The organism is Corynebacterium sp. ACRPS, from assembly GCF_022346005.1.
GTDB lineage: Bacteria > Actinomycetota > Actinomycetes > Mycobacteriales > Mycobacteriaceae > Corynebacterium.
The window spans coordinates 1-56,074 of sequence record NZ_JAKRMY010000012.1; the positions used below are offsets into that span (position 1 = coordinate 1).

General features: G+C 59.3%; 56 protein-coding genes and 3 tRNA genes (1 of these 59 cut by a window edge). 26 read left to right on the forward strand and 33 right to left on the reverse strand.

Annotated elements, in window-relative coordinates; translation table 11 throughout:
- Positions 1 to 396: 396 nt before the first annotated feature.
- Positions 397 to 693 carry a hypothetical protein gene (locus tag MHX65_RS08130; RefSeq protein WP_239269631.1) on the reverse strand — a complete coding sequence of 99 codons (297 nt, stop codon included), beginning with the start codon at positions 691 to 693 and terminating at the stop codon, positions 397 to 399.
- Between the two features lie 339 nt (positions 694 to 1,032).
- Complete coding sequence (locus tag MHX65_RS08135; RefSeq protein ID WP_239269632.1) at positions 1,033 to 1,179, reverse strand: hypothetical protein; 147 nt, start codon at positions 1,177 to 1,179, stop codon at positions 1,033 to 1,035.
- A gap of 193 nt (positions 1,180 to 1,372) precedes the next feature.
- Here MHX65_RS08135 and MHX65_RS08140 point away from each other — a divergent pair, with 193 nt between their 5' ends.
- On the forward strand, positions 1,373 to 1,798 hold the full coding sequence (locus tag MHX65_RS08140) for an IS30 family transposase (protein WP_441303174.1): 426 nt from the start codon (positions 1,373 to 1,375) through the stop codon (positions 1,796 to 1,798).
- 128 nt (positions 1,799 to 1,926) lie between these two features.
- On the opposite strand, the gene MHX65_RS08145 is transcribed toward MHX65_RS08140, so the two are convergent.
- The 6 genes from MHX65_RS08145 to MHX65_RS08170 all read right to left on the reverse strand — a co-directional run bounded on the left by MHX65_RS08145 (position 1,927) and on the right by MHX65_RS08170 (position 7,316).
- Positions 1,927 to 1,999, reverse strand: a tRNA-Arg gene (locus MHX65_RS08145).
- 170 nt (positions 2,000 to 2,169) lie between these two features.
- Positions 2,170 to 3,237, reverse strand: a complete 1,068-nt coding sequence (locus MHX65_RS08150) for a GTP-binding protein (RefSeq protein WP_239269633.1) — start codon at positions 3,235 to 3,237, stop codon at positions 2,170 to 2,172.
- Between the two features lie 52 nt (positions 3,238 to 3,289).
- Complete coding sequence (locus tag MHX65_RS08155) at positions 3,290 to 4,864, reverse strand: SLC13 family permease (RefSeq protein ID WP_239269634.1); 1,575 nt, start codon at positions 4,862 to 4,864, stop codon at positions 3,290 to 3,292.
- 284 nt (positions 4,865 to 5,148) lie between these two features.
- Positions 5,149 to 6,513, reverse strand: a complete 1,365-nt coding sequence (gene mgtE / locus MHX65_RS08160; RefSeq protein WP_239269635.1) for a magnesium transporter — start codon at positions 6,511 to 6,513, stop codon at positions 5,149 to 5,151.
- Positions 6,514 to 6,637: 124 nt separating this feature from the next.
- Positions 6,638 to 6,961 carry a DUF202 domain-containing protein gene (locus tag MHX65_RS08165; RefSeq protein ID WP_239269636.1) on the reverse strand — a complete coding sequence of 108 codons (324 nt, stop codon included), beginning with the start codon at positions 6,959 to 6,961 and terminating at the stop codon, positions 6,638 to 6,640.
- Entirely contained in the window at positions 6,954 to 7,316 is a 363-nt protein-coding gene (locus MHX65_RS08170; protein ID WP_239269637.1) for a YidH family protein, read from the reverse strand. The genes MHX65_RS08165 and MHX65_RS08170 overlap by 8 nt, the downstream gene beginning before the upstream one ends.
- 85 nt (positions 7,317 to 7,401) lie before the next feature.
- On the opposite strand from MHX65_RS08170, the gene MHX65_RS08175 reads away from it, so the two are divergent.
- Positions 7,402 to 7,779, forward strand: coding sequence for an NUDIX hydrolase (locus MHX65_RS08175; RefSeq protein WP_239269638.1), 378 nt, complete (start codon positions 7,402 to 7,404; stop codon positions 7,777 to 7,779).
- Positions 7,780 to 8,348: 569 nt separating this feature from the next.
- Here the strand turns inward: MHX65_RS08175 and MHX65_RS08180 are convergent.
- Positions 8,349 to 8,437 (reverse strand) — tRNA-Ser (locus tag MHX65_RS08180).
- A 120-nt stretch (positions 8,438 to 8,557) separates the two neighbouring features.
- Between MHX65_RS08180 and hisC the strand changes: the two genes are divergently transcribed.
- Positions 8,558 to 9,610 carry a histidinol-phosphate transaminase gene (gene hisC, locus MHX65_RS08185; protein WP_239269639.1) on the forward strand — a complete coding sequence of 351 codons (1,053 nt, stop codon included), beginning with the start codon at positions 8,558 to 8,560 and terminating at the stop codon, positions 9,608 to 9,610.
- Complete coding sequence (locus tag MHX65_RS08190) at positions 9,611 to 10,003, forward strand: phage holin family protein (protein WP_239269640.1); 393 nt, start codon at positions 9,611 to 9,613, stop codon at positions 10,001 to 10,003.
- A gap of 9 nt (positions 10,004 to 10,012) precedes the next feature.
- Here the strand turns inward: MHX65_RS08190 and MHX65_RS08195 are convergent, their stop codons facing one another.
- Positions 10,013 to 10,273 (reverse strand): MoaD/ThiS family protein, encoded by a 261-nt coding sequence (locus MHX65_RS08195; RefSeq protein ID WP_023016533.1) that lies wholly within the window; start codon positions 10,271 to 10,273, stop codon positions 10,013 to 10,015.
- Positions 10,274 to 10,331: 58 nt separating this feature from the next.
- Between MHX65_RS08195 and MHX65_RS08200 the strand changes: the two genes are divergently transcribed.
- From MHX65_RS08200 to MHX65_RS08215, 4 genes are read left to right on the forward strand one after another with little or no spacing between them, the layout of a single operon-like run.
- Complete coding sequence (locus MHX65_RS08200) at positions 10,332 to 11,468, forward strand: molybdopterin molybdotransferase MoeA (RefSeq protein WP_239269641.1); 1,137 nt, start codon at positions 10,332 to 10,334, stop codon at positions 11,466 to 11,468.
- Positions 11,465 to 11,944: a MogA/MoaB family molybdenum cofactor biosynthesis protein gene (locus MHX65_RS08205; RefSeq protein WP_239269642.1), complete on the forward strand. Its 480-nt coding sequence runs from the start codon at positions 11,465 to 11,467 to the stop codon at positions 11,942 to 11,944. Before MHX65_RS08200 ends, MHX65_RS08205 begins: the two co-directional genes overlap by 4 nt.
- On the forward strand, positions 11,934 to 12,395 hold the full coding sequence (locus MHX65_RS08210) for a molybdenum cofactor biosynthesis protein MoaE (protein WP_023024915.1): 462 nt from the start codon (positions 11,934 to 11,936) through the stop codon (positions 12,393 to 12,395). Before MHX65_RS08205 ends, MHX65_RS08210 begins: the two co-directional genes overlap by 11 nt.
- The gene (locus MHX65_RS08215; RefSeq protein WP_239269643.1) at positions 12,392 to 13,399 is read left to right on the forward strand and encodes a ThiF family adenylyltransferase; all 1,008 of its coding nucleotides are present in this window, start codon (positions 12,392 to 12,394) and stop codon (positions 13,397 to 13,399) included. The genes MHX65_RS08210 and MHX65_RS08215 overlap by 4 nt, the downstream gene beginning before the upstream one ends.
- A gap of 23 nt (positions 13,400 to 13,422) precedes the next feature.
- On the opposite strand, the gene MHX65_RS08220 is transcribed toward MHX65_RS08215, so the two are convergent.
- The 4 genes from MHX65_RS08220 to MHX65_RS08235 form a co-directional block, all read right to left on the reverse strand.
- A complete protein-coding gene (locus MHX65_RS08220; RefSeq protein WP_023024910.1) occupies positions 13,423 to 13,677 on the reverse strand; it encodes a hypothetical protein in 255 nt (84 codons plus the stop codon).
- 149 nt (positions 13,678 to 13,826) lie between these two features.
- Positions 13,827 to 14,585, reverse strand: a complete 759-nt coding sequence (locus MHX65_RS08225) for a hypothetical protein (RefSeq protein ID WP_239269644.1) — start codon at positions 14,583 to 14,585, stop codon at positions 13,827 to 13,829.
- Positions 14,586 to 14,855: 270 nt separating this feature from the next.
- Positions 14,856 to 15,014 carry a hypothetical protein gene (locus MHX65_RS08230; protein WP_023024906.1) on the reverse strand — a complete coding sequence of 53 codons (159 nt, stop codon included), beginning with the start codon at positions 15,012 to 15,014 and terminating at the stop codon, positions 14,856 to 14,858.
- 315 nt (positions 15,015 to 15,329) lie between these two features.
- Positions 15,330 to 15,414, reverse strand: a tRNA-Ser gene (locus MHX65_RS08235).
- A 128-nt stretch (positions 15,415 to 15,542) separates the two neighbouring features.
- Here MHX65_RS08235 and MHX65_RS08240 point away from each other — a divergent pair.
- Positions 15,543 to 16,499, forward strand: coding sequence for an NAD(P)H-quinone oxidoreductase (locus MHX65_RS08240; protein ID WP_239269707.1), 957 nt, complete (start codon positions 15,543 to 15,545; stop codon positions 16,497 to 16,499).
- Positions 16,500 to 16,517: 18 nt separating this feature from the next.
- Here the strand turns inward: MHX65_RS08240 and MHX65_RS08245 are convergent, their stop codons facing one another.
- Complete coding sequence (locus MHX65_RS08245) at positions 16,518 to 17,771, reverse strand: aminotransferase class V-fold PLP-dependent enzyme (RefSeq protein WP_239269645.1); 1,254 nt, start codon at positions 17,769 to 17,771, stop codon at positions 16,518 to 16,520.
- 213 nt (positions 17,772 to 17,984) lie between these two features.
- Here MHX65_RS08245 and wzm point away from each other — a divergent pair, with 213 nt between their 5' ends.
- A complete protein-coding gene (gene wzm, locus MHX65_RS08250) occupies positions 17,985 to 18,836 on the forward strand; it encodes a galactan export ABC transporter permease subunit Wzm/RfbD (RefSeq protein ID WP_051138399.1) in 852 nt (283 codons plus the stop codon).
- Positions 18,837 to 18,891: 55 nt separating this feature from the next.
- The gene (gene wzt / locus MHX65_RS08255) at positions 18,892 to 19,692 is read left to right on the forward strand and encodes a galactan export ABC transporter ATP-binding subunit Wzt/RfbE (RefSeq protein ID WP_023024897.1); all 801 of its coding nucleotides are present in this window, start codon (positions 18,892 to 18,894) and stop codon (positions 19,690 to 19,692) included.
- A 3-nt stretch (positions 19,693 to 19,695) separates the two neighbouring features.
- Here the strand turns inward: wzt and MHX65_RS08260 are convergent, their stop codons facing one another.
- Positions 19,696 to 20,361: a GNAT family N-acetyltransferase gene (locus MHX65_RS08260; protein WP_239269646.1), complete on the reverse strand. Its 666-nt coding sequence runs from the start codon at positions 20,359 to 20,361 to the stop codon at positions 19,696 to 19,698.
- Positions 20,362 to 20,423: 62 nt separating this feature from the next.
- Here MHX65_RS08260 and glfT1 point away from each other — a divergent pair, with 62 nt between their 5' ends.
- A complete protein-coding gene (gene glfT1, locus MHX65_RS08265) occupies positions 20,424 to 21,350 on the forward strand; it encodes a galactofuranosyltransferase GlfT1 (RefSeq protein WP_239269647.1) in 927 nt (308 codons plus the stop codon).
- A 12-nt stretch (positions 21,351 to 21,362) separates the two neighbouring features.
- Here glfT1 and MHX65_RS08270 read toward each other — a convergent pair whose 3' ends face one another.
- From MHX65_RS08270 to MHX65_RS08280, 3 genes are read right to left on the reverse strand one after another with little or no spacing between them, the layout of a single operon-like run.
- Positions 21,363 to 21,803, reverse strand: coding sequence for a GtrA family protein (locus MHX65_RS08270; protein WP_005280656.1), 441 nt, complete (start codon positions 21,801 to 21,803; stop codon positions 21,363 to 21,365).
- Positions 21,804 to 21,814: 11 nt separating this feature from the next.
- Positions 21,815 to 22,723, reverse strand: a complete 909-nt coding sequence (locus tag MHX65_RS08275; protein WP_239269648.1) for a plasmid pRiA4b ORF-3 family protein — start codon at positions 22,721 to 22,723, stop codon at positions 21,815 to 21,817.
- A gap of 9 nt (positions 22,724 to 22,732) precedes the next feature.
- Positions 22,733 to 23,197: a hypothetical protein gene (locus tag MHX65_RS08280; RefSeq protein WP_239269649.1), complete on the reverse strand. Its 465-nt coding sequence runs from the start codon at positions 23,195 to 23,197 to the stop codon at positions 22,733 to 22,735.
- Between the two features lie 34 nt (positions 23,198 to 23,231).
- Between MHX65_RS08280 and MHX65_RS08285 the strand changes: the two genes are divergently transcribed.
- The 5 genes from MHX65_RS08285 to MHX65_RS08305 all read left to right on the forward strand — a co-directional run bounded on the left by MHX65_RS08285 (position 23,232) and on the right by MHX65_RS08305 (position 31,482).
- Complete coding sequence (locus MHX65_RS08285) at positions 23,232 to 23,507, forward strand: hypothetical protein (RefSeq protein ID WP_239269650.1); 276 nt, start codon at positions 23,232 to 23,234, stop codon at positions 23,505 to 23,507.
- A gap of 127 nt (positions 23,508 to 23,634) precedes the next feature.
- Positions 23,635 to 25,050 (forward strand): FAD-binding oxidoreductase, encoded by a 1,416-nt coding sequence (locus MHX65_RS08290; protein WP_239269651.1) that lies wholly within the window; start codon positions 23,635 to 23,637, stop codon positions 25,048 to 25,050.
- A gap of 45 nt (positions 25,051 to 25,095) precedes the next feature.
- Positions 25,096 to 25,854: a decaprenylphospho-beta-D-erythro-pentofuranosid-2-ulose 2-reductase gene (locus MHX65_RS08295; RefSeq protein WP_239269652.1), complete on the forward strand. Its 759-nt coding sequence runs from the start codon at positions 25,096 to 25,098 to the stop codon at positions 25,852 to 25,854.
- Positions 25,855 to 25,983: 129 nt separating this feature from the next.
- Positions 25,984 to 27,960 (forward strand): galactan 5-O-arabinofuranosyltransferase, encoded by a 1,977-nt coding sequence (locus MHX65_RS08300; protein WP_239269653.1) that lies wholly within the window; start codon positions 25,984 to 25,986, stop codon positions 27,958 to 27,960.
- Positions 27,961 to 28,035: 75 nt separating this feature from the next.
- Positions 28,036 to 31,482, forward strand: a complete 3,447-nt coding sequence (locus MHX65_RS08305; RefSeq protein ID WP_239269654.1) for an arabinosyltransferase domain-containing protein — start codon at positions 28,036 to 28,038, stop codon at positions 31,480 to 31,482.
- 37 nt (positions 31,483 to 31,519) lie between these two features.
- Here MHX65_RS08305 and MHX65_RS08310 read toward each other — a convergent pair whose 3' ends face one another.
- Together MHX65_RS08310 and MHX65_RS08315 are read right to left on the reverse strand one after the other, a co-directional pair.
- Entirely contained in the window at positions 31,520 to 32,398 is an 879-nt protein-coding gene (locus MHX65_RS08310; RefSeq protein ID WP_239269655.1) for an alpha/beta hydrolase, read from the reverse strand.
- A gap of 58 nt (positions 32,399 to 32,456) precedes the next feature.
- Positions 32,457 to 34,391: a M13 family metallopeptidase gene (locus MHX65_RS08315; RefSeq protein ID WP_239269656.1), complete on the reverse strand. Its 1,935-nt coding sequence runs from the start codon at positions 34,389 to 34,391 to the stop codon at positions 32,457 to 32,459.
- A gap of 42 nt (positions 34,392 to 34,433) precedes the next feature.
- Between MHX65_RS08315 and MHX65_RS08320 the strand changes: the two genes are divergently transcribed.
- From MHX65_RS08320 to MHX65_RS08330, 3 genes are all read left to right on the forward strand, one after another.
- The gene (locus tag MHX65_RS08320) at positions 34,434 to 35,015 is read left to right on the forward strand and encodes a hypothetical protein (protein WP_239269657.1); all 582 of its coding nucleotides are present in this window, start codon (positions 34,434 to 34,436) and stop codon (positions 35,013 to 35,015) included.
- Positions 35,016 to 35,867 carry a PrsW family intramembrane metalloprotease gene (locus MHX65_RS08325; protein ID WP_239269658.1) on the forward strand — a complete coding sequence of 284 codons (852 nt, stop codon included), beginning with the start codon at positions 35,016 to 35,018 and terminating at the stop codon, positions 35,865 to 35,867.
- A 228-nt stretch (positions 35,868 to 36,095) separates the two neighbouring features.
- Positions 36,096 to 37,427 (forward strand): septum formation initiator, encoded by a 1,332-nt coding sequence (locus MHX65_RS08330; protein WP_239269659.1) that lies wholly within the window; start codon positions 36,096 to 36,098, stop codon positions 37,425 to 37,427.
- Between the two features lie 18 nt (positions 37,428 to 37,445).
- Here the strand turns inward: MHX65_RS08330 and MHX65_RS08335 are convergent, their stop codons facing one another.
- From MHX65_RS08335 to betA, 8 genes are all read right to left on the reverse strand, one after another.
- The gene (locus MHX65_RS08335; RefSeq protein ID WP_239269660.1) at positions 37,446 to 38,294 is read right to left on the reverse strand and encodes a hypothetical protein; all 849 of its coding nucleotides are present in this window, start codon (positions 38,292 to 38,294) and stop codon (positions 37,446 to 37,448) included.
- A 72-nt stretch (positions 38,295 to 38,366) separates the two neighbouring features.
- A complete protein-coding gene (locus MHX65_RS08340) occupies positions 38,367 to 38,675 on the reverse strand; it encodes an MGMT family protein (RefSeq protein WP_239269661.1) in 309 nt (102 codons plus the stop codon).
- Positions 38,676 to 38,695: 20 nt separating this feature from the next.
- Positions 38,696 to 39,523: a VOC family protein gene (locus tag MHX65_RS08345; protein WP_239269662.1), complete on the reverse strand. Its 828-nt coding sequence runs from the start codon at positions 39,521 to 39,523 to the stop codon at positions 38,696 to 38,698.
- Positions 39,524 to 39,808: an RNA-binding S4 domain-containing protein gene (locus MHX65_RS08350; protein WP_023016489.1), complete on the reverse strand. Its 285-nt coding sequence runs from the start codon at positions 39,806 to 39,808 to the stop codon at positions 39,524 to 39,526.
- Positions 39,809 to 39,865: 57 nt separating this feature from the next.
- Positions 39,866 to 40,195, reverse strand: coding sequence for a YbjQ family protein (locus MHX65_RS08355; protein ID WP_005276253.1), 330 nt, complete (start codon positions 40,193 to 40,195; stop codon positions 39,866 to 39,868).
- Positions 40,196 to 40,204: 9 nt separating this feature from the next.
- The gene (locus MHX65_RS08360) at positions 40,205 to 40,852 is read right to left on the reverse strand and encodes a LysE family translocator (protein ID WP_005276251.1); all 648 of its coding nucleotides are present in this window, start codon (positions 40,850 to 40,852) and stop codon (positions 40,205 to 40,207) included.
- A 106-nt stretch (positions 40,853 to 40,958) separates the two neighbouring features.
- Positions 40,959 to 41,642, reverse strand: coding sequence for a LysE family translocator (locus tag MHX65_RS08365; protein WP_239269663.1), 684 nt, complete (start codon positions 41,640 to 41,642; stop codon positions 40,959 to 40,961).
- Positions 41,643 to 41,670: 28 nt separating this feature from the next.
- The gene (betA, locus tag MHX65_RS08370) at positions 41,671 to 43,443 is read right to left on the reverse strand and encodes a choline dehydrogenase (RefSeq protein WP_239269664.1); all 1,773 of its coding nucleotides are present in this window, start codon (positions 43,441 to 43,443) and stop codon (positions 41,671 to 41,673) included.
- 333 nt (positions 43,444 to 43,776) lie between these two features.
- Here betA and betT point away from each other — a divergent pair, with 333 nt between their 5' ends.
- The 3 genes from betT to MHX65_RS08385 all read left to right on the forward strand — a co-directional run bounded on the left by betT (position 43,777) and on the right by MHX65_RS08385 (position 49,160).
- The gene (betT, locus tag MHX65_RS08375) at positions 43,777 to 46,017 is read left to right on the forward strand and encodes a choline BCCT transporter BetT (RefSeq protein WP_239269665.1); all 2,241 of its coding nucleotides are present in this window, start codon (positions 43,777 to 43,779) and stop codon (positions 46,015 to 46,017) included.
- Between the two features lie 45 nt (positions 46,018 to 46,062).
- Complete coding sequence (locus MHX65_RS08380; RefSeq protein WP_239269666.1) at positions 46,063 to 47,640, forward strand: aldehyde dehydrogenase family protein; 1,578 nt, start codon at positions 46,063 to 46,065, stop codon at positions 47,638 to 47,640.
- Positions 47,641 to 47,807: 167 nt separating this feature from the next.
- Positions 47,808 to 49,160, forward strand: a complete 1,353-nt coding sequence (locus MHX65_RS08385) for a hypothetical protein (RefSeq protein WP_239269667.1) — start codon at positions 47,808 to 47,810, stop codon at positions 49,158 to 49,160.
- Positions 49,161 to 49,604: 444 nt separating this feature from the next.
- Here the strand turns inward: MHX65_RS08385 and MHX65_RS08390 are convergent, their stop codons facing one another.
- The 3 genes from MHX65_RS08390 to MHX65_RS08400 are packed head-to-tail and all read right to left on the reverse strand — an operon-like array spanning position 49,605 to position 51,630.
- On the reverse strand, positions 49,605 to 50,324 hold the full coding sequence (locus MHX65_RS08390) for an SDR family oxidoreductase (RefSeq protein ID WP_237792272.1): 720 nt from the start codon (positions 50,322 to 50,324) through the stop codon (positions 49,605 to 49,607).
- Between the two features lie 34 nt (positions 50,325 to 50,358).
- On the reverse strand, positions 50,359 to 50,901 hold the full coding sequence (locus MHX65_RS08395; protein WP_239269668.1) for an NADPH-dependent FMN reductase: 543 nt from the start codon (positions 50,899 to 50,901) through the stop codon (positions 50,359 to 50,361).
- 39 nt (positions 50,902 to 50,940) lie between these two features.
- A complete protein-coding gene (locus MHX65_RS08400) occupies positions 50,941 to 51,630 on the reverse strand; it encodes an alpha-ketoglutarate-dependent dioxygenase AlkB family protein (RefSeq protein ID WP_239269669.1) in 690 nt (229 codons plus the stop codon).
- Between the two features lie 45 nt (positions 51,631 to 51,675).
- Here MHX65_RS08400 and MHX65_RS08405 point away from each other — a divergent pair, with 45 nt between their 5' ends.
- Complete coding sequence (locus MHX65_RS08405) at positions 51,676 to 52,341, forward strand: sugar O-acetyltransferase (protein ID WP_239269670.1); 666 nt, start codon at positions 51,676 to 51,678, stop codon at positions 52,339 to 52,341.
- Positions 52,342 to 54,612 carry an ATP-dependent RNA helicase gene (locus MHX65_RS08410; protein WP_239269671.1) on the forward strand — a complete coding sequence of 757 codons (2,271 nt, stop codon included), beginning with the start codon at positions 52,342 to 52,344 and terminating at the stop codon, positions 54,610 to 54,612.
- Between the two features lies 1 nt (position 54,613).
- Here the strand turns inward: MHX65_RS08410 and MHX65_RS08415 are convergent, their stop codons facing one another.
- Entirely contained in the window at positions 54,614 to 55,384 is a 771-nt protein-coding gene (locus tag MHX65_RS08415; RefSeq protein WP_239269672.1) for a TSUP family transporter, read from the reverse strand.
- 58 nt (positions 55,385 to 55,442) lie between these two features.
- Here MHX65_RS08415 and MHX65_RS08420 point away from each other — a divergent pair, with 58 nt between their 5' ends.
- Positions 55,443 to 56,074, forward strand: partial view of an AbrB family transcriptional regulator gene (locus MHX65_RS08420; protein WP_239269673.1) — the 5' portion only. It continues 475 nt past the right edge of the window; only the first 632 of its 1,107 coding nucleotides appear in the window; it begins with the start codon at positions 55,443 to 55,445; its stop codon lies beyond the right edge, outside the window.

Below are 56,074 nucleotides of genomic sequence, written 5' to 3' on the forward strand. Positions count from 1 at the left end.
TGGGATGGTCAGCCCTGTCGATTTCGAAAATCACATCACCCAAACCAGAAACGAAGAAAAAATCGCTGCCTAACCGCTAGGTAGCTCTACTACGTGTCCACGATTTGCGGGCAACCCCACTTTGATTCCCTGTTTCCCTGGGCAGTTATTTGTTACTTTTACGTTGTCAGCACTTGGCTGGACGTTAACGCAGGTAGCAACCGGGGACGAAGCGGAAAAGAAACTAATTCCGCCCTTAGTTGCGTCGGGGAGAAAACCGTCTGGGTCGACAGAGAGTGGCACGGTGTCCCCAGGTTGATACTGATTATTTTCAGATGCGTGGGCGGTGACAGGGAACACTGCAGTTAGTAAAGTGCAGCCCATTAAAATGAGACCCTTTTTCCATGTCATTGACAATCATCCTTTCTGGATATATTCCATAGAATTGAATTTATCCTTTTCGGGAGTTGAGGTAAGGAACATCTCTACGAAACCAGAGCCCTGAAGTATTTCATCCCACTCGATAGATTCTTCATTTCTACTTAAATCAGGGAATCTTCCCCAAAGGCGAACGACTTTTCCTTCGTGAAGTCTAGGGTTAAAGAGGTCGAAGTGGTACCAGAGCTGATTTTCGGGGGAGCCGCTGTTTCTTCCCGCTTGGATGCCGACTCCGGCTAAAATTGTTTCCTCTGGAAGTATGGTGTCTTGAAACATTTGGGTGGATATATTTTTCAAAAACTTGATTTCATCAGTCGTGATAGAAACAAATTGATTGATGACTATTCTCCTAGCGGTAGAAAGCAGTGATTATTCCGACAGGTCGGCCGTCTCCGCTTGCGGGATCTACTCGTTCTGTGGCAACAACCGTCATAACTCTTCCATTGATTGGGTAAGAGCATTTTTTCTTGCCATTTCCTGCATTTAAGCCGCCTTTGCAGTCGGGGGCGTTATGTAAAACTGTGTCAATCTCTGTAGTGGCTGGAACGAAACCGTCGTGACTGTCTTTGATGTGAGAAAGCCCAAAACCAACACTGCCGGGTTCATCTCCTTGTCCTACGCGGAGTGGAAGATCTCGCCTTTCGGGCCAATGATTGTTTGGCTGATGGTCCAGTCAATTGGCTGAGCGGCCACTGCAGTGGGGGAAACAAGTAATCCGATAAATGCCGCCAAAGTGGCGGATAAAAATTTCTTTACTTTCACGGCAACGCCATTCAAATGTGTTTGGAAGATTTGCGACGGGAGAGAATGAAACCTTTGGTGCTGATGTTGGTGTCAAGTGAGGCATGAACCAAAAAGGAAACCCTGTCTCATTAATTATGATGGTCTAACTCTCCGTTTCCCGCAAGACCTTTTTGTGAATGCATAAATTAATTTATGCATTGCTTCAATCGGGCTGCTACTCGAACGCGTCAGCCGATTTGTTGTCCTTGGCCACCTGCCAGGCAGGCACACCAGCAAAGAAGTATTCACAGCCCTGCACAAGGCTGTCGCTGGAATCGATAAAGCACTCTGGTCATCAATTACCTGGGACCAAGGAAGCGAAATGGCAGGCCATAAAGCCTTTACCATGGCCACTGACATTCCCATCTACTTCTGCCATCCAGGATCACCGTGGGAACGCGGCAGCAACGAAAACACCAACGGCAGGCTCAGGAGAAACCTTCCCAAAAACAGCGACCTGTCCATCTACAGCGCCGAGGACCTGGAGATGATCGCCAACATACACAACCACAAACCACGCAAAGCGCTCAACTGGCGCACCCCAGCCGAAGTCATGACCAACGCCCTGACACAAACCGGTAGTATCACACCAAAGTAACCATCATCGTTGCAACGACCCCTAGAATCCAAGCCTCCGACACTCCTCGCCCACTCCGAGAATAAGCCCGGAAATAAAAAATCTCGAGACACCGTCTTGGAGATGATGTCTCGAGATTCGAAATTTTGTGCGCCCGGAGGGATTCGAACCCCCAACCTTCTGATCCGTAGTCAGATGCTCTATCCGTTGAGCTACGGGCGCAGTCCGTTGTGAAGCAGCGCGTATGCTCTGCTGTGCAACGAGAATTTACTATACCCACGGACCTGAAAACTAACAAATCGCCTGTACAGAGCCGTGTTCGGCGGGATAGCCAGCGGTGTATTGTTCACCCGCCGTTCACGCTTGAGCTCGGTGTGGAGGGCGAGGGGAGGCTATACAAGGGCGGAGGCTTCGGCATCGGAAAGCAGGGCGTCTTGAAAGGCCTGCAGGGTGGATTCATGATCGAAGTCGACGCCGATGAGCACGAGCTCCGTGCCGGGGGTTACACCATTGGCGGCCCATAAAGAAGCGGGCATAATCTGCAGGTTTGGCCCGGCCTGCTGCCACGCGTGGGCCACGCGCAGATCGGTATCGATCCAGCAATACCCCTTGGACCGCACGAGGCCCGTGCTTGCCCGGAGGGCGGCGATGAGGCGCTCGCGGTTAAAGGGGCGGTCGGCGCGAAAGACGACTGAGGAGATGCCGTATTCCTCGGTTTCTGGAGTGTGTGGGTTCGCAAGCTCTTCGGCATAGCCGTGATAGGCGGCAGCGGTGGCGGTATTGAACAAATGCGCATCGAGAACTAGCCCCGGTTCGATGACCCCGTGGGTCACCGGCACCACGCGAGCCCGTGGATTCATGGCGCGGACTGCGGCGATGACGCGCTCGGTTTCGGCGGCATCGACAAGATCGGTCTTGGTAATGAGGATAAGGTCGGCGAATTCGACTTGGTCCACTAAGAGATCAGAAATGGTGCGGTCATCTTGGGGCGTAGCCTCGATGCTTTCGGAGACGAGGCTGCGGCCGCGGCGCAATTGGTTTAAGAAGGTGGAGGCATCGACGAGGGAGACCATGGTGTCGATGGGGGCGGCATCGGCAAGCGTGGTGCCATCGGCAAATTCCCACTCAAAGGTGGCAGCCACGGGCATGGGCTCAGAAATGCCGGTGGATTCGATGACGATCTGATCAAAGCGGCCGGAGCGCGCCAGCTTGCCCACGGACTCGATGAGGTCTTCACGCAGGGTGCAGCAGATGCAGCCATTCGACAGCTCCACGAAGCGATCCTCGCCGCGTTCGAGGTGGCCTTCGCCGGCGACGAGGGCGGCATCGATATTGACCTCAGAAAAATCGTTGACGATGACCGCCAGCTTGCGCCCCTCCCGGTTCGCGAGCAGGTGGTTAAGTAGCGTGGTCTTTCCGCTGCCTAAAAATCCGGACAGCACGGTAACAGGTGTAGCCATCCTTTAATGGTAACGTTTTTCATTAAAGGATGGCTACTGAGGTGCTTAATGTCTAGACCGTCAGCCCGAAGATCGGTACCGCCAGCAGGAAGACGGTAAGGGTGATGAGGAAGATACCGATGACGTTGAGTCCAACGCCGCCCTTGATCATCTCGCCAATCTTGACGTAGCCGGAACCATAAGCAATGGCGTTCGGCGGGGTTGCCACCGGCAGCATGAAGGCACAGGTTGCGGCCAAGGCGACCGGGATGGTGAGCAGCAGGACGTTGATATCGCCTTCGGTGGTCAGGCCCACGCCCACGGCGACGCCGCCCATGATGGGAATGAAGGTGGCCGCGGTGGCGGTATTGGAGGTGATCTCCGTCAGGAAGAGGACCAGGGCGGCCACGGCTGCGACGATGAGCACGATGGGCAGGGAGCTGAGCCCCTTGGCCATCTCACCGATCCACAGGGACAAACCGGAGGAGTTGAAGGCCGAGGACAAGGAGAGGCCACCGCCGAAGAGGAGGAGGACGTCCCATGGCATTTCATTGGCCGTCTTCCAATCCAGCAGGCGGATGCGGCGCTCCGAATCGGCCGGCAGGATGAACAGGAGGATACCTGCGGCGATGCCGACGATGGCATCGTCATAATTATCAAAATCGCCAAGGACGATGGGCAGGGTTACCCAGGCCAGGGCGGCTAGGACGAAGATGATGCCGGTCATGATCTGCGGGCGGGTCCATGAGCCCAGCGCCTTGATTTCCTCGTTGATGAGCTCGCGGCCGCCGGGGATTTCGGTCATTTCCGGCTTGAAGATGGTAATCAACAGCGCCCATGCGATGAGTAGGAAGACAAGCGCCAGCGGCACGCCGACGGCCATCCAACGACCAAAGCCGAGGGTGACGTCCCAGGTATCGGCCATGTACGCATTCAAGAAGGCATTCGGCGGTGTACCAATCAGGGTACCCAGCGAGCCGATGGAGGCGGAGTACGCGATGCCCAGCATGAGGGCGGTGGCGAATTTCTTCTGCTTATCCCAACCGCCAACGGTCTCTGCGGTAAGCGCCAGCACGGACGTACCAATCGGCAGCATGACGACGGCCGTTGCGGTATTCGATACCCACATGGACAAAAAGCCGGTGGCCAGCATGAAGCCCAAAATGAGGCGGCGCGGCGAGGTGCCGATGAGCTTTACCACATAAAGCGCAAGGCGGCGATGCAGGTTCCAGCGCTGCAGCGAAAGCGCGATAAGGAAGCCACCCATGAACAAGAAAATGGTGGCAGAGGCATACGGCGCGCCGACTTCCTTAATGGTGCCCACGCTTGCGAGCGGGAAGATGACCAGCGGAATCAGCGCGGTGGCAGCCAGCGGGATGGCCTCAGTCATCCACCACACACCCATGAGGATGGTGACCGCCGCAACGGTGCGGATGGCGCTTAGCGTGTAATCGGCTTCCTCGTCCACGCCGGTGGACTGCTGGACCGTATCGATGGCATTTGAAGGGAAGATGAAAAATACGAGGATGGCCAGGGCGAGGCCGATGAAAAGGCCAATGAACTGGCGGCGCCATTCATTGCGTGGGGCACCCGGATCCTCAGCGCCCTCTGATTGGGCGGTAGATTCGTGAGTATGCGGGGTGGTCATGCCGCGAACTCCTTTGCTAGAGAGACTTTTAGCAGGGCGGGGGTGTGATAGCTCTGTCAATTACCAGCAATCGAGCCGGATCCTTGGTGCATCCCGAACATCATTCAGTCCGTGCAGAGCATGCTAAGACCCTACAAAACATTTGCACCAGAAACCACAAACTTTACTGAATTCACCCCCACCGCATTTAAAATTCACACACCGCAGCTACTCACAATGTGAAATTTTCCCCACCGGTTCGCTACCCCCGCCCGGCGCGCCAGGCCCCGTGTGCCAGGGGGCCTTTATAGCCCGAGCACGGACTTGGCGATGAGGAAATAAATAATCAGACCCGTGGCATCGCAGAACGTGGAGATAAACGGATTGGAAAATACGGCAGGGTCCGCGCCAATGGTCTTTGCAACGATGGGCATCAGCCCGCCCACCGTGGCGGATATGGAGCAGATTAAAAACAGCGTCGAGCCAATGACTAGGCCAATATCTACGCCATAGACCACCGTTGCCAGGCCGAACCCTGCCAAGCCCAATACTGCACCAAGCAGCATGCCTACCCGGAGCTCGCGCCAGAGAACGGCAAGGAGGTCGCGCCCGCGGACATCGCCAAGCGCCAGCGCACGGGTGACCGTCGTTGCTGCCTGGTTTCCCGTATTGCCGCCGGTACCGGTCAGCAGCGGGATAAACAGGGAAAGCACCACGGCCTGCGCCAAGGTGTCCTCGAAGGCGTCCAGGACCCGCACGGTCAACAGCGCGGACACCGCCAGAACCAGCAGCCACACGATGCGGGACTTCACCAATTTTAATAGCGGCGTGGACAGGTACGGCTGCTGCAGGGCCTCGGTACCGCCGGCGCGCGCTGAGTCCTCGCTATCTTCTGCTTCGACGATGTCAATGGCATCATCCCAGGTCAAAAGGCCTACCAGGCGGTCCGAATCATCCACGATGGGCAATGCCAAAATATCGAGCGGCAGGAACCACCTAGCTGTGGCTTCCGCATCATCATTGGCGTTGGCATAGATGGGGCTTTGCATGATCTCCCCAATCGTGGTGCCCTCCTCCGCGGTAAAAATCTCCCGCAGCGTCACCACGCCCACTAGGCGGCGGTCCGCGCGGGTGATGGGCACCGCATAGATGGTTTCCAGCTCATCGGCCTTCGCACGCAGGGTCCGCAGCGCTTCCTCCACGCTCATTTCGGGATGGATGCCGGGGACCTCGGGCGACATGCGGCGGCCCACCGAGCCCTTGGTATAGCCCAGGACAACCCCGGTGACATCCCGCTTTGATTTGGTAAGCGAGCGCAGCAGCCGATCCGCGATTTCCGCCGGCAGCTCATCCAAAAGGGCCACGCGGTCTTCTGGCTCGAGTTCATCGAAGAACTCATAAACATCAGCATTTCCCAGCTCATCGATGATATCTGCCTGGTGCTTGGCATCCAGGGCATCAAATACCACGATGGATTTACGCCGCGGCAACAAGCGCAGGGCCAGCGCGGCGCGGATGGCATTTTGCCGCTCGACGATGGCGATGAGCTCTTGCAGTGGCACCTCATCAAGCAACGCCTGCAAGCGGGGCGCTTTTTGCGGGTCAATGGCAGAATCCTGCTTCAACCATGCCTCGACCGTATCGCTGGCCTGCTCAGTAGTATCCGCCATCGCCGTCACCTTGCCCTTCTCGCCCCTCATACCGCGGCACCGGTGGCCACCGTAATTGATATAGCCCCACATAGATTACGCGTATCTCCCATCAGCACACAGCGCTGCGGGGAAAAATCTGCCTTTAGGCAAAAACACCCCACAAGGCAAAGGCCGCAAGCAGGGAGACCAGCCCCGCGCTACTGGCCAAGACGGCGGCGCTGGGGAGGTGGCGGTGGGTGCGCAGGGAGGCATCGACAAGCGATGCCCGCTTCCTCACCGCCAAGATCAGCACCAGCACGCCCGCCGCGAGCGCCAGCAACGGGAGAAACACACTAACGCTGACCACCCGCATGACCCCTAGGAGTATCACCGCCAGCGCGAGGATGGTGCGCTGCCACGATAGGCGGGTGCGCTCGGGCTGCAAGCCGGGGTCAAAGAGCTCCCCATGCGGCTGCGGGCTAGGCAAGTAACTCTCCTACCAGCAGCACGGCCGCGATAACGACGATGGTGCCCACCAGCACCGGGATGGCGATGCTAAAGGGCAGCGGGCGCTGTTGCCGCAAGGCACGCTCAGCCCGCTTCCATTGCACCCACGCGACTATCGGCAGCACAATCGCCACCACCAGCATGAATGCGGAAACCACCGCGCGCAGGGTCGCCGGTAGCGGCACATCGAAAGCCTCCAAGGCCACTCCCCCGGCAATCAGCGCGAGCGAGGTGCGAATCCATGCGAGGAAGGTGCGCTCATTCGCCAGCGTAAAACGCGGATCAGGGTCACTTCCTACCCCAAATACCGAGCGGGGAAACCTCGAATCGCTCATGCCTTCCTACCTTATATTCAATGCACGTCCTTAGCGCGATAAGGCCGCGAGCCTGTTCGCCGGTCACCTCGTTAAGATCGGGGCCATGATTGAAGTCGCAGCCATCGTTTTCCGCAATTCCTTTGGCCACGTGCTTGGCGTACGCAAGGCCTCATCCACAAAGTTTCAGCTGCCGGGCGGCAAGCTAGAAGAAGGCGAAAGCCCTGTCCAGGCCGCTGCGCGCGAGGCGGAAGAAGAAATCGGCGTGCAGGTACGCCTACCTGAACTCACTGAGCTCGGCACCTTCACTGCCCCGGCCGCCAATGAACCGGGCCAGACCGTCCGCGGGCATATCTTTACCTACCCGCGCCCCGTCATCGCCCACGCCGCGGCCGAAATCGCCGAAACCGCCTGGATCGATCCCGCCGACCCGCAGTGCGAGCTTGCCGATCTCCTGCGTAGCAAGGTTTTTCCGGCGCTGTAAAGTGGTCAAGCTCGCGTATCAACAGAGAGCCACGCCTACACCCCGTCACCTGCGGCGGGAAGAATCGTGGACCAGCGATGACGTAACAGCCGCTCTGGGGTCAACAAGGTGTGGTTTACTACTTATTTAGACTGACGCCCTGCATTCTCCGCCCACACGCGCACTCCGACAGAAGCAGCAGTCAGAACAACAATGAAGATGGTCACTAAGCCGATGCCTATTACATCGGTCAGCCACAAAACAAATATCACCAAAGAGGCGACTGCTAAAGCGAGCAAAACTCCGTTTTTGTCTTCTGCGCTTTATCCATGTCTCCATTATTCACGATAAAAACTCACCACGCGACGAGTTCATCCTTCTGAAAAATCTCCTTGAGCACCAAAAGCGCCCTCGGAGAACTACATTTCCATTTCATGCCCGTAGCGGGGGAATACTCGTATTACGCTTGCAGAATAGGGGGCCTGGCTCCTGATTGGTGGCCACCGCATTTTGTCATTTAACCCCGTTTAGGCCTGTCGTTTAAGCTGGCAAAACAACAAAATCCCAAGCGCATTCGCCCGGGATTTGTGTGGCGGAGATGAGAGGATTCGAACCTCCGGACCCCAGAAGGGTCAACTCCTTAGCAGGGAGCCCCATTCGGCCGCTCTGGCACATCTCCAAGTTCAGAAAGAACCGTAAAAGACAATACCTGCCGCATGCGCCACGGCCAAACTAACCCCCTGGTTTTGTCCCCGGTTTTCTTCCACGCGCGCAGGAGAGACGACCTAGAGTGGTAGCCATGATTCGCTCCGACTTACGCGCCATTCCGGGCTATGTGCCCGGCGCGCGCCACGATGATGCCCTCAAGCTCTCTTCTAATGAGGCCACGCAGCCACCGCTGCCTGAGGCCGCAGAGGCTATGGCCCGCGCCACCGCCGAGGCCAATCGCTATCCGGATATCGCGGCCACCGAGTTGCGTGAGGATCTGGCCGAGCACTTAGGCGTGAGCTTCGACCAGGTTGCGGTAGGCACGGGTTCTTCCGCGCTGTGCCAGCAATTGGTACAGATCACCACCACGCCCGGTGAGGAAGTGATTTTTCCGTGGCGTTCCTTCGAGGCTTATCCCATCTTTGCCCAGGTTGTGGGCGCACGCCCCATTCCAGTTCCACTCGATGCGGACCAGCGCGTGGATTTGGCCGCGATGGCGGAGAAGATTACCGCGGATACGCGCCTAATTTTCGTCTGCAATCCGAATAATCCTTCCGGCACCACCGTGACTAAGGCGGAGTTCGCCGAATTTATGGACGCGGTGCCAAGCGATGTCCTCGTTGCCCTCGATGAGGCCTATATCGAATACAACCGGAATTCCGATACCCCGCTGGGCACCGAGCTTTTTGGCACTTATCCCAACGTGGTTTTCCTGCGGACCTTCTCCAAGGCCTATGGTTTGGCCGGCGTGCGCGTGGGCTATGCCTATGGCCCAGAAGATGTCATCGCGGCGCTGAATAAAGTAGCGATTCCGTTTTCCATCAACGCCGTGGCCCAGGCCGGTGCCCGCGCCGCGCTAGCAGCGCAGGATTCGCTGCGCGAGCGCACCGAAGAGACCTGTGACCAGCGCCAACGGGTGGAAAAGGAACTGGCAGAATGGGGCGTTCCCCACTCGGAAGCCAACCACGTATGGCTGCCGGCGGCGAATATTGAAAGGCTAGGAACGCCGCAGGAATTAGCCGCACGCCTAGCCACACGCGGCGTGCTCGTTCGCGCCTTTAGCGAAGGCATACGCATTACTATTACAACCGAGGAAGAAACTAACGCCCTGCTGCAGGCGTGGAACGATACCGTAGGAGGCTAAATGCGTTCGTTGACCAATTTTGCCCTCAATGTAGTCGCCATCGCGATTGCGCTCTGGGTCGTAGTGGGCATTATCCCCGGGATTTATATCACCCCGGATAAGCTGGGCAATTTCATTGCTGTGGCCATTGTTTTCATCATCATTAATGCGGTGGTCATGCCCGTGCTGCGTTTTATCGGCGCCCCGCTGACCTGCCTTACCCTAGGGCTATTCGCGCTCGTCATCAACGGCGCCGCCCTGCTGATCGTGGAGTGGACGCTCAATACCTTTGACTTAGGAATTGGCCACCTTGTGGTCAATTCCTGGGGCTCTGCAATCTTCGGCGCCATCGTCTTGTCCTTAGTCAGCAGCTTGGTCAATTTCTTTACCAGCCCGCTGCGCGAGCCGGTCTAAAGGAACGGGTTATCCCCCGGCGAAGGGCGGCAGCACGTCAACGCGGGTCACGCCCATGAGCGGCGAGTCCGCCTGAGTGTTGCCGGCGCCATCGATAAGAAAGTTGCAGCGCCCCAGCACCTCTTTCATGCTCATACCGGCCTCCGTAGTGCCGGTGTGGTCCTTGCCCAGCTGCTCTATGAGCTGGCCTAAGGTGGTGGGCGCTTTTACCTGCTCCGAAGCTACGCCAGCCGCGGCACGAGCGGCGGCGAAATAGTGAACGGTCAACATGCTTCCTACTATGCCCGCAGGCTTCGAACGTGTCGAACTCGCGGGTAAACTTGACGCCATGCGCACTCCCGAAACCCACGCGCACGAGGTCGCGGCTGCCCTCGGCCCGCGCGAAGTCATATCCCGGTCCTTGGGCCAGGCACAGGAGATGGTCCTTGCCTCCGATGTCTATACCACCTTCCCCTCGCCGCGCTTTAGCAATTCCCAAATGGATGGCTACGCGCTGCCTGCTACCGAAGCCGGTGCGTATGAGGTGGGCCCCACCATCGCCGCAGGCGCGGATCCCGCCGAGCTGCTGGATGGCCCTTTGCGCGCCGCCAGCCCCATCATGACCGGAGCCAAGGTTCCGGAGGGCACGGCAGCCATCGTGCCGATTGAAAAGTGCCAGCCGCAGGAGTTCCTCCAGCCGGGCGAGACCATTACAGTTCCGGCCACTGAAAAGGGCCAATTCATCCGCGGGACGGGCACGGACCTCGAGCAGGGCGCTCTCCTGGCCGCCAAGGGCGATAAGCTCACCCCGGTGCGCTTGGCCGCGCTGGCCTCCCAGGGCATCGAGGAGGTCACCGTTTACCGCCCCGCCCGCATCCTCGTGTGCACCGGCGGCGCGGAAATTGGTACGGGTATAGCTGCTATTCCCGATGCCAATGCACCGCTCATCTCTGCTATGGCCCACCGCGCCGGCATTGAGGTCGCCGGTTATGTCACCACCGATGATGATCCGGAGGTGCTCACCCGCGCGCTGGAGGAGGCCACTAAGCTCCACCGCCCCGATGCCATCGTCACCTCCGGCGGTATTTCTGCGGGCAAATACGAGGTCATCCGGCAGGTGCTCACCGGCTGGTTTGGCCACGTGGATCAGCAGCCCGGCGGGCCGCAGGGCATCGCCAGTTTCCATGGCACCCCGGTCATCTGCTTGCCCGGCAATCCGATTTCCACCATGGTGAGCTTCCGCCTCTTTGTCGCCCCCACCCTGGGCTGGGCACCCGCGGCATATCGCGTACCAATCGCGCACGCCATCGAGGGGCTGCCCCACAAGGATCAATTCCGCCGCGGGTACGCCGATGCGCAAGCCCACGTTACTGGCGGTGCTAGCTCTCACCTGCTGGCCCAAGCCGCCAATGCCACCCACCTCATCCGCATTCCTGCCGGTAAGAGCCTCAGCGCAGGAGAAAAAGTAAAGGTCTATCCCCTATGAGTTCTGCTCGCACCGCCATTGTTTTGGTCGCCTCCACCCGCGCCGCCGCCGGGGTCTACGAGGATCGCTCGGGCCCCATCGCAGTAGATTTCCTGCGCCGCAAGGGTTTCGACTGCCCTGATGCCCGCGTGGTGCCCGATGCCGATATCGCCGCAGCGGTGGACCAGGCCTTCGCCGAAAAGCCCGCGGTTATCCTTACCTCCGGCGGAACGGGCCTGACCCCGGACGATCTCACCGTCGATGCCGTACAGCCCCATCTCACGCGGGAGCTTCCCGGCATCGCCATGGCCTTTTGGAATAAAGGCTTGGAGACTATCCCCACCGCAGTGGCCTCGCGCGCGGTCGCAGGCGTCAATGACACCACCTTTGCCATGACCCTGCCCGGTTCTACCGGCGGAGTCAAAGATAGTTGCGCCGTGCTAGAGGATTTAATCGTCCACATCGTCGATATGTTAGAAGGAAAACATGAGCACTGATCCTTCTTATGTCGCCGCGCAGACTGGGCTCACTGTCGGCGCCATACTGACCGAGCAGCCCCTCGAGCCCCTCCTTGCCGCCGCCAAAGCAGAGGTCACCACCTCAGCCATGGGCGCGGTGGTCACGTTCGAGGGCATCGTGCGCGATCACGATGGCGGCCGGCCCGATGTCACTCAGCTGTCTTACTCCGCACACCCTAGCGCCCCAGAAAAGCTGCGCGAGATTGTCGATGAAGTAGCAGGCCAGCACCCCGTGCGCTTGTGGTCGGCCCACCGCACCGGCGATCTACAGGTGGGCGATTTGGCCTTTACCGTCGTCGCCGCCTCTGCCCACCGCGGCGATGCCTTCCGCGCCGCGGAGTCCTGTGCCGATCGAGTCAAGGCCGAGGTGCCCATTTGGAAGGAACAAAGCCACGGCGATGGCTCCATCAACTGGGTGGGCCTCGAATGAGCACACGCTATGCCCGCCAGGAGGCCCTGTGGGGTGATAAGGGCCAGCAGAAATTGGCTGACTCCCACGTCGCGGTCATCGGCGCGGGCGGGCTTGGCTCACCGGCGCTGCTCTACCTGGCAGGAGCCGGGGTGGGCCGCATCTCGCTTTTCGATGACGACCTCGTCTCCCCCTCCAACCTCCACCGGCAGGTCATTCACACCACCGCCTCCATTGGCACCGTAAAGACCGAATCGGCCGCAACGGCGGTGCGGGCCCTCAACCCTGAGGTGGAGCTCATCTGCCACGGCCGCCTAGAATCCGCCACCGCCCTCGAGCAGCTGCGCGGCTGCGACGTGATCCTCGATGGGACGGATAATTTCGACGCCCGCTACCTGTGCTCATGGGCCGCCCACAGCCTGGGCATTCCCCACATTTGGGCTTCTATCCTGGGCTTTGATGCGCAGATGAGCGTCTTTTGGTCCGGCAAGGGCCCTGTGTACGAGGATGTTTTCCCCACCGCTCCTGCCCCGGGCGAGGTTCCGTCGTGTTCCCAAGCCGGCGTCCTGGGCCCCATCGTTGGCACGGTGGGTTCTGCGATGGCCTTGGAGGCTTTGAAGATCATTACCGGCGTCGGTGCCCCACTTATTGGCACGCTCGGTTACTTTGAGGCGCTATCTGGGACCTGGGAGTATATCCCCATCCGCCCCACCGGCGCGCAGCCTACCCAGCCAGCCGATGCCCCCGAGGTTCGCGAGATCCCCGCGCACGCCCCGCTTATCGATGTCCGCACCGACGCCGAGCGCGCCCGCTCTGCCATTCCTCATTCAACGCATCTGCCCCTCGACCGCATCCTCGCCGGCGAAAACCCGGACATCGGCCAGGGCGATGCCGCTGTTATCTACTGCGCTAGCGGCATCCGCTCCGCGCAAGCCGTCCACGCATTGCGCGGCCGCGGCTACGAGCACGTTGTTTCACTGCGCGGCGGCATTAACGCGTGGTTGGAACAGCACGATTTGTCCTAGCCTCGCCAAACAGTGTGGGGTGCCTATGGCCTTCCGTATTTGTCTTCCTTGCCGCGAACAAAGACGAACCAGATCAGCGGCCCCAAGAAAGGAAGGGCGAAGGTAGCGGCGATAAAGAGTATCTTGGCCGCAATCGTGTACCCAGAAGCGATAATAGAAATAACCGCCGCAATCCAGAACGCGACGAGCAAAATAATGGGAAGGAACCCAAGGAACCACCACGTGTCATTAGAGTTAGTAGATTCCGCTGCTGCTACATAAAGTTCCGAGGTATTCATGACGTCCTTTCGTCGAGCATTTTTATCTCTGGGACAAAGCCAGCACCGCATCGATACCTGACTTGCCCTGTACATTTCCAAGATTAAGTCTGCGCCGCACTAGGCGCGTCATCCCCCGGTATGAAATGCCACAGCAGAATCCCACTGATCTAAGAGGTCTTCCGGTGCCCTGTCATCTCTAGGTTCGCTTTGTCGCCATCTAAGGTGAGGTTTCCCGTCAGTTCCTGCGTGGCCACAGCACCCGATTCGCCTTCCCCATAGGCACGCCACGTTACTGTCACGGTATCGTCGGTCCACTCCAGCTGATTAATATGCCTGCGTGCTGGCTCCATGCCATTACGGGTCCAGTCTTCTACCTGGGTAATGTAATTCAGGTCATTGTCATAAATGAGCAAGTTATCCGGCCAGGCCACGCCGCCTTGATCGCAGACATAGGTAATAACGGCTTCATCTTTGCCATCACCGTTGATATCGGCGTAAGCACCCTTAGGGGTTCCATCCTTGTTGAGCTTTAGCCCGGCGGCAGCATTGGGATATCCAGTCTTTAAGTGCTCGGGCAAAGTCCCGTCCACCAACGTGCCGGCGTCATGCTCACACAACGCTGGTACCCACAAGGAGTACAAGTCTTCCACTGGGATGATCTTATTTTCCCCTGAAGTCGCAGATTTCTGGGCCTTTTCCGTCACTGTCGCAGTGCTCGGCTCCGTCGCGGAATCTGAGGCTCCAGCACCTTCATCATCCGTGTTTGAACTGGAGGATTCTTCGCTGACCTCGGAGGTCGCGCTAGATCCGGTGAAATTCGGCTCGCTATCGGCCTTATTAGGTTCATCGGAATTAGAGCAACCGGAAACAAAAGCGACAGCGGTCACGGCCAGGATCGCGCAAGGAGAGGTGAGAGAATTAGGCATAAGCGCAGCATACAGTGCTAGGGCGGCTGGATTCGCGCCAATGGAGGTAAAAATGAGAATTCGGCAACCTGGCGGGAACCAGAAGCTAGCCAACTATCATCTTGTTGTGGGTCACTTTTGGAAAGGAAGTAGGGGGCTCCGTTCTGATTCCAGACAAATTTCTAATGCATATCAGGTTTACCATCATCGCTAGAAATCAGGATGGGTCAGCGCATGAATAAACCCCGAGACCAAATGGCCTCGGGGATTTATTTTCTCGCTTCTTAAATCTTAGAAGCCGAGGATGGAGCGGTTAAACTCGTTAACAGCGTCCGGAACCAGGTAAGGCACCTGACGGAAGAACAGGCTTGCCTGCTCAAGAGCGTCCCAGCCGGTGGAGACTGCGGAGTGTGCTGCTTCCTGTACGTTGGATACAAGATCAAGAATCATTTCAGAATTCCTTTCGAGGTTGGAAAATTCTTATACGCGTTTCCGCGCGCACTGATCATTGTATGTGGTTAGGTGCGGTGATGTGCAACTTTCGAGTAGGCAGTTTATAGATTTGTTAGAAAACAATCGTCCTGGGGTTTAAACGATCTGCATTACATTTTCTTTCTATCTAAAACTTTCGCGCAATAAATTTTAGTTTCAAAGATGATCAAGGGAAGTAGGGAAAGGTTCCACGTTTTCCCGTCCGAGGAAAGGATGAGCCGTACAGACAAGACAAAACCCCTAGTCAGCTGGGACTAGGGGAAATGCTCTCTGCGGAGACGGCGGGATTTGAACCCGCGGAGGAATAAACCTCGCCGGTTTTCAAGACCGGTGCATTCGGCCGCTCTGCCACGTCTCCATCGTGCCGAAGAGGCAACTTGGTTAGCTTACTAAACGGTCCCGCGCGAATCACATTGCCCCACGAGAAAATGGACGTGGCGCACACCACACCTCCTCCATTAGATTGGCGGTATGAGTGCTACACAGATGAAGGCAATCGTCCAGACCGATCCTGATACCCCACGGTCGCTAGAGCTGCAGGACGTAGACGTTCCTGAGCTGCGATCCGGGGAGGTCTTGGTGAAGGTAAAGGCGGCGGGCGTCAACCGCGGCGATATTCTGCAGACGATGGGCGCGTACCCGCCGCCACCAGGGGCATCGGAAATAATTGGGCTGGAGGCCGCCGGCGTGATTGAGGATGCCGGCGATACGGATTGGGAAGCCGGCACCGAGGTCGGCTGTTTGCTTGCAGGCGGCGGCTATGCGGAATATGTCGCGGTCCCGCAGGGTCAGCTGCTTCCGCTGCCCAAGGGATTTAGCCTGGAAGAAACCGCGGCCGTGGTTGAGGTCGGCTGCACCGTGTGGTCCAACCTGGGCATCGAGGCGGGCCTGCACGAGGGCCAGCGCCTGCTCATCCACGGCGGTGGCGGCGGCATCGGCACCTTTGCCATCCAGGTAGCAAAGGCGCTGGGCGCTGAGGTGGCTGTTACCGCCGGATCGCAGGAAAAGCTAGAGCGCTGCCGCGAGCTTGGCGCGGATATTCTCATCAACTACAAGGAGCAGGACTTCGTCGATAAGCTCAAGGGCAGCTGCGATGTCATCCTGGATATCATCGGCGCAAAGTACCTGGAAAAGAACATGAAGTGCCTGGCCAAGGACGGCAAGCTCATCATCATCGGCATGCAGGGCGGCACCAAGGCGGATATCAATTTGGCCCCCATGCTGCCGAAGCGCCTGACCATTCAGGGCACGACGCTGCGCGCGCGTGACTTGGACGATAAGGCGGAGATCGTCGCCGGCACCATCAAAAATGTGTGGCCCATGCTGGAAGATGGCCGCGTGAAGCACGCGCTGCATGGCACGTACCCGCTTGCCGATGCCGCCCAAGCCCACGAAGCCCTCGACAGCGGCGAGGTCACGGGCACGCTGGTTCTCACGGTGTAGTTTCCCAGCGCACCCTATTTAGGCGAGCGAGGCAACGACGCGAACGAGGTGCTCGATATCGTGGTACGTATTAAACGGCCCCAGTGCCACGGTGACGGCACCACCGATCTCTTCCACGCCCATTTCCGTCAGCAGCGGTGTTTGCGGGGCCAACGTGGTGACAAGCCCATTATCAAAGAGGCGCTTGTACACCGTCTCTGCGGGAACGCCGTTGACCGCAAAGGTCAAGCGGGGCAAGCGATCATCGGAGGCTCCGGCGGCGGCTTCCCCGGTCACGCCCAAAATATGTACGGCAGGCAGGGTGCTTAAGAAAGCATAAAGATCCGCGCGCAAGTCCTCGAGGTAAGCACTCAAGGCGGTCATGGACTTATGCAACCGCACCCGGCGCGATCCCTTATCCCCACCGGCTAGGGCCGCTAGGTGATCCACCAGCGGCCCCACGCCGCCGGCCAAACCAGAGGACACGGGGGTCTCTAGCTTGCGTCCGTCTTCCTTGGAATAGACGGGGTTGAGGGCATCCAGGCGGCGAAGCATGCGCGTATCGCGAAAGACCAAGGCAGCCATCTGCGGCCCGCCAAGCAGCCCGATATCGATGCCGATAATATCCGTGCCAAGCTCATCGAAGCGGATGGGGCGGTAGGGGGCGATAGCGGAGACATCGAGAAGCGTCCAGGCGCGTGAACGCCCCCGCACCGTGTCAATGATCTCCTCAGCTGGGGATACCGTGCCCAAAAGCTCATGCGCGGCGGAAAAGGAAACGAGCCTTGTAGAGCCATCGACAAGCTCTGCGAACTGGAATCCCGGCAATTCGCCGGTGCCAAGGTCCGGCTGCGCCCAGCGGATATCGGCGCGCACGTCAGAAAAAGCGGAATACAGCGTGGGAGGATCCAGCTTGGACAGCACCACCGAGGAATTGCTGCCCAATAGTGGGCGTGCCGCACGCGACAGGGATTGGTACAGCACGGGCAGGGATGGGCCAAGGACCACACGGTCTGCCTTGGAAGCGGTGAGATCCGCAATGGCCATGCGCGCTGCTGCATAGTTGCCATCGCCTGCCAACCGGCCCGGCTCGGGCGCGGCCGAGTGGGCGCCGCCTGGTCCCTCTTGCGTCGCTACCGCCGTCGCCATCCGGAAAGACCGGGCAACGCCGGAGGTCACGCGCTCCGAAATTTGGGGCACCGCGTGCGCATTGAGGTATGTCCAGCCATCAGATAGTCCGGTGTACAAACCTCGCGCACTAAAGACGTCATAGTGTGCCGAAGCTGCTGGCATTAGGTCCCCTTCTTCATCGCACTGAACAACTGCCACCACGTGGCGGTCGATTCCCTACTGTATACGCGTTTGCTCTCAGTTTCCCAAATCTGAATTTTCCCTGGGCATCACTGTTTTCCCAGGCTAGCGGCGTGTAGTTCCCGTTTGCCCAGCACGCGCGCTAGGGTGTTGGGCGTGCAAGATAACAATCAACTGCGCGCTGATATCGCCCGCATGACCTCCCAGCCAGAAGGCGAGGCTATCCCAGCGTCCCAGTCCATGACCCTCAAAGCTGCTTTCGCAGACCTTATGCGGGGTGCACAGCAGCGTGAGCTGTGGTTCAAGCTGGGCCTGCAAGATATCAAGCAGCGCTACCGCCGCTCCGTCCTCGGCCCATTCTGGATCACCATCGCCACCGGTGTGATGGCGCTTGCCTTGGGCCTCTTGTATTCCATGCTTTTTCAGATTCCCGTCGCGGAATTCCTTCCCCACGTCACCGTGGGCCTTATTATGTGGACCTTTATTTCGGGCTGCATTAAGGAAGGGTCCACGGTCTTTATTGATAATGAGGGACTGATTAAGCAGCTTCCCGCCCCGCTTTCGGTGCACGTGTACCGGCTGGTGTGGCGCCAAACCCTGTTTTTGGGCCATAACCTCATCATCTGGCTCTTGCTAATCATGATCTTCCCGCGCAACTTGGGCTGGGAATTCTTCCTCTTTATCCCCGGGCTACTGCTCCTGCTCATTAACGGCGTGTGGGTCACCATGTTCTTTGGCATCATCGCCACGCGCTTTCGCGATGTCGCCCCACTGCTCGATGCCTTGACGCAGCTATTGTTCTACGTCACCCCGATTGTGTGGATGACCAATACCCTCAAGGACCAAGGCGGTGCGGTGGCGGACCGCGCCCGCATCGCGGAAATCAACCCGCTGTATCACTACTTGGAAATCGTGCGCGCCCCAATGATTGGTGAGCCCGTTGCCGCCTACCACTGGTGGATCGTCATCGGCTGCACCGCAATCGGCTTGTTCATCGCTGGGCTAGTCATGCGCAAGTGGCGCTTCCGCGTGAGCTACTGGGTATAGCTTCCCTTCCTTTACTCCCACCCCACCATGAGGCTCGTTGAAAGGATAAAAACTGATGGTCTCAATTGATACGTATAACGCGTGCGTGGACTTTCCCATCTTTGATGCCAAATCCCGCTCACTAAAAAAGGCCATGCTTTCTACCGCGGGTGGTGCCATTGGGAAAAATGACCACAACACCGTGGTGGTTGAGGCGCTGCGGGATATTAACCTGCACCTGCGGGAAGGCGATCGCGTCGGGCTCGTTGGCCACAATGGCGCCGGCAAGTCCACGCTGTTGCGCCTGCTCTCCGGTATCTACGAGCCCACGCGCGGTACCGCCGATGTCCGCGGGCGCGTCGCCCCCGTCTTTGACTTGGGCGTGGGCATGGACCCGGAGGTATCCGGCTACGACAACATCATCATCCGCGGGCTGTTTTTGGGCCAGTCCATCAAGCAGATGAAGAAAAAGATGGATGAAATCGCGGAGTTCTCCGAGCTGGGCGATTACTTGTCCATGCCCCTGCGCACCTACTCCACCGGTATGCGCGTGCGCCTAGCACTTGGCGTGGTGACCTCCATTGAGCCGGAAATCCTGCTGCTGGATGAGGGCATCGGCGCCGTCGACGCAGCCTTTATGGCCAAGGCCCGCGTGCGCCTGCAAGAGCTGGTCAAGCGCTCCGGCATCTTGGTCTTTGCCTCCCACTCCAATGACTTTTTGGCGCAGCTGTGCAATACCGCGCTGTGGATCGATCACGGCGAAATCCGCTCAGTGGGCGAGGTATCGGACGTCGTGGGCCAGTACGAGGGCCCAGAAGTAGGCGAATACGTGCGCGATCTGCGCCAGCGCTTTGAGGGCGAAGACGCTGCCGAGTAGGAGCTAGCGCAGCATCCCCAGCAGCTGCTGGCTCAGCCCAGAGACCTCCACGTGCAGGTCATCCGGGCGCTTGTAATTGGGGGCTGCCACGCGCGCAGTCACGTGCCGCTGCGAACTATTCTGCGGCCCCGCCTTCTCTTCTCCTTCAGAAACCACCTGGTAGCCCAGCTTCTGGCTCACCCGCGCCGAGGCCTCATTGTGCGCCACCCAACTCGTGCTCATCGCCTGCGCGCCCAGGTAATCGAGGCCAAAGGACACCACCGCGTGCCGGATGAGCGTGCCCACTCCCTGGCCCTGGAACCGGTGAAAGACCCAGGAACCGGTCGCGATTTCTCGCGTCGTAGCGAAGTCCTCCGCCCGCGCATCGATGGTGCCCAGGATTTCCCCCGAGTGCGCATCGCGCACGATGAAGTCCAAGGACCACTTTTCTGGGCGCAGCTGCGCCCGATTGGTCCACCGGAACTGGGCCGCCGCTGCAGGCGTATTCATCCTGGGATTGAATAACCACGGAAAGGCGTAATCCGGAATGTCTGCGCCGTAGATATCCTCTGGCGCCACACCGGCGATTGCCGCAATATCCTCATCGCGCATCACGCGCAGTTCCACGCCAGGGTGGGTAGTATCGCTCGCGCGAATCGTCAGCCCAAACGGTGGCCACATGCTGTCCATAGGAAGTCAGCTTAGCCCACGCGGAGTGTTTATCCGCAGCAGATCCATCCCCCGGTGGCAAGATGGAACGCATGACTGCCACCCTTGATTCCACCGGTACCACCGCTGCCGTCATTGTCACCCACCAGCGTGCGGAATTGCTGCGCGCCTCGCTCGAAAAGGTAGTCAACCAAACCCACCCCGTGCAGTGGGTCATCGTGGTGGATAATGGCGCTGAGGATGCGGTCCGTGACGTGGTGGAATCCCTGGCAGGCGACCGCGCGGTCTACGTGCCGTCCAAGACCAACCTAGGTGGTGCGGGCGGTTTCGCTCTAGGTTTTCTCACCGCGCTATCACTGGGTGTCGATGCCGTATGGTGCGCCGATGATGATGGCTGCCCTGCCGATTACGGCGTATTAGAAGAGCTCTACCGCGTGGCAGGAAATAATAACCTGCACGAAGTCTCACCTGCCGTGTGCAATATCAACGATCCCGGTCGCCTTGCCTTCCCGCTGCGCCAAGGGCTCGTGTGGCGCCGCCGCATGGAGGAGCTGGAAGGAGACTTCCTGCCCGGGATCGCTTCCCTGTTTAATGGCGCCCTAATTTCCGCCGCGGCAATGCAGACCATCGGCGTGCCGGATTATCGCCTCTTCATCCGCGGCGATGAGGTGGATTACCACCGCCGCTTGGTCAACTCCGGGCTGTCCTTCGGCACCGCCTTGACCACCAGCTACCTCCACCCAGATGGCTCGGATGAGTTCAAGCCCATCTTGGGCGGCAAGATGCATACCCAGTACCCAGAAGGCGAGTTCAAGCGCTTTTTCACCTACCGCAACCGCGGCTACCTGCTGTGGCAGCGCGGCATGCGGAAGCTCTTGCCCCAGGAATTTGCCCGCTTTGGCTGGTTCTTCCTGGTCCAACGCCACGATCCGGCCGGCTTCTTGGAGTGGTTGAAGCTGCACAACCGCGGGCGCCGCGAGGATTTCCGCCGCCCCGGAAATCGCTCCTAAGGCGCCGCGTGCCTACTTTTCTTTAAAGATAAAGACCCGCTGGATGGCAAAGTTGGTCACCGTCGCCACGCCTTGGGCAATGACGAAGGCGATGGTGTCTTTCACCGCGCCCTCAAAGCCTAAGGAAATGAGCGGCTCATTGAGCACCCAGTACAAGAAATTCTGCACGGCAAAGGTGGATACGTATAACACGCCCACCGTCGCGGCCGTGCGGCCGGACACCTTCGTGCCAAAGGTCCAGCGCGCATTGGCCAGATAGGCAGCGATGGTGCCAAAGACCCAACCAATCGCCTTCGCCCCAGAGCGGTGCAGACCTAAGTGGGTCAATAACAGCGTCAACCCATAGTCAATGACGGCGGCAAAAACACCCACCGCAATAAATCGCACCAGCTGCTGCTTCAAAGAGCTGGAGGGGCGCTTTACTTCTGCAGCATCTTCAAGTGGATTAGTCACAGGCAGTTAGCTTACCCGCGCAGCAGCGCTCGGTACATGTCTAGGCGGTACACCGGCGCGGCGGCGTCCTTGCCGTAGGCACCAATCTGGGATAGCTGGTGCAAGGAGGCATCGCACAGCGCGCGAATCTCCGCACCTTTCAAGGTGTTGCCATCATCGTTGACCCAGCCCAAGGCATCCATGGTGGTTTCCACCACGGAATCGGTCAGCTCGTCACCACCCATGCAGGACAGCGCCAAGGCCATGGACCAAAAGGCATCTTTTCCCTCATTGGTGACTTCACACGGCAGGCTAGCCAGCGCCTCAGCCGTGGCCGCCGGCAGATCGCTTCCGCGGTTTAAATCCATGGCCTGTAAGAGCGGAACAAAGTCATAGAGCTTGGTGCGCTCGATGAGCGCCCTTACCTGGGGTTTAACCTGTGCCAGAACTTCATCGGTGATTTTTTCACCGGTCAATTCCCGGTTCACCGCAGTAAGTTCAAAGGGCGCGAAGAGGTTGCCCGAGCCGCCCACGCACAGCGCGCTGGGGGTGCCATTATCGCGGGGATAGATTTCTGCGACCACCAGCTCAAAGTCCCAGAGGCCCCACACAAAATCGATCTGGTCGCCCTCGCGCCAAAGGAATTCGGAGGCTTGACGCTCTGGGTCAAGGCGCGGGCCGCGGGCATCGCTGTGCTCGTAAAAGTGCCACGGGGAGTTTTCATCCGGCAGACCAAAGCAGATGTGTAGTACTTTCTGCAGCTCATGCAAGGTAAGCGCATCGCTAAAACCGATTTGGCGGTGGACTTCCCCATCCGCACGGATATTGGAGGCTTGGCAGATGACGGTGAGCGGTTCCCGCTTTAGCGACAGCAGCGGGTCGGCACGGCGAGCCCGTGCCTGTGAAATATCGGTGACCCCTGCATTCATGGGCCCCACCATACGCAAATTTTAAGAAGCCAGTTTTTCTATATCGCGCGCTTCGAGCTCGCTGATGATAAACGTAGTTGCCGCTCCGATGGCTCCCAACAGCGTCCACGGGCGCTTAACGCCACGCTTGCGCAGGAAAGACACCACCTTGCGAGACACGGATACATCGGCCCATAGAGCAAGGCCCACCAAAATGAGCACCGCCGCCAAAATGGCCCAGAGTTTCAGGCCCTTATCCGCAAATTCCTGCGGTGAGCGCGGTTCATCGCCGTCCTCTTCGGCCTGGGCATTGGTATAGGCCACCAATGCGCCAAAACCAATCGTGGACAAAACGTAGGCGGTAATAAGGCCCTTTGTGGATTTAATCCAGTCCGGGTAGGAGGTGACGATGCCCTGTGCGGCCGCTTGGGTGATGCGGCCGGCCAAGGTGTCATCGAGGGCGTAATTATCGCGGGATTCTTCTGCTGCTTCGCGGTTGTTTGTCATAGCGACCACTCTAAGCGGCGGTAAGCTATTGCGCATGTACTCGGAAAAGACAGAGCATATGACACCCGCCCAGCAAGCCGCTCAGGATGAGCGGGCCGAGGACGATAAGCGCAACGGGCATTTTGAAGCAACAGAGCACACCAATCTGCCGCTTAGCCCCTTTATGACGCGCCTGATGGCAGAGGAAATGCCGATTTTGGATTCCACTTCGCGCCGCCGCGTGTACGAGATTTTGGGCAGCTATGAAGGGCCCACCATTGAGTCCCAAGCGGACTTGCCGGAAGAAATCCGCGAGATCATGGATCTCTAAAGCGCCGCATTCGGGGCAGTCTGTGTGCCCCAAGCTGTTTTAAATATCACGAACGTCACTCCAGCCACCGCACTATGAGCTAGGTAGGCTGGTACATCGATACAATCCGTCGAGCAAAGAGTAAGAGATGGAACTACATACCACCGAAAAGTCCCTGCACGGCTGGGGCCGCACCGCCCCCACGACCGCCCATGTGCTGTCCACGGAAGACGTGGACGTCATCAAGAATGCAGTGGCACAGGTCGCGGACGATAACTCGGACAAGCCCGCCCACCTGCGCCGCGGCGTCATCGCGCGCGGCATGGGACGCTCCTATGGTGACCCCGCCCAAAATGGCGGCGGCCTGGTCATCGACATGCAAAAGCTGAACAAGATCCACTCCATTGACCCGGAGTCCGCGCTTGTTGATGTCGATGGTGGCGTCACCCTTGACCAGCTCATGAAGGCCGCGCTGCCCTATGGCCTGTGGGTTCCGGTCCTGCCGGGCACCCGCCAGGTCACCATCGGCGGCGCCATCGGCCCCGATATCCACGGCAAGAACCACCACTCCGCCGGTTCCTTTGGCAACCACGTGGTCTCCATCGAGCTGCTGGTTGCTGATGGCCGCGTTCTCCACCTCACCCCAGAGGGCAGCGAGGATGACCCGAGCGGTGACCTCTTCTGGGCCACCATCGGCGGCATGGGCCTTACCGGCATCATCCTGCGCGCTACCATCCGCATGACCAAGACGGAGACCGCCTACTTCATCGCGGATACGGATCGCACCGATAACCTGGAAGAAACCATTGCCTTCCACTCGGATGGTTCGGAGCACAACTACACGTATTCCTCCGCCTGGTTCGATGTCATCTCCCCAGAGCCGAAGCTGGGCCGCTCCACCATTTCCCGCGGCTCCCTGGCCACCTTGGCGCAGCTCGAGGAATTGGCCCCCAAGCTGGCGAAGGATCCGCTCAAGTTCAACGCTCCGCAGCTGATGACCGTGCCGGATATCTTCCCGTCTTGGACGCTGAATAAGCTCAGCCTGTCCGCTGTGGGCTTGGCCTACTACACCATGGGCGCGCCGGCGAAGAACCAGGTAAAGAACTTGACGCAGTTCTACCAGCCGCTCGATCTCATTGGCGAGTGGAACCGCGGCTACGGTTCCAAGGGCTTTTTGCAGTACCAGTTCGTCGTTCCCACGGAGGCCGTGGAGCCATTCAAGGAGATCATCCGCGATATCCAGCGCTCCGGCCACTACTCCGCGCTGAACGTATTCAAGCTCTTCGGCGAAGGAAACCGCGCGCCGCTGTCGTACCCGATGCCTGGCTGGAACGTCTGCGTGGACTTCCCCATCCGCCCGGGCTTGGGCGAGCTTCTCGATGACCTGGATCGCCGCGTCATGGAGTTTGGCGGCCGCCTGTACTTGGCAAAGGAATCGCGCACCTCTGCCGAGAACTTCCACCAGATGTACCCGGGCCTAGAAGGCTGGCTCAAGACCCGCAATGACATCGACCCCACCGGGGTCTTTGCCTCCGATATGTCCCGCCGCCTCGAGCTGCACTAATCACTGGACTCATCACCACCCCTCATGAAGGAGATTTTTTAAACCATGCTTAATGCAGTAGGCCAAGCCCAGCACATCCTGCTTTTGGGCGGTACCTCTGAAATCGGCCTCGGCGTCGTCGCCGAATTCCTCGAGCGCGGACCCGCCAAGGTCACCCTGGCCGCCCGCGCCCAGTCCCCGCGCATCGAGAAGGCACAGGCTGACCTGGAGGCCCGCGGCGCGGAAGTCGAGGTCGTGGACTTTGATGCCACCGACTTTGACTCGCACCCGGCGGTCATCGATAAGACTTGGGAGCGCGGCGATGTCGATATCGCCATCGTGGCCTTTGGCACCCTAGGTGACCAGGAAGAGCTGTGGCAAAACCACGACAAGGCCGTGGCTTCTGCCCAGACCAACTACACCGCGCCCGTCTCCGTCGGCGTGCTGTTGGGTGAAAAGTTCAGGCACCAGGGCCACGGCACCATCGTGGCGATGTCCTCGGTGGCCGGCATGCGCGTGCGCCGCTCCAACTTTGTCTACGGTGCTTCCAAGGCCGGCGTGGATGGCTTCTACATCAACTTGGATGAAGCACTGCGCGGCTCTGGCGCCAACGTGCTCGTCGTCCGCCCGGGCCAGGTTCGCACCAAGATGTCCGCTGAGGCCGGCGATGCCCCGCTGACCGTCAATGTCTCTGACGTGGCCAAGGCCACCGTGCAGGCGGTACTGGATGGCAAGCAGTCCATCTACGTCCACCCGCTGTTCAAGTACGTATCGCTGGCATTCAAGTTCATCCCGCAGCCCATCTTCCGCAAGCTGCCGTTCTAACCAGTTCCTGCGCGCAGGGTATGCCGGGCTCCTCAAGGCCCGCGGCCCTGCGCGCTTTGCTAGTTAATAAGCCAGCTCACACCGCGCCTAATCCCAGAAGAGTGATTAAGGTATGCGAAACTAAAGGGCATGACAAGCCCAGCTACGCCTTCCCAAGCAGTTCCCGTGAGCGAGGAGAAACGCACCACCGCCTACCACGCCGATGCCATGTCGCACCGCAGCACCCTGCTGGGCATTATTTTCGCAGCGCTGGGCGGCGGGGCAATTACGCTTTTCGGCTGGTATGCCTTCAAAACCGTCTCCCTGCCCTCCTTTAATACCTCCATGGTCACCCGCGCGCTGTGTACGGTCGGCGTGATCTTGACGTTGGCCTTGGCAGGTGGCTTTAGCGCGTGGTGGCTCTATGACCACTACAAGGAGAATTTCTCTCGCCCGCGCTGGCGCACGTGGGTGACCTACGCCATCACGTATCTCTCCCCCGCCTTATTGACCCTTGCCACCGTGGGCCTGCCGCTGTCTGCCTCGCGCTTATGGCTCGATGGCGTGCAGGTGGACCAGGCATTCCGCACCCAGTTCCTTACCCGGTCAGTAGATCAAATGGGCTATGCGGACATGAACTACCTAGACATGCCCACGTTTTACCCGCTGGGCTGGTTCTGGCTAGGCGGACGGCTCGGCTCCATATTGGGTATTCCCGGCTGGGAGGTTTATCAGCCGTGGGGCCTGATTTCCATCGCGGTTGCAGGCTGTATCCTCGTTCCCATTTGGCAACACCTCACTAAATCCCTGCCGGTGGGAACAGCTATTGCGCTTACCACCACCGCCATTACCTTGACCATCGCGGCGGAAGAGCCTTATTCCGCGGTCATCGCCATGGGCATGCCCGCCATCGCGGTGTTAAGCGCGCGCGCATTCAAAGGATCGTCGTTGTCTACCGCCGCGGTCGCTATCTACCTCGGAATCTCCGCTACCTTCTATACCTTGTTCACCGGCGCGGCAGCGCTGACCGTGGTCAGTCTGATCGCCGTTTTCACCGCGCTGTACGACCGGGCGTGGCGACCCATCGTGCGCCTAGTCATCATCGCGGTGGGATCGCTGGCCATCGCAGCCATCGCTTGGGCCCCATACCTCTGGCAGGTTCTGCATTCGACCGCACCCCTGCAAGCCACCGCGCAGCACTACTTGCCGGAAGAAGGCACGCAAATTCCGGTGCCGTTCCTTTCCTTGAGCATCGTGGGATTCCTCTGTCTTGCCGGTCTAATCTTTATTATCATCCGGTTGCGAGATGCGGAAGTCCGCGCGCTGGGGTTGTCCATCATAGGCATTTATGTATGGACGGTGCTGTCCATGGTGATGACCTTGGTCGGCACCACCCTACTGAGCTTCCGCCTTGAGGTCATCGTGGTGCTGTTGTTCGCGACGGCGGGTATCCTTGCCCTTGCGGAAGTCCGCACAGCCGGTATTCACCGCCTGTACCCCGCTAGTTTCTCCCACACGGCCAATAAGCGGATTACGGCGGTTTTTGGCATTTTCCTCGCCTTGGCTGGAGTCCATTATGCCCAGCAGATTCCCGAGGCAAACGAAGATGCCATCGACCACGCCTACAGTGATACCGATGGTTACGGCGAGCGCGCGGATCGCTTTACCAGCGATTCCGCTCATTATTATCTGGATATCCACAACTTCATCCAGGATCAGGGCTATACGGCCAACGAAACGGTAGTCCTCACGGATGAAAAAACCTTCATGGCTTACTACCCATACTGGGGCTTTAACGCCTTTACCAGCCACTATGCAAATCCCCTCGGGGAATTCAAACACCGCAATGACCAGATTGAAGCCTGGGCGGATGAGTCATGGGACTCTACTCCTGCAGAGTTCCAAAAATCCCTCGATTCCGCACCGTGGCGCGGGCCGGATGCCATCATCTTCCGCGGCGACCTCGACAATAAAGATGATGGGTTCAAGGTGCACTTGGCTGAGGATATCTATCCTAACCAGCCAAATATTCGCTACCGCGCAGTCTTCTTCAACCCCGAGGTCTTTGCGGAAGGCTGGGAGCTGGAGCAAACGGGTCCATTCGTAACGGCGGTGCGAACCAAGTAAGTTCACCCACACTTCCCCGGGGTTATCGGGGCGTGCACACGGGAACTTGGGCCAGACTGACGTACACTAATCGCCGTGTCAGATAGCCTTAAAACGAAATCGAAAGAAGCACGCCCCTCCGGGCTAAGTATCGCCACAGCCCCTGCCGGGTTGCGCTGGACCGCGATCATCGCCGGGTTAATTGGTTTCCTGTGTTTTATAGCCACCCCGCTATTGCCAGTGAACCAAACCCAGTCTTCCTTTGATTGGCCGCAGAATGATTCGCTGCAATCTATCAATGCACCACTTATCTCCGTGGCGCCGGAAAACTTGGAGGCCACCATCCCCATGTCCGCGGTGGATGAGCTCCGCGATGGCCAAAACATGGTCTACAGCACCGTCCCACCCGAGTCCAAGAAGGCATCGAACCGCGGCCTATTTGTCCGTTCCGGCGATGACGGCTTGTCTGTGGTCTCGCTCGATGAGGTCCTACTGACCTTAAGCGCTAAAGAAGTAGCGCAGCTTTCCGATGACGCCCAGCTGCACATCTCCGCCACCGGTGACGGCACCACCGTCAGCGTCGGCAAACACAAAAAGACCACCGAAGATGACCTGCGCCCGCAGGTCACCGGTGTGTATACCGAGCTTAAAGATGATGCCAATGTGCAGAACTTGGTCGATGACGGGCTGAATATCCACGTCGATATCAACTCGCGGTTTACTTCTTCTCCCTCGCTGATTAAGTCCATCGCGATGTGGCTCGGCGTCGCTATGGTGATTGTCTCGCTGTTCTGCCTGTGGCGCATTGACCGCCTTGATGGGCAAAAGTTGCGCTTCATGCCAGAAACGTGGAAGAAGATTCGCCCCCTCGATGGCGTCGTCGCCGCCGTCTTGGGCCTCTGGTACATCTTCGGTGCCAATACCTCTGACGATGGCTTCATCTTCTCTATGAGCCGCGTCTTCGATAACGCCACGTACATGGCCAACTACTACCGGTGGTACGGCGTGCCCGAGGCACCATTCGGCTCACCGTACTATGACCTCGTCGCGCTACTATCGCAGATTTCCACGGCGTCGGTCTTCGTCCGCCTGCCCGGACTAATTTCGGGGCTCATTATCTGGTTCATTCTTTCGCGGGAAATGCTGCCGCGCTTTGGGGACATCGTCGATGCCCGCCGCGTCAGCCACTGGACCGCCGCACTAATGTTCCTAGCCTTCTGGCTGCCGTATAACAACGGCACCCGCCCAGAACCGATCGTGGCCCTAGGCGTGATGGTGACGTGGGCATCCTTTGAGCGCGCCATTGCCACCCACCGGTTGCTGCCGGCAGCCGTAGGCACCATCGCTGCCACGATTACGCTCGCCGCCGGCCCCACTGGCCTTTTTGCGGTTGGTGTATTCCTCGTGAGCCTGCCGCACCTTTTCCGTGCGATGGCCGCGCGCGTGCCCGCCATGGGCGGTGGCGCTACCGGTTGGCTTAGCTTGGTTGCCCCATTTTTGGCTTCCGGCACTGCCATCATCGTCGCTGCCTTTGGAGATCAGACCTTGGCCAGCGTCGCTGAATCCACCCGGGTGCGCTCGGAGGTCGGCCCGTCGCTGCCGTGGTATGCCGAATACGCCCGTTATTCCACGCTCTTCCAAGAATCCGTGGATGGTTCGCTGACCCGCCGCTTCGCCGTACTCACCATGCTGTTTTGCTTGGTGCTCATCCTGGCTGCGTTTATCAAGGACCGCCGCGTTATTGGTGCCGCAGTCGGCCCCACCCAGCGTCTGCTCATCATCGTGGCGCTGTCGATGTTCTTCCTCATGTTCACCCCGACCAAGTGGACGCACCACTTTGGTATCTATGCCGGTGTCGCCGGGGTGATCGCTGCGCTGGCTGCCGTAGTGCTATCCAGGTTTGCGTTGCGCTCCCCGCGCGCCCGCACCTTTAGCATCGCCGCGGTGCTCTTCTTGCTCTCCATCTCCTTCGCGGGTTGGAATGCTTGGTGGTACGTATCCTCCTTCGGCATCCCATGGTGGGACCGCACGGTGCAGTTCAAGGGTATTGAGGCCAACTCGATCCTGCTCGCCATCTCCTTGGTCGTCCTCGCGGTCGGCGTGGTGCAATCCTTGCGCCACAGCCATCACAAATTGCAGGCCCAAGAGGAAGGCACGGAAAAAGAATTCAAGCAAGAAGCCGCCGCGAAGGTATCGCGCTCGGCCGGCATCATGTCCGCGCCCATCGCGGTAGCCTGCGCCATTGTGGTGGCTTTTTCGATGGCTTCTTTTGCCAAGGCCACCGTCGCCCAGGCGGATTCCTACTCAGTGGGCAAGGGCAACCTAGCATCCTTGCGCGGTGATACCTGCTCGCTAGCCAATGAAACCTTGGTAGAAACCAATACCAATGACTCCTTCCTCACCCCGGTGGATGGGGACTTGGGCGATTCCTTGGTAGACAAGGATGAAACCAGCAACGGATTCGGGCCGAATAATATCCCCGAATCCATCGAGCCTGAGGATCAGGATTCTGCTTCTGTGGGTGCCATTGGAGATAGCTCCCAAGATTCCGACTCCACCAGCCAAGACGATGCCACCGCTGGGACGGATAAGGAATCGGGCGGGGATTCTTCTGATGATTCGCAGGAGACCCGCCGCGCTGGGAAGAAGGCTTCAGAAAGCACCGATACGTCTGAAGGCGGTGTCCGCGGCACGAAGGGCGTCAATGGCTCGACCATGCACCTGCCCTTCAACTTGGACTACACCAGCGTGCCAGTCTTGGGCTCCTACACCGAAAGCCAAGAGTCGCTGTCCCAGGTAACCACGAAGTGGTATCACCTGCCGGAGACTACGGAAAATACCCCGGTTCTGGCTGTCAGCGCCGCGGGCAAGATTTATCACCACGATGTCAATGATGTGGAACAAGAGGGCATGGAGCTCACCTTGGAATACGGCACCATTGATGAGGATGGCAAGGTCACCGATAAGGGAGAAAAAGAGCTTTCCGATGTCGGCGCCACCCCCAAGTGGCGCAACCTGCGCCTGCCCATGGATGAATTGCCGGAAGAAGCCAATGTCGTGCGCCTAGTGGCCGAGGACGATTCCACCGATGAAGATGACTGGCTAGCCTTCACCCCGCCGCGCGTGCCGGAACTAGACAGCATCAATAACCAGTTCCCTGCGGAAAAGCCCGCGCTCTTGGACTGGGCGGTGGCTCTGCAGTTCCCCTGCCAGCGCACCTTTGACCACTACGCCGGCGTAACCGAGATTCCGGAGTATCGCATCCTCCCAGATGCGGCGGCGCAAACCTCCCTGACGGATTTCCAATCCTTCTCCGGCGGCGGTGCCATGTCCACTGCGGAAGCGGTGAACTACTCCTACGAAATCCCGAGCTACCTCAATAACGATTGGGCGCGCGACTGGGGCGCCATTGAAAAGTACGAATTGCGTACCGATTCACAGGGCAATACCCCGGCCAAGGCAGAGATCGATTATGAGGACGTTACTCGTTCTGGACTGTGGAAAGAGTCCGAGATGAAGATCCGGCCAGAGGGCGAGCAATAGCGACCGCCCCTAGCTGTGCAGCCAGCCGCAGCCGGTTTTATTGCGTCAGCTCACCGCGCAAAAATTCGGCTGCATCCTGCACCCGCTGGCGCGCCACGGCCGGGGTGGACACGCGGTGGGTCGAGACATAATCGCGCTCTTTAGCTTGGGGAATGTGGACACGATCGGCTATCTCATCCTCGGTCGCGGTCTGCACGAAGGTCTCAGGGAATTGTTTAGGCAGCTCATAGCCCACGCGGTAGTCCTCCGGCAGGTTGGCTAGGGCGCCGAAGTCGGGGAAGGTGAGCAAGAGGGCATCGGCAGGCGCGAGCGCTGCCAATGCACCGCCGGAAGAATATCCCCACGTGGTGACGTGGGAGGCGCCCTGCTCGCGGGCATAATCAATGGCGCGGTTGACCGCCGCGACCATGTCTTTGACCGTATGCTCCGGCGCGAGCGGATAATCCACGTCAATGATCGTGGTGCCGGAAAGCTGCGCGGCGGCGGCAACCTCGGGGCGCCACTGCATTTCCAGCGCCTTCCCATCGCCGCGCCACCAGCCGCCGGAGTGCAACGATACCGCCCACCGGCCAGTGGGCTCAGAGGGGCGAAAAATGGCGCCGACCTCGGCGGAGTCTACGGTAATGCCGTCCGTAAACGCCGTACCCGGAAGCGCATGATTAACGCCGGTGCCCAACACCATCATGGCGGCGTGGGTGATGCGGTCTGGCAGTAGGGCGCAATACTGGTCCGCCTCCGGCGAGCCACCGCCGACCCAAGGCGGGCGGAAATCCGGCGCCTCATAATGGGCGTCGATATAAGAAACCAGCTGCTCTAGCTGTTCTTCCTCGCTCATCTGGCGGTCTTGCCCGCCGATGCGCCATTGTTGGCCGGGCTCTAGCGGCCGGTGCGGATCTTTATCGTGTGCATCAGTCATATTTCCGAGCCTACGCGTGCACATGATGCGCACAAGGCAGGCTCGGGGAAGAACTAATTTACCAGATGGTGACGCGGTCCGCCGGGGCCAGGTACATCGGGGAGTCTTTGTCTACGTCGAAGGCCTCGTAGAATTCGGCGATATTCGCGGCGATGAGGTTGCAGCGGAACTCCGCGGGCGAGTGCGGATCAATGGCCAGGTACTGGGTCGCCATCTCCGGGCGGATGGCCGTGCGCCAGACGCGGGCCCAGGACAAGAAGAAGCGCTGCAGACCGTTGTAGGTGTGCTCGGCCAATTCCGGCTCGGCGCCGTCGACCACAAATTCTTCTTCTTGGCCCAGCAGGTCAATGCCCTTATCGGCGCAGTAATTCTTGTAGGCCACCACGGAAATGCCCAGTCCGCCTAGGTCACCAATGTTTTCACCCAAGGTGAATTTGCCGTTGACGCCGGAAGATTCGGTGCCAGCATCCTTTAGCACCGTAGGCACCTGGCCATCGAATTGCTCCACCAGCTTTGCCGTGAGCGCCTCAAAGTCCGCGCGGTCTTCATCGGACCACCAGGAGTTCAGGTTGCCCTGGCCATCGAATTGCGAGCCCTGGTCATCAAAGCCATGGCCGATTTCGTGCCCGATGACAGAACCAATGGCGCCGAAGTTCTCAGCGGCATCCGCATCCGGGTTATAGAACGGCGGGCGCAGGATGGCGGCCGGGAAGGTGATGTCATTGACCACCGGGTTATAGAAGGCGTTGACGGTCTGCGGGGTGGTGACCCACTCGTCGCGGTTGGCGGGCTTGCCAATCTTTGTCAGTTCATAGTCGTGGGAAAAGGCGGACCCGGCGCGGGCATTGGCAATCAGTTCCGCGCCCTGGTCAGAAATCTCCAGCCCGGAGTAGTCGCGCCAGGTATCGGGGAAACCAATCTTGGCCTTGAACTGGGAAAGCTTTTCTAGGGCGCGCTCGCGGGTCTGCGGGGTCATCCACTCCAGCTGGGAAATGCGCTCGCGGTAGGCAGCGATGAGATAATCCACCAGCTCATCCATCTCGCGCTTGGAGGATTCTGGGAAGTGCGCGTCCACGAACTCCTTGCCAATTTCCTCTCCTACCAGGCTTTCTGCCAGGCCCACCGCGCGCTTCCAGCGGTCGCGCTGCTGGGTCGCACCAGAGAGCCGGGTGCCGTAGAACTCGAAGTTCTTTGCGCCTACTTCTTCCGGCAAGAGGGCCGCGCGGGAGCGCAGGATGTGCCAGGTGGCCCACAGCTGCCAATCAGCCATGCGGTCAGCGGTAAAGAGCTTTTCCAGGTGCTCCAGGTAGGACGGCATCATATTGACCACGCGGTGCTCCGGCAGCTTTCCGCCGGCGAGCAAGGCTTGGGTGATGGAGGGCAGCTCAGAAAACTCGCACGGGTTATTGGTCTTTACCGCATCGCGGGTAGAAACCACGTCCCAGTGGCCCGCCGCCAGTTCTTTTTCCAAACCGACGATGCGCTCGGCGGCAACTTCGGTGCCGAGGCCAAATAGGCGGGTGGGCTCGATAAAGCCCAGCATCTCCGCCACGTGCTTCTCGTAGGCGGTCAGCGTTTCCGCGTGCGCTTCCTCGCGGTAGTAGGCCTCATCCGGCAGGCCTAGCCCGGATTGCACGATATAGGCAACGGCCTCTTCCGAGCCGGAGTCCTTTTCCACCCAGAACGTCGCCGGCGCCCCCACGCCCTCGCGCTCGAGCTCGCCCAAGCGGTGCGCCAATTCCGTGGGATCGGCGGCGCTCAAGCGGTCAAGGTCCGCATCCAATGGAGCCATGCCGGCATTGTTGACGCCCGCGGTATCCATGAAGGATGCATACAGCTTGCCGGGGCGAGCATCGTTGTCTTTGACGATGTCATGAACCAGTTCTTCTGCTTCATCGCGCAGCGCGTGGAAGGTGCCATCCACACCGCGATCATCTGGGACAACGTGATTTTCTACCCAAGGTCCGTTGACTAATTGATAAAGATCTTTCATGGTTGCCACTGTAGGCCAAACCTTCCAGTTAAGGTATGGACTATGGAAAAATTCCGCTTTCCACCAGCCCGGCCGCGCGTCCTCTTTATCGCCGTCCTTGCCTTCGTGACGGTGGTCCTCGCCTTGCCCGCCATCGTCCACGCGGTGCTACCGCCGCACCCCGCCGATGTGGAGCAAGTAACCCTGTCTGATCCCAGCCAGGACTGGGATATTACCGTGCCTGATCTGTACTGCGAGCGCGACTATACTTCGCTGGCTAGCGTTGGCTGGACCTGCGGTGACACCTCCGTGCAGGCGGTCATCGTGGAAGATACCGACGACGATGAACACACCCTGCGCCGCATGGTCCGGGCCTATGGCATGGCCCCAGGTCTTCCCGAGGGCGAGGTCTACGAAGGTAAAAATGGCGCCCTCGCGCTTGCCGATGCCCCCTCCTCCACCGCCGCCATCTCCATCAACGGCACCGGTGCGGACGAAAATAAGGACTGGGTGGTCACCGTCACCGGGGAATCCGCCGCAACGCGCACGACCACTCAACGCCTCTGGAAGGCCTTCGGGCAAGACGAACTACCAGAAGAAGTCACCGCTGATATCGAGGAGTTTTCTGGAAAGGCCTTGGTTTAAATGTCTAAGCTCTTTCGCACCGCGCTGTGGATTTTCTCCGGTCTGGGCCTTATCGGTTTTATCTCCCAGACGGTCATCACCCTATTGATCTCACCGCTGATGGGCATTATCAGCATCCTCATCGCGGCGATCCTCGTCGCGGTAGTCATCGCGCTATTGCGCCTGAGCCCTATGTGGGCGCGCCCGGCGCGCGTATGGGCACCGCTTGCCTTTTTATGGGGCTCCGGCATGGCCATTAGCTTGGCATCTATGAGCTCCCCGGCGGTCATGCAGCTCGCCATCAATTCAGGCTGGATCGATTCCTTCATGTCCTGGAGCGGCGCCTATCCCGAAGAGATTTCCAAGGCCACGGGCGTTTTATTCGTCCTGATGTCCTTCCGCCAACTCAACCGCCCCTGGCACGGGTGGATGGTCGGCGCCGTCATCGGCCTTGGATTTGAAGCCAACGAAAACATCCTTTACGGCTCCATGGGCGCTACCACCCACCCGGATAGCGATTTCACCGGGCTCATACAGATGTGGGGCCTGCGCCTTATCGCCGGCCCTGGCCTGCACGTTTTGCTCACGGCGCTGGCCGGTTGGGGCATCGGCTGGGCCCTCTACGCTGCCGCCAAGCCGCTCTGGTGGCGCATCAGCGTGGCACTCGGCTGCCTCGCGGTATCCTTCCTCCTCCACTTTGGTTGGAATTACCTGCACGATTCCGATATCGCGGCCGTTATCCAGGCCCTTGCCGTAGCTATTATCTTGTACCCGCTGAGCGTCTGGCTCATCCTGCGCGGCAATAAATACGCACACGACGATGACAGCTACAGCCACAGCACCGCAGAGGAGGCGCTATCCTTCACCCGCTAACCCCAAGCCGTGCTTGTTTCTCCCAAAATGTCCAAACCAACCGCATTCCGCCAAAACTTCTCCAGCTTTCAGAGAAACGCGGTTGCTTTAGACGCTCGAGCCTTCCGTAGATCCCCCCCCCGGCCGCAAAAATCTGTGGTTTAAGGCACATGCGGGTAGTGACTTTCGCTACACTCTCTACAAGGCGCTTTTGCCACCTATCCTCCACTTTAAGGACTGAGGACCTTCATGAATGCCCCAACCCACGAGTCCCGCACGGATGACAGCACGGAAAGTACCGAGGGGGCAGCTCCGACAAATTCCGCAGAGGAAGCCAACCGGCAGAAGGCGGTGGGCTCCGCCCTGTCTTGGGTCATCGCGCTTTTTGGCACCGGTGTTGGTGCCGGCATCCTCTTCTTGCCGCTCAACGCCGGCGCCTTCGGATTTTGGCCGCTCGTCTTCGCCACCGTGTTCATCTTCCCGCTGGTGTATTTTTCCCACCGGACCTACGCCCGCATAGTCAGCGGCGCACCACAAGAACAACACAGGAAAGACGTCCTAGAGCTGGTGCGCTACTACCTTGGCCGCAATAGCGGCCTTTTCATCGCCGTCTTGTATTGGCTGGCCATCGTGCCAACAGTGCTCATTTATGGCATCAGCATTACCAATGTGGTCGATAGCTTCATCGTCAACCAGCTCGGCGGGCCGAGCATCAACAGGTGGATACTATCCATTGCCTGCGTAGGCGTCATGACGGGCCTTTTTGCCATCGGCCGCCGCCCCATGCTGTGGCTGGCCCAGATGCTGGTCTACCCGCTCATCGTCGCCTTGGCGGCAACCTCCATTTATTTGATCCCCAAGTGGGATTTCGAAAGCTTCCTCAACGTTGAATACGAAGGCGGTATCTGGGGAATCCTTAAGGGCATCCTGCTTATTCTTCCGGTGCTGGTCTTTTCCTTTTCCCACATGGCCGCGCTATCGCAATTCTCCGTAGACGTGCAGCCGGCCTACGGCAAAAAGACGGAGAAGTTCGTCTCCCGCGTGGAGCTCTATACCGCCGCAATGCTCGTGGTATTTACCATGTTCTTCGTCTGGTCCTGCGTCCTCGCGCTCGGAGCGGACGGATTGAAGGAGGCAGCCGATCAAAACATCCCGGTGCTGTCTTATTTCGCCAACGTCACGGGCACGCCGTTCATTGGTTATATGGCACCGCTAATTACCATGTGCGCGATCATCTCTTCCTACTTCGGGCACATGCTTGGTTCCGAGGAAGGCACCGAGTACCTCCTGCGCATTGCCGTTCCCCGCATGGCCAATAAGCTTTCGCGCCGCGCGCTGCTCAACATCATTTATGTCATCGTATTCGTGGCAACGGCCCTCGTGGCCGTCTTCAACCCCTCCATCATGGACATGATTTCAGTGGTTGGCGGCATCTTCGTGGCATTCTTGGTCTATCTGGTGCCGGTCTACATGTTTAAAAAGGTCGATGACTATTCCCAGTTCAAAAACGACATCTGGAATTACTTCGTCTTTTGCATGGGACTTGTCATCATGGCCGTGACCGTCTGGAACCTGATCTAACGGCCAGTCCCTCGGCGCTTATTGGCACACCCGCACTTGGCTTACCTGCGCCAGGGCTTGATTAGCGTTCGCGCACGCTTGGCGCTCAAGATCGGCCGCGGTGCGGGTGGCATCGCGAAGCGCCTGCTGCGCAGGTTCTGGCAGGTTGAGGTCGTTTTCGATGCGCGCGCCGATGGCCTCACTGGACCCGCCGACCGGCGCATTGTCGATGCCGCGCATGACATCCGCGGTATGGGTCTGCGCATCGCCATACGTATTGGCGGCTACGGTAAACCCATGCCCGGTAGATACGGAGGCGTGGATGGTGCGGTCATCGGACCAACCGAATTTGGTGCCCCATACTCCGGGAATGTGGTCGGTGCCGAAATCCTGGCGGTACCCATCCGCAGCCACGGGAGCAGCAGTGGCCATTCCCGCAAAAATGGGTGCTGCGATGGGGTCGTGCTGGATCTCCGCGGTAAACCGCGCGATATCTTCGGTCGAGGTCTGCGTGGTTCCCCAGTAGCCGGTGTAGTGAGTTTCACTCAGCCCGAATTCTTGGATGATGCTGGGAATGGCCTGCGGGTAGCGGCGGTCCAGGTCGCTGGCCACATTATCGTCGCTATAGCGAATCATATTTTCCACTTGGGCCTTATCGGCGGCAGAACCATACTTGAGCACCCAATATCCCAGGTAGAGCTTGCTCAAGGATAGCGCCGGGCGGGACTCGTGACTATTGGCAGTCGAGACGGTGGCGCCGGAATCGTGCCTAACGGTGATCTGCGTACGATCAGGCACTGATTGGGGATCGAGGCTGACCGCTTGGGCAGCGGGAATGGTCACGAAGGAAAGTGCGGTAACGAGAGAACCAATAGCTAATTTTTTCATAACGCATATAGCGTAGCCGTGGATGTACATCGCCGCAGGCTATAAATGCAAAAAGTTTCCCTATTGTACTATCTATCGCAGCAATACTTCTAGGTCCCGCGCATCCATGCCGTGCTTATGCATGGCGACGCGCCCGTGGGAGTGCTCGATGCCCTCGCGGTTCCAGTATTCTTCCGCGCGAACGGGATCGTGGGAGGCACCATTGGCGCGGACCACGCGCCACCAGGCGGCGTTACCGCCGTGCCTATTCATCACGGTGCCGACATTGCGGGCCCCGCACCCGGCGAGTTTTGCCACCTCCCCGTAGGAGGACACATTGCCGGGCGGGATAACGGCCACGATGGCTAGCACGCGCTGTGCCAAATCAGAGGAGCCTGTCATCAACGCCTCTCTCCCCGCGCTTAGTCCCTGGTGGGGTTGAGCACGTCGTCGGATTCGGTGGGCTCATCCTCGGGGGCGTCTTCGACCTCAGTCAGGGTGACGGTCGCGCCGGTGGAATCCGCGAGCAGGCACATGCGCCCGAAGGGGGAATCCCACGGCTCGCGGATGATTTCACCGCCGAGCTCTACCGCTTTCTTGGCGGCTTCATCGATATCGCGCACCCCTAGGTAGGTCTGCCAGAAGCTCGGCACCTGGGGTGGGAACTGGCCTTCAGCATTCCACAGGCCCGCGAACGGGGCGCCGTCTTCTTCCACGGTGGCGTAAATGAAATTCTCGTCCTCAGACTCCATGGCGCGAATCTCCCAGTTGAATAGCTCGCCATAAAAGTCCATGGCCTGCTGGAATCGCGTCGTGGCGGTCAGCTCGTGCCATACCGGGGTGCCGGGTTCGCCACCGGCGACGAAGTGCTCTGGGCCAGAGGGCTGGATGAGGCCGAACATGCCACCGGCGGCATCGGCAAGCAGGGCCATGTGGCCCAGCTGCACGGGCTGGGGCGCGGCGAGGATCCTCCCGCCGAGGTTCTCCGTGCGCTGGCAATCGCCGTCGATGTCTTTGGAGAGGAAGTAGGTCACCCAGGTATCCGGCGTGGGGGCTTCCTCCGGCTGCGGGATGAGGCCGGCGATGGGCAGGCCCTGCAGGCGCGCCATCTGATAGGGGTTGTCCTCCTGGGTCTCGGCCGAAATATCCCAGCCCAAGACCTGCTCATAAAAGTGGGCGGACTTGCGCGGATCCGAGGTGGTCAGATCGATCCAGTAGGGCATGCCTACTTCGGCTTCAAATGCGGGCATTTATAGATTCCTCCACTTTTCCGGATCAAAGTCATCGTCTGCGGTGGCTTCATCAAAATAGTCATCATCATCGTCGGGCTCGCCCACGCGCGCGCAGGTGCCTTCGATGCACACCTCATCGCCAATCTGCAGCGTAGCGCCGCGGCGGGTCTCGGTGTCACCGTTGACCGTGACCGCGCCTTCTGCGATAAGTTCCTTGGCTTCACCACCGGTTCCGACCAAGCTGGCCAGTTTAATAAACTGGCCCAATTTGATGGACTCGCCAGAAATTGCAACCTCAAGCATGCCGCCCAGCTTACCCAGAGCCCGTTGCCGCGCGGCTATGGGTGGGGGTGGACAGGCTTAGTCACGCGCGCGCAGGGAGACCGCCGTGCCCGTGGCGGTGACCAACAGCATGTCATTATTGGTGCCCATTGGGGAATAGTCGAAGGCGATGCCCACCACGCCATCAGCACCCAATTCCTGGCCGCGGCGCCACAATTCATCCAGCGCCGCCTCGCGGGCCTTGATGGCTTCGCTTTCATAGCCTGAGGCGCGTCCACCGGTAATATTGCGTATCGATGCCCCAAAGTCTTTGAGCATATTGATGCCGGTAACGGTCTCACCAGCGATGATGCGCAGGTATTTGGTGATTTCATAACCGTCGACGGTATTTGTGGTAGTAAAAATCATAAGTTCAGCCTACATCGCAATAAGCCCACGGATGCCTTCAAAGAGGATAACCACGCCGAGGAGCAGGAAGACGATGCCACTGACGATGTCCACCCACGCCGAGTTCTTGGCCATCCACTTCGATACCGCGCGCGTGCTCAAGCCGACGCCGACGAAGAGCACCAAGCTTTCCAGCACCAGTACCGCGGCGACGACGACGTTTCCGCCCACGCCCATTCCTGGGTCGATGAAATTGGCAAAGATGGCGCCAAAAAAGATGACCACCTTGGGGTTGGAAAGATCGCAGACCAACCCCATGCGGTAGGCCGTCTTTGCCTTAATAATTCCGTCCGGGGTAAACCCTCGCGGTTGGGGTGCCTGCTTTTCCGTGCCCACGACGGTGGCGGGTGCGCGCCGTTCCCGCAGGCCGGAGGAAATCGCGCTATAGGCCATCCACAGCAGATAGCTGCCGCCGAGGACCTGCAGGAGCACCAGGATGCCCTCATGCGTAGAGATCAATGCCGAAAGCCCGGCGAGCGAAGCGATGGTCCACAGGGCAAGGCCCGTCGTGCTGCCAATGGCCACCCACACCGCCGCGCGGGTGGACCGCGCACCCAGGCGGATAATCTGCACCACATCCGGCCCCGGCGAAGCCATGGCCGCGAACCATACGCCCATCAGGGTCACAAGGGCACCTATAGCCACCTAACACCTCCACATTCGTATGCATTTTTACTAACGCATTCAACTGTAGGAAGTGTCTCACCTGCAGCGAAACAGGTAACTACTGTGATTTCAGCAGCGCGGTGGCACCCTCCCCGGCCATCACCACACCGAGCAGGCCAAAGACGAGGCCTGAGACCATATCGATGCCGGCGGAATACCGCGCCGTCCACCGCGCGGCCGCGCGCACGAGCAGCGCAAAGGCGGAAAACCACACAAAGGACATGGCCGCGAGGATTAACGCCACCGCGATAGTCCACCCCACGGACATATCCGGGCGGATGAATTGGGCGAATACCGCACCGAAAAACACCAATGCCTTGGGGTTCGACAGGTTAGTCACCAGCCCCAGCTTGAAGGCCCGCCAGTTGGTCATGTCTTCGACGTCGGCATCGCCAGCCGCCCGTGCCTGGTCCGCATAGTCTTCCGTGTCCACCTCGTGAGCGGGCGCGCGCCGCGCGGCTAACCCGCTGCGCAGGGACGATACACCCATGTACAGCAAGAAAAGCCCACCGAGCAATTGCAAGATGCTCAGCACGCCCGGCCGCGCCGTAATTAGCGCCGATAAACCGGCCAGGGAGGCGACAATCCAAAAGACCGTCCCGCTAAATACCCCCACCGCGCACAATAGCCCGGCGCATGTGGATCGTGGGGCCACGCGAATGACCTGCACGATATCCGGGCCCGGAGACACCAAAGCCGCGAGCCAAATTCCCATCAAGGTAAGAAGAGAGGAAATGGTCACGGCTTTGTCTCCTTAATGTAAGCGGGCGTTAGTAAGCACCCTTCGGTGCCTCTTTGTGGTCACGGATTGCCTCGCCTTCGGCGTAGAGCGGCATATCCTCGTGTGCCTTGTACCACGGAGTGTAGTTGGGCTCGAGCGGCGTGCGGCCGGCAATGAGGTCAGCAGCCTTCTCGCCCACCATCATAGTCGGGGAGTAGATATTGCCGTTGGGAACCGAGGGGAATACGGAAGCATCGGCAATATACAGGCCATCGATGCCCCATACTCCCATGGTTTCTGGGTTCACCACGGCCATGGGATCGGACTCATCGCCCATCTTGGCGGTGCAGGATGGGTGCAGTGCGGTTTCGCCGTCATTGCGGACCCACTCCAAGATTTCCTCATCGCTCTGGACCTCTGGGCCCGGGCTGAACTCGCGGGCGCCAACTTCCTCCATTGCCTTGGTATCCAGCAAGGAGCGGGCGACGCGGACGGCTTCTACCCATTCGCGGCGGTCCTGCTCAGTGCGCAGGTAGTTAAAGAGGATGGAGGGCTTTTGCCGGATATCGGAGCTCTTGATGTGCACGTGGCCCTTGGTATCGGAGAACATCGGGCCGACGTGCCACTGGAAGCCGTGCTTAACGTCGGCCTTTTGGCCGTCATAGCGCACCGCCATGGGCAGGAAGTGGAACATCAAGTTCGGGTAGGCCTCATCCTCGTTGGAGCGCACGAAACCGCCGCCCTCAAAGTGCGAGGTGGCCACTGGACCCTTCTTCGTCAGCAGCCACTGCAGGCCCATGAACGGCCAGCGCCACTTATCCAGGTAGGGCTGGGAGGAAGCGGTGGACTTGGTGGTCTCGTACTGGATGTAGACCTCGAGGTGGTCCTGCAGGTTCTCACCCACGCCGGGCAGGTGCTTGACGACGTCGATGCCGTGCTTTTCCAAGATCTCGCGGTCACCCACGCCAGAGACCTCAAGCAGCTGCGGGGTATTGATGGCACCGGCAGACAAGACGATCTTTTCTGCGAAGACGCGGTGGGTGCCACCCTGCCACTCGTATTCCACGCCCACTGCCTTGGTGCCTTCAAAGAGGATCTTGGTGGTAAATGCGCGGGTCCGCACCTCGAGGTTGTCGCGGTCCTGGTTAGGGTACAGGTAGGCGCGGGCAGCGGACCAGCGCTTGCCGTGCTTGATATTGCGATCGAAGGGGGCAAAACCTTCTTGGCGGTAACCGTTGACGTCATTGGTCAGGTTATAGCCAGCCTCTTGTACCGACTTAAATAGCGCCTGGAACAGCGGCGAGGTAGCAGGACCGCGGGACAGGTAGAGCGGGCCATCGTGGCCGCGGCGCGGATCATCGTCTTCTGCGGCAGCGGTGGTTTCCATGCGGTTGAAATACGGCAAGCAGTGGGCAAAATCCCAGTTATCCATGCCCGGGTTCTGGCCCCACTTTTCGTAGTCCATGGGGTTGCCGCGCTGGTAGATCATGCCGTTGATGGAAGAGGAACCGCCAAGCACCTTGCCGCGCGCATGGTAGATGCGGCGACCATTCATCTCCGGTTCCGGATCGGATTCATACATCCAGTCATAGTTCTTTGCCCCGATGGGGAAAGAGAAACCGGAAGGCATGTGGATGAATAGGTCCCACAGGGAATCCGGGCGGCCGGCCTCAAGAACGAGCACGCGGGTGTCTTTATCCTCGGTCAGGCGAGCGGCGATGACGGAGCCGGCAGAGCCACCGCCGACGACGACCACATCGCTGACCTCATCCGTCGCCCTCTTTGTCGAGCGCTTCTTAGTCAACTTGTCCACAATACCCATAAATCCCCTTCCTTCTGTGAGCCATCTCACGCGTAGTTCTCGCCGTATTTCGGGCGGATCCATTGTATCCTGCGCAAAAAATCTATACTTTTCCGCTTTCATTTATGCGCAATAGCGCCCCCAGAATACACATCTGGTGGACGTTTTCCCAGATTAATGTATATTTACGGTGTTCGGGTATGCATCTGAGTAGATGAAATCCGGGGTCTTTACGCATAGATTGCTCGCATATGATTTATGCCACCAACCTATCTCTTACCCCTCTTTTCGGGGAATTGCGGGGCAGTCTTGCGAAAGATTCGACACTTAATCGATCAAGACTAGGAGAAGTAGATGGCAAACCGTGGTCCGCACGACCATGAAGAGTCCCACACAGGGGATTCCGACACCTCTCTCGCTCACTCCACTGGGGAAACTCACCCAACTGGGGACAAGGGCCATAAACCGCGCAACCAAGTCCGCGCCATCGTCGGCAGCTACAAGGCCGAAACCGGCGACGATGTCGGCGCAGACGAGGTGGCCGCGCCCAAGCCCAATTGGCCGGTCTTTATCATTTCCGGTGTCCTGATTATCGCCATGGCCCTGTATGCGGGCTTTGGCAAAGAATCCGCGGCGAATACCCTCGCCCGCGTCACCGGATGGATCGGCACGAACCTGGGATGGTTCTACGTCCTGACCGCCACCATCGCCGTGGTCTTCGTCCTCTACATCGCCTTTTCCAATACCGGCAGCATCCGCATGGGCCCGGACCACTCCCGGCCCAAATTCAATACCTTCTCGTGGGTATCCATGCTCTTTGCCGCCGGCATCGGCGTGGACCTCATGTTCTTCGCCGTGGCCGAGCCGGTCACGATGTACATGGACCCGCCGGTGGGCGATGGCGAAACCATGGAGGCCGCAAAAGAAGCCGTGGTCTATGCCATGTTCCACTACGGCCTTACCGGCTGGGCGCTCTATGCGCTAATGGGCATGGCCTTTGGTTACTTCGCCTACCGCCTGAATATGCCGTTGGCTATCCGCTCGGCGCTGTACCCGCTCATCGGCAAGCGCGTGCATGGGCCCATTGGTTCGGCGGTGGACATTGCCGCCATGCTGGGCACCGTCTTTGGCGTTACCGCATCCCTGGGCATCGGCGTGGTGCAGCTGTCCTACGGGTTCCACCTCATCTTCGGCATCGAGCAAGGACTGGGGCTGCAATCAGGGCTCATCATTATCGCGGTCGCCATTGCGACGTTGTCTGCCGTATCCGGTGTGGATAAAGGCATTCGCTTCCTCTCCGAGCTCAATGTCTACCTGGCCATCGCGCTGATGATCTACGTCGTGGTCTTTGGCAAGACCGCCTACCTTTTCGACGCCATCGTCACCAATATCGGTGACTACGTCTCCAAGTTCCCCTCCTGGACGCTGGAGACCTTCGCCTTTGCTGAGGACCAAGCCAGCGTGGATACCTGGATGCAGTCCTGGACCCTCTTCTTCTGGGCCTGGTGGATTGCCTGGGCAACCTTCGTCGGCCTATTCCTGGCCCGCATTTCCCGCGGCCGCACGCTGCGCCAGTTCATCCTGGGCACGCTGACCTTCCCCTTCCTGTTCATCTTGATGTGGATGTCCTTCTTTGGCAATACCGCCCTGGACATGGTGCGCTCCGGTGACTATCCGGAATTTGCAGAAAACGCCATCAACGTTCCGGAGCAGGGTTTCTACGACATGCTCCAGGAATTCCCTGGCTCCGCCATCGTCATCTTCCTGACCACCTTCATCGGCCTGCTGCTGTATATCACCTCGGCCGACTCCGGTGCGCTGGTCATGTCGAACTTCACTTCCCGCATCACGGATAACCGGCAAGATGGCGCCCGGTGGCTGCGCATTTTCTGGTCCATCACCGTCGGCGCGCTCACCTTGGCGTTGCTACAGCTCGATGGCATTGCCACCGTGCAGTCTGCAACCGTGGTCATGGGCCTACCCTTCGCGTTCGTGGTCTACCTCATCATGTTCTCGCTCTGGAAGTCGCTGCGCCTGGAAATCCTCCAGCGTGAGGCCCGGAAAACCGCGTTGCACGGCGCCATCAGCAGCCGCACCGAGCGCGAGCCGAGCGATTCCAACCTGTGGAAGAACCGCCTGGACCGCGCCAATTCCTTCCCCACCAAACAGGACATGGATGACTACCTGCGGGGAACCGCCACCTACGCCCTCGAGCAGGTGGCCACGCAAATGCGCACCCGCGGCTATGACGCCATCTTGCTCACCAGTGAGCTTCCCGATGCCGAATTGCCCCAGCTCGATCTCGAAGTCCGGCTGCACAACGAGCGCCAATTCCGCTACCAGCTCTTCCCTGTTTCCGCGGAGCGCCCGGACTTCTGCGAGGGCGACGGCGAGTACTACCGCCTTGAGGTCTACGACATGACCGGTTCGCTGGGCTATGACGTCTACGGCTACTCCGAAAACCAGATCATCAATAACGTGCTGGACCTGTACGAGCGCCACCTGGCATTCCTCTACATGCAGCAAAGCCAGCCGGGCGATTCCGATGTCTCCGATGGCGCCGAGCCGGAACGCACCTGGCGCGAAGATAGTTAAACTGGCGGGCGATACCGCCGCAATTAGAGAAAGGTTGCTTGCACTTTGAGCACCCAGAACACCTTGTTCGATCCCACGACCACCGAATTGCTCCAGGGCGTGCACTCCGGTGATGCCCCGAAGTCGCTCTTCATCAACGGCCAGTGGGAGGCCGCCCAGGATGGCGAGACCCGCACCATTGTCTGCCCTGCCGATGGCTCTACCGTCGGCGTCGTCTCCGAGGCATCCGAGGCAGATACCCTGCGTGCCATCCAGGTTGCACGTGAAACATTCGATAAGGGCGAGTGGGCCGCAACGCCGTCCGCCGAGCGCGGCAAGATTGTCATCCGCCTGGCGGATTTCATCCGGGAACACAAGGAACTTTTTGCCCAAGCCGAATCCGCGGATACCGGCAAGCGCTACGAGGAATCCCTGGGCGATATGGACGATATTGCCAATGCTTTCGAGTACTTCGGCACCTTGGCCCAGCACCAAGCCGGCCGCGTGGTCGACCCGCAAGATCCCAACCTGCGCTCGCGCATCGACGCCGAGCCGGTGGGCGTCTGCGGCCTGATTACCCCGTGGAACTACCCGCTGCTGCAGGTGTCCTGGAAGGTGGGCCCAGCCCTTGCTGCCGGCAATACCTTCGTGCTCAAGCAGGCGGAGCTGACTCCGCACACCGCCATGCTGCTCATGGCGGCGCTGAAGGAATGCGGCCTGCCGGATGGCGTGGGCAACCTCATCACCGGCGCCGGCGCCAACTGCGGCAATCCGCTCTCCCAGCACCCCGACGTGGACATGGTCTCCTTCACCGGCGGCCTTATCACCGGCAAGCTGATTGCAAAGAACGCGGCAGAGACCGTCAAGCGCACCGCGCTGGAGCTCGGCGGCAAGAACCCGAACGTCATCTTCGCCGATGCCAACTTCGACGTCGCCGTGGATAACGCGCTCAACGGCGCCTTCTTCCACTCCGGCCAGGTCTGCTCCGCTGGCTCGCGCATCGTAGTGGAAGAGTCCCTGCACGATAAATTCGTTGCCGCACTGGTCGAGCGCGCCGAGAAGATCAAGATCGGTGGCCCCACCGATGAGAAGGCCGAGACCGGCCCGCTCATTTCGGCCGATCACCGCGAGAAGGTAGCAGCCTACGTGGACAAGGCCCGCGAACAAGGCGCCAAGATCCTCACCGGCGGCCGCGCCGCCACCAGCGAGGACACCAACGGCCAGCACGGCACCGGCACCACGGATCTGGGCCAGGGCGTGTACTACCTGCCCACGATTATCGATGGCGCTACCCGCGAGATGGACTGCGTCCACGACGAGGCCTTCGGTCCGACCGTGACCATCGAGACCTTCACCACTGAGGAGGAGGCCATCGAGATCGCAAACGACACCGAGTATGGCCTGGCCGGCGCGGTGTACACCTCCGATGCCGGCCGCGCCGAGCGCGTTGCCCGCGCCCTGCGCCACGGCACCATTTGGATCAATGATTTCCACCCGTACCTGCCGCAGGCGGAATGGGGCGGCTACAAGCAGTCCGGTAATGGCCGCGAGCTGGGCCCCACCGGCCTTGCCGAATACCAAGAGCACAAGCACGTGTACCAGAACCTGGCCCCTGCCGCATGGGATCAGTTCGGTCTGCAATAAGGCGCAAAAAATTATAAAGCCTAAGGCCCCTCGCTCATTGATGAGCCTGCGAGGCCTTAAAAACTATTCATTAACCCATTTTGCTGCTGTGTAATTCATCTCGATCACCGCGTTGGCAACTATAATCATGGCCTGTACTTGGCCAAATCTATTTTTTAGGATCTCTAATGAAAGATCTCAGCACCCTCGAATTAGAAATAGAGAACCCCAAAACACGAGCACTCCTCTCCGAAGTTATTAATTGCTATCATGCAGGCGCCCACCGTGCCTCACTAGTTTCGCTGTGGATCACAGTTGCCGTAGACCTTATCCATAAACTTCGATATCTGGCAGATACTGGCGATAATGAAGTGCGCAAGCACTTGGAAGGCTATGACACTGCTATTAGAGATAAAAACGTCACCCGAGCTCAAGAGTTCGAAAGGACACTCCTCAAGAAGTGCGAAGAAGAATTTAATCTTCTAACCCACCGGGAAAGAGAGGAACTCCAAAGGCTTAAGACAGATCGAGATTTGTGCGCTCATCCTGGCTTCATCGAGAATGATAAACTGTTTGAACCCGACGGAGAACTAGTACGCTCTCATATTATCGCCGCACATCGTGCAACATTCTCTCATCCACCGATAGCGGGTAAGGCTCAACTCGAACTATTCAAAAAAGAAATCTTAAGCGACGGTTGGCCCGACGATGAAGACTACTTTGTTGACCGTTTCTACCGGCATTCCACAAAATCGACACAACTGAATCTTTGCAAGCTCTTGATCAAGTGGAGCTTAAAATCCACTGCGGAGCTACCAGAGAAAGATCCGAGGGTAGGTTCACGGGCACGGTCATCAGCTTGTAGCCTGAGCACTGCAGCACCCGGTGATTTCGAAAGAGCTCTTAACAGCGTTCTTGCTAACTGGGAGAAAAGCGGAAAGCTAGATGACGCCACTCTTATTCGTGCTGTCGGGGCATACGGCTCACAGCAGACTTTTTGGGATACTATCCCCGGAACCGCCGAAAAACGTCTATCAACGGTAATCTCCGCAGCTAAAGACTCCGATCTCTTTTCAAAAGGTTACGTAGCTGGCGACCCTCCGCTCAAACAGAAATTTAGGGACCGCAGATCTCAACTAATCGACAATCTGGAAGCAAAGCAACTAGCTACATTACATAATTTAACTTCCGATCGTGAATCTTTAATTCAACGGGCTTTAGTGCTGGTCAGGGAATCTTGCAGTTTTCGTGATGCCGAGGCGAATCTTCGCGCTTTGGAACTTTTTGCTAAAGATTTAAAAAAGGATCATATAGAGACACTATTTCAGGCAATAAAGAACAATAAATACGATCAGGTTCGTCTAGCGGCGAGAACCGAAACAATTCTTATCAGCATCATTAAACAACAAGAAAATATAGATGCGTCACTGGATAATTGGAAGTCAATTGTCAACTGGCTTAGCGAACGTGGCTCAGAAGATTCAAATGATGACTACTTGTACTTAGATCTGTCAAAAGCCCTCAAGGATTTGAGTCACTAGTGACCGAGCATAACAGGCAGAGTAGTTTTGAAGTGAAACTCATCTAAACTCAGAAAACTTCACAAGCTTAATCATCCAAGCTTGGTTCCATGTACTAAGTAAAATTTGAGGCTTCGTAATTTATTTGAAAATCGCGAGCGCTTAATCCGTTTTCGCGATGTTCATCCTCGCATGTCACTCCAAGTCGACGGAACACATCAGCTAAGTAATTTTCGTTGTTCAAATCCTATTTGACTGCTTCTCGTGCAAGTTTGCACTGCTACTTAAACGCTCCAAACCTTTGGTGAACTTTCAAGAAAATTTTCAAAACTCTATAAATATTTGTCGCACAATATCGAGAACTCAGGTTCCTTTTCTCTCTTCTTCTAACTTACTTGTCGTTACAAAGGGATCGTCATTTACACTCCGGAGTATCAAAGGTTCGATGCTCGAAAGCAAGGCAGCCTAGCTTTGCGTGCGCGGCTTGATGGTCATCGTATCCACGTTGACGTGGGCCGGTTGGGCAGCAACCCAGCGGATGGCCTCGGCAATATCCTCTGCCACGAGGTTGAGCTGGCCGTCATACACCTTGGCCGCGCGTTTCTCATCGCCCTTGAAGCGCACCAAGGAAAAGTCCGTGGCCACGCGGCCAGGATCGATCTCGGTAACGCGCACATCGTGGTTTTCTAGGCGCAGCGCGCGAGAAATCACGCGCACGCCGTGCTTCGCGGTGTTATAGCCTGAACCGCCTTCGTACACCGTCCAGCCGGCAATGGAACCGACATTAATAATCAGCCCGGAAAGATCCGGCACCCGCTCTAACTTGGGCATGAGCGCCTGAATCATGCGCACGGTGCCGAGCACGTTGGTCTCGTACATCCACTGCCAGTCCTCAATGGAGGTATCGACAAGCGGCTCCAAGCCCTTGGCACCGCCGGCGTTATTGACCAAAAGATCTACGCGGTCGAGGTGGGAGACGAACTTGGAAACAGAAACATCGGAGGTAACGTCCAGCTCATAGGCCTCGCCACCGATTTCATTGGCAAGCTGCTGCAGGCGGTCTGTGCGGCGAGCTCCCACCACGACGTGCCAACCGTCCTTGGCCAAAGAGCGCGCGGTGGCCTCCCCAATACCAGAGGAGGCACCGGTTACTACTGCTACTTTCTTTTCAGTCATGCACCCCATGCTACGCAGCGCGCAGCACGGTGCAGGGCTTTTTCTACTGGAGTGCGTCCTCGAGCTCAGAAAGCAGGGAATTTGCGCGCTCGTAGGAGTCATCGCTGGGGCGGAATTCGCCGTCGTTCCAATCGGTAAAGATATTAAAGTCCAGCTGGTTGCGCAGCTGTGGCATGGAGAAGTTAGCCACGACATTGCGCCATGCCTCGACCGCGCGCACGCCGCCGACGGAACCATAGCCCACGAAGGCCACCGGCTTGCCCGCCCATTCCGCGCCGAGCGAGTCGTAAGCATTCTTGAACGCACCGGGCACGGAGTGTTTGTACTCCGGGGTCACGAAGACGAAGCCATCGCAGGCATCGACGGCCTTGGACCATTCCTGCACGTTGGCGTCATCGTACTGCTTATTCGCCGCACCCGGAACAACCTCGCTGGTGAGGATGGGGATATTGAACTTCTTGAGCTCCAACAGCTGGTACTCCACGCCATTCTCACGGCCTTGGGCGAGGTCGTTGACCCACTCGCCTACTGCCTGGCCTGCCGCCTTATCGCGGGTGGAACCGATGATGATGCCAATTCGGGACATAAGAAAAACCTCTTTTCTTCAACCTTTATGTAACCCGCCCTAGCCTACCGCGCTCGCCGAAACTTGTCTGATGGTGATATTGATTCTGCCTTCTTGCAGCCCGCATCCCTCCGGCAGCGTGCCATCATTTACCCGCACCACCCCGTGGTAGGCAAAGCGCTTCGGCCCGCCAAAGACCACCAAATCACCCGAGCACAGGGTCACATCGTCCCAGGGCTTGGTGCGATTTTCGGTATGGCCTATGCGGAAGAGGGCCTCATCCCCAATCGAAAGCGAAATCACGGGCGCGGGCGATTCCTCAGAGTCATCTACGTGCATGCCCATCGCCGAGCCGGGCGGATAATAATTCACCAGCGCCATCTCCGGCACGAAGTTATCCACCCATGGTTCCAGCTCCGGGGCAATCTGGGCCGCCTGTCGCAGCGCCGCCGGGGCCAATTCCCGCAGGCTATCCGGTACCGGCGGCACCCGCGTGCCTTCCATATTGTCCACGTACCGGTAGCTGGGATAATGCCAATACCGGCCAAGATGCAGCTGAAATACGCTCATCTGCCCACCCGATTTCAGCCGCGGCTGCACCATCGCCATCGGCGTATGCGCATACGCGCGAGCGATCTCCCGTGTCTCTTCTACCAGGGCCTTTTGCTTGCCGATGCCCACCCATCCCGGCACGTGCCCCACGCCCGGCGCGACGTACGCATTCGGCCGCGGCAGCGAATCAAAAAGCATGCCTCCACCCTAACCGCTAATCGGTTAGGCCACGCGCCCTCTACAATGGCCACCATGGATGAACAGAAGCTGCACGACCTGCAACGCTACGGCACTTGGGAGCGAATGACCGGTGGGCAGTGGCATCTGCCGGGCATGGGGGACATCGATAAGGAGCACCAGCGCACCTTTGGGTTGATTGGGCAGTTCAACGATCTGCACAACACCGATAAGGAGCAGGCGCAGGCAATCTTGCGGGAGATCTTGCCGGAGGAATCACACGTGCCGGGGGCGCACGCGCCGCTGAATATGGAATACGGTTGCAATATCGTCTGTGGGGAAGGCGTCTTCATCAACTTTGGCAGCAGCATATTGGCCCAGGCCAAGGTCACATTCGGGGACCGCGTGCTGATTGGGCCCAATTGCTCGTTTATTACGGTGGGCCACCCCGTTAACGATCACGCGATGCGCGAGGGCGGGTGGGAAATCGCCCACCCCATCACCGTGGGGCGCAATACGTGGTTTGGGGCCAATGCCACCGTCATGCCGGGGGTTACCATTGGTGAAAACTGCGTTATTGGTGCCGGCACGCTGGTGACCAAGGATATCCCGGATAATTCGCTGGTCCTGGGCACGCCCGGCCGCGTGGTGCGCACGCTGGACGGCGATGAGGATTCGTGGGAGCGCAAGGATTTGGACGGCCCCGTGGAAGGTTTTGGGGCCGCCAACTAAATGTTCGATCTCGCCAGCATCGGCGCGGGGCTGCCCGTAGCCGAGACCATCGATTCGCTGCCTCGCACCGGAAACGTCGTCATTCAGGCACCGCCCGGCACGGGTAAAACCACGCTCGTGCCACCAGCACTAGCCAATCATTCCGCAGGGCGCGGCAAGGTCATCGTCACCGCCCCGCGCCGCGTGGCCGTGCGCGCGGCCGCCCAGCGCTTGAGCACCCTCAGCGGCACCCCGGAGAAGGTCGGTTTCGCCATCCGCGGCGAATCCCGCACGGGAAGCGAGGTCGAATTCGTCACCCCGGGCGTGCTGCTGCGCCGCCTGCTAAAGGATCCGGAGCTCGAGGGCGTGGCCGCCGTAGCCATCGATGAGGTCCACGAGCGCCAGCTGGATACGGATCTGGTGCTCGGCATGTGCCTAGAACTGGCCGAGCTGCGCGAGGACTTCCGCGTCATCGCCATGTCCGCCACGGTAGACGCACAGCGCTTTTCCCAGCTCATGGGCGCGCCCGTCCACACCACCGAGGCGGTGACCTATCCCCTGGATATCCAGTACGCGCCGCAGCCGGGGCGCGCGGCGGGATCGCGGGAGTTTTACGGGGGCATCGCCAAGCAAGCGGCCCGCCAACACGAATCCACGCTGGTCTTCGTGCCCGGCGTGCGCGAGGTCAACCTGGTGTGCGAGGAGCTGCAGGGCCATAATGTTTTCCCGCTGCACGGCAAGCAGACCACCGCGGAGCAGGATGCCGCGCTTTATACCGATGAGCAGCGCATTGTGGTGGCGACATCCATCGCAGAGTCTTCGCTGACGGTGCCTGGCGTGCGCGTGGTGGTAGATGCGGGGCTGGCCCGCGTTCCCCGGCGCGATGCGCAGCGCGGTATGTCCGGTTTGGTAACGGTCTCCACGTCGAAGTCGAGCGCGGACCAGCGCGCGGGCCGTGCCGGGCGTGAGGCGCCAGGTACGGTCATTCGTTGCTATTCCCAGGACGATTACCAACACTTTTCCCCGCACACCACTCCGGAGATCCTGTCCGCGGATCTCACGCAGGCTGCGCTGTTTTTGGATTGTTGGGGCGCGGGCCCGGATTTCCCGCTGCTCGATCCGCCGCCCGCCCAGGCCCTTGCGGCCGCGCGCGCCACCCTCGAGCGCATTGGCGCGACGCAGGAGCTCGCCCTCCTGCCCACCGATCCCCGCCTCGGCGCGGCCCTTATCCGGCACGGCAGCCAGGCGGCGCCCACCATCGCCGCGCTTGCCGATGCCCCCACCAATACCACCGATCTCACCCGCCGCCCCGCACCGCAGAAGGAAGTCAAGCGCCTGTCCCGCCTGGTGGAGGATCTCGGCCCCGCAGACCCCGGCGAGGTCGTCGCCACCGCCTATCCCGAGCAGGTGGCCAAGCGCGTGGGTGAAGACTATCTGCTGGCCAGCGGCACTCGCGCCCGGCTGCTGGATAACTCCGGGCTGGCAGGCTCGCCGTGGCTCGCCATCGCGGAGGTCACCCTCTCCAATGCCGGAAACCCCATCATCCGCACCGCCGCGCGCATCGCAGAATCCGCCGCGCTGGATGCCATCGGCGTGACCGAAGAAACTCGCGCCTTCCTGCGTGGGGGCCGCGTGCGCGGGGTCAAGGTCCGGGCGGCCGGGGCGATTGTGTTGTCCGAAACCCCGGTCAAGGTCACTGGCGATGCCGCTGCGCAAGCCCTAGCCGCCGGCATCCGCGAAGAGGGCCTGGGCTTATTTACCTTCAGCGAGAAGGCCCAGAGCTTAAAAGATAGGCTCCGCCACCTGCACGCGCACTACGGCGATCCGTGGCCGGATGTCGATACCGCCGATCCCGCCGAGTGGCTCGGGCCCGAGCTGCACCAGATTGCCGCGGGAACCCCCACCGCCAAGATAGACATGTACCCCGCCCTGCAGCGCCTGCTCCCCTGGCCCGAAGCCACCCGCTTAGACGAGCTCGCACCTCAGCGCCTCCCAGTGCCCTCCGGCCGCGATGCCAAAATCGACTGGTCGGGCGAGCGCCCCGTGGTCCACATCAAGTTGCAGGAGTGCTTCGGCCTGGCCGAATCTCCGGAGTACTGCGGCAACCGCGTGCAATTTCACTTGCTCTCCCCCGCCGGCCGCCCGCTGGCGGTCACCGATGATCTTGCTAGCTTCTGGTCCGGCCCCTACGCCGGGGTGCGCGCCGATATGCGCGGACGCTACCCCAAGCACCCGTGGCCCGAGGATCCGTGGAATGCCATCGCCACCGCGCGGACCAAGAACCGGATGTAGCCTAACCCCACTGCTGCCAGGATAAATAGCAGCTCATGACCACTACCAAGGTAAGCAGGGCATAGCGGATAAACTTCGTCCCGCCGCTGAGCACCGTCCGCGCGCCCACCTGGGCGCCGAGGATATTGGCGGCGGCCAACGCGATACCAAGGGTCCACCACACGTGGCCGCCAAGGATAAAGGTCACCAGCGCGCCAAGGTTCGTGGCGGTATTGACCACCTTGGCCATCGCCGCGGATTTTAAGAAGTTCTGGGAGAAGATAAAGGTAAAGGCCATGATCAGGAACATGCCGGTTCCCGGGCCAAAGATGCCGTCATAAAAGGAGATGGCCGCGACCGCCACAAGCCCCGCCCAGGTGCGCCATCCGCCGCGGATGCCGGGTGACTCGGTGGTGCCGAAGCTCGGCTTAAAGGTCACGAAGACGCCCACCACCACTAACAGCACGATAATGAGCGGGCGCATGATGTCGCTATTTAGATTCGCCGCCACACTCGCGCCCAGCCCGGCGCACACGAGGGCGATGAGGGCGTAGCGAACGAGCTCTCCTGCCGGCGGGCCCACCCTGCGCGCCAAGGTCACGGCCGCCGATGCCGTGCCCGATACCGCCGCGAGCTTGTTGGTGGCCAGCGCCGTTGCCGGTGCCAGCCCCGGCACGACGGCAAGCAATAGCGGAATAAGCACGAGGCCTCCCCCGCCAATGACCGCGTCGATCCAGCCTGCCCCCGCCGCTCCCATAAGGAGCACCGCCCACTGCGCCACGTCGATATCCATGAGGAGATCATAAACCCCGCGGCGGGGAGGTCTAGACTCGATCGAGGACGAGCAGAAGATGGGAGAATACGTGGCTAAACGGCACTGGGGAATAAGCGTAGACACCCACACCATCCTGCGGTGGGGCATCGTCGTCCCCGTCTCCATCCTCTTGGGCTGGCTTTTTAGCATGTGGCACGTGCCGGCCGCGTGGATTTTGGCCGCGATCATCGCCTCTGGAGCCATGGCCCTTATCACCGGCGAAGACCTCAAGGTCAACCGCAAATTTTATGGTCTATCGCGCGGATTCATCGGCATCATGGCCGCGCTGCCGCTAACGGTGGTCTCCTTTGGCCAATTGGTGGGATACCTGCCGGCGGCCATAACCATGTCCTTTGTCACCATCGCGCTGGGCATCTTCTGCGGCGTCATGCTGCACCGCCAGCAGCCACGGGACGTCTCCTCCGAAACCGGCATCCTGTCCATGCTCCCCGGGGGTGCCTCGCTCATGCCCGCGCTTGCCGATGAACTCGGTGCCGACTACCGCTACGTCGCGCTCACCCAATACCTGCGGTTATTGATCGTTTCCGTATCCCTTCCCGCCGTCGTGACCTTCCTCGATACGCCTGCAGGAAGGGGCGGTGACTTAAGGCTGGAGGCGGAAACCACCTGGTGGATCATCGCACTAGTGCTCGTTATCGCGCTGGTCGG

Coding starts and splice junctions, on each gene's coding strand:
- MHX65_RS08130 (WP_239269631.1), bottom strand. CDS start 693: ATGTTTCAAGACACCATACTTCCAGAGGAAACAATTTTAGCCGGAGTC.
- MHX65_RS08150 (WP_239269633.1), bottom strand. CDS start 3,237: ATGGCTACACCTGTTACCGTGCTGTCCGGATTTTTAGGCAGCGGAAAG.
- MHX65_RS08155 (WP_239269634.1), bottom strand. CDS start 4,864: ATGACCACCCCGCATACTCACGAATCTACCGCCCAATCAGAGGGCGCT.
- mgtE (WP_239269635.1), bottom strand. CDS start 6,513: ATGGCGGATACTACTGAGCAGGCCAGCGATACGGTCGAGGCATGGTTG.
- MHX65_RS08170 (WP_239269637.1), bottom strand. CDS start 7,316: ATGAGCGATTCGAGGTTTCCCCGCTCGGTATTTGGGGTAGGAAGTGAC.
- MHX65_RS08175 (WP_239269638.1), top strand. CDS start 7,402: ATGATTGAAGTCGCAGCCATCGTTTTCCGCAATTCCTTTGGCCACGTG.
- hisC (WP_239269639.1), top strand. CDS start 8,558: ATGATTCGCTCCGACTTACGCGCCATTCCGGGCTATGTGCCCGGCGCG.
- MHX65_RS08190 (WP_239269640.1), top strand. CDS start 9,611: ATGCGTTCGTTGACCAATTTTGCCCTCAATGTAGTCGCCATCGCGATT.
- MHX65_RS08195 (WP_023016533.1), bottom strand. CDS start 10,273: ATGTTGACCGTTCACTATTTCGCCGCCGCTCGTGCCGCGGCTGGCGTA.
- MHX65_RS08200 (WP_239269641.1), top strand. CDS start 10,332: ATGCGCACTCCCGAAACCCACGCGCACGAGGTCGCGGCTGCCCTCGGC.
- MHX65_RS08205 (WP_239269642.1), top strand. CDS start 11,465: ATGAGTTCTGCTCGCACCGCCATTGTTTTGGTCGCCTCCACCCGCGCC.
- MHX65_RS08210 (WP_023024915.1), top strand. CDS start 11,934: ATGAGCACTGATCCTTCTTATGTCGCCGCGCAGACTGGGCTCACTGTC.
- MHX65_RS08215 (WP_239269643.1), top strand. CDS start 12,392: ATGAGCACACGCTATGCCCGCCAGGAGGCCCTGTGGGGTGATAAGGGC.
- MHX65_RS08220 (WP_023024910.1), bottom strand. CDS start 13,677: ATGAATACCTCGGAACTTTATGTAGCAGCAGCGGAATCTACTAACTCT.
- MHX65_RS08225 (WP_239269644.1), bottom strand. CDS start 14,585: ATGCCTAATTCTCTCACCTCTCCTTGCGCGATCCTGGCCGTGACCGCT.
- MHX65_RS08230 (WP_023024906.1), bottom strand. CDS start 15,014: ATGATTCTTGATCTTGTATCCAACGTACAGGAAGCAGCACACTCCGCA.
- MHX65_RS08240 (WP_239269707.1), top strand. CDS start 15,543: ATGAAGGCAATCGTCCAGACCGATCCTGATACCCCACGGTCGCTAGAG.
- MHX65_RS08245 (WP_239269645.1), bottom strand. CDS start 17,771: ATGCCAGCAGCTTCGGCACACTATGACGTCTTTAGTGCGCGAGGTTTG.
- wzm (WP_051138399.1), top strand. CDS start 17,985: ATGACCTCCCAGCCAGAAGGCGAGGCTATCCCAGCGTCCCAGTCCATG.
- wzt (WP_023024897.1), top strand. CDS start 18,892: ATGGTCTCAATTGATACGTATAACGCGTGCGTGGACTTTCCCATCTTT.
- MHX65_RS08260 (WP_239269646.1), bottom strand. CDS start 20,361: ATGGACAGCATGTGGCCACCGTTTGGGCTGACGATTCGCGCGAGCGAT.
- glfT1 (WP_239269647.1), top strand. CDS start 20,424: ATGGAACGCATGACTGCCACCCTTGATTCCACCGGTACCACCGCTGCC.
- MHX65_RS08275 (WP_239269648.1), bottom strand. CDS start 22,723: ATGGTGGGGCCCATGAATGCAGGGGTCACCGATATTTCACAGGCACGG.
- MHX65_RS08280 (WP_239269649.1), bottom strand. CDS start 23,197: ATGACAAACAACCGCGAAGCAGCAGAAGAATCCCGCGATAATTACGCC.
- MHX65_RS08285 (WP_239269650.1), top strand. CDS start 23,232: ATGTACTCGGAAAAGACAGAGCATATGACACCCGCCCAGCAAGCCGCT.
- MHX65_RS08290 (WP_239269651.1), top strand. CDS start 23,635: ATGGAACTACATACCACCGAAAAGTCCCTGCACGGCTGGGGCCGCACC.
- MHX65_RS08295 (WP_239269652.1), top strand. CDS start 25,096: ATGCTTAATGCAGTAGGCCAAGCCCAGCACATCCTGCTTTTGGGCGGT.
- MHX65_RS08300 (WP_239269653.1), top strand. CDS start 25,984: ATGACAAGCCCAGCTACGCCTTCCCAAGCAGTTCCCGTGAGCGAGGAG.
- MHX65_RS08310 (WP_239269655.1), bottom strand. CDS start 32,398: ATGACTGATGCACACGATAAAGATCCGCACCGGCCGCTAGAGCCCGGC.
- MHX65_RS08315 (WP_239269656.1), bottom strand. CDS start 34,391: ATGAAAGATCTTTATCAATTAGTCAACGGACCTTGGGTAGAAAATCAC.
- MHX65_RS08320 (WP_239269657.1), top strand. CDS start 34,434: ATGGAAAAATTCCGCTTTCCACCAGCCCGGCCGCGCGTCCTCTTTATC.
- MHX65_RS08325 (WP_239269658.1), top strand. CDS start 35,016: ATGTCTAAGCTCTTTCGCACCGCGCTGTGGATTTTCTCCGGTCTGGGC.
- MHX65_RS08330 (WP_239269659.1), top strand. CDS start 36,096: ATGAATGCCCCAACCCACGAGTCCCGCACGGATGACAGCACGGAAAGT.
- MHX65_RS08335 (WP_239269660.1), bottom strand. CDS start 38,294: ATGAAAAAATTAGCTATTGGTTCTCTCGTTACCGCACTTTCCTTCGTG.
- MHX65_RS08340 (WP_239269661.1), bottom strand. CDS start 38,675: ATGACAGGCTCCTCTGATTTGGCACAGCGCGTGCTAGCCATCGTGGCC.
- MHX65_RS08345 (WP_239269662.1), bottom strand. CDS start 39,523: ATGCCCGCATTTGAAGCCGAAGTAGGCATGCCCTACTGGATCGATCTG.
- MHX65_RS08350 (WP_023016489.1), bottom strand. CDS start 39,808: ATGCTTGAGGTTGCAATTTCTGGCGAGTCCATCAAATTGGGCCAGTTT.
- MHX65_RS08355 (WP_005276253.1), bottom strand. CDS start 40,195: ATGATTTTTACTACCACAAATACCGTCGACGGTTATGAAATCACCAAA.
- MHX65_RS08360 (WP_005276251.1), bottom strand. CDS start 40,852: ATGGGCGTATGGTTCGCGGCCATGGCTTCGCCGGGGCCGGATGTGGTG.
- betA (WP_239269664.1), bottom strand. CDS start 43,443: ATGGGTATTGTGGACAAGTTGACTAAGAAGCGCTCGACAAAGAGGGCG.
- betT (WP_239269665.1), top strand. CDS start 43,777: ATGGCAAACCGTGGTCCGCACGACCATGAAGAGTCCCACACAGGGGAT.
- MHX65_RS08385 (WP_239269667.1), top strand. CDS start 47,808: ATGAAAGATCTCAGCACCCTCGAATTAGAAATAGAGAACCCCAAAACA.
- MHX65_RS08390 (WP_237792272.1), bottom strand. CDS start 50,324: ATGGGGTGCATGACTGAAAAGAAAGTAGCAGTAGTAACCGGTGCCTCC.
- MHX65_RS08395 (WP_239269668.1), bottom strand. CDS start 50,901: ATGTCCCGAATTGGCATCATCATCGGTTCCACCCGCGATAAGGCGGCA.
- MHX65_RS08400 (WP_239269669.1), bottom strand. CDS start 51,630: ATGCTTTTTGATTCGCTGCCGCGGCCGAATGCGTACGTCGCGCCGGGC.
- MHX65_RS08405 (WP_239269670.1), top strand. CDS start 51,676: ATGGCCACCATGGATGAACAGAAGCTGCACGACCTGCAACGCTACGGC.
- MHX65_RS08410 (WP_239269671.1), top strand. CDS start 52,342: ATGTTCGATCTCGCCAGCATCGGCGCGGGGCTGCCCGTAGCCGAGACC.
- MHX65_RS08415 (WP_239269672.1), bottom strand. CDS start 55,384: ATGGATATCGACGTGGCGCAGTGGGCGGTGCTCCTTATGGGAGCGGCG.